The organism is Kordiimonas aquimaris (assembly GCF_025574485.1).
Taxonomy (GTDB): domain Bacteria; phylum Pseudomonadota; class Alphaproteobacteria; order Sphingomonadales; family Kordiimonadaceae; genus Kordiimonas; species Kordiimonas aquimaris.
The window spans coordinates 1,042,617-1,099,501 of sequence record NZ_JAOBPO010000001.1 but is presented as its reverse complement, the minus strand read 5'-3'; the positions used below and the strand labels follow the sequence as shown (position 1 = coordinate 1,099,501).

Below are 56,885 nucleotides of genomic sequence, written 5' to 3'. Positions count from 1 at the left end.
GGTGGTAGTGGTTCGGATCAGTTCGCATTTGCGGCAAATCACGGTAACGATACGATCACTGATTTCAATTTATCGGATAGCCTAGCCTTTGAGGCCGAACTGAATATTGGCAGTACGAGCGACCTTCAAGCCACATCAAACAACGCAACCATCAATGGTCAATCAGGGTTGTTGATAACAACAAATACTAACAGCAGTATCTTTCTTGTAGGCATCACTGAAAACGACATATCAGATATCTCGCTTGTGTTTATATAGGTTCCAATAAATACTGACCTCAACTTTCGACATGATTGAAATGAGTGAGGGTATGAGCGATAGAACTAAAAGCGAGAATGACGCAATTTATGGCTTGAATCGCCTTAAAGGCAAACGAGCCTTTGTTACCCAAGCTGATGCATTTATGGGGCCTGCAACATGCGAGCATTTTCGGGCCGAAGGCGCCGCAGTATTTGAAAGTACAGAGATATTTGAAAGCACTGAGAGTGTTAAGCGCGAGATAGAAACTGCCGGCGACATTGATATATTGGTGGCCAACCTGGCTTCTGAGAACCTGTACGGCAAAACTGTAGAGGAATTAGACGACGATAGTTTCTCCCGCGCATTTGAAGCAATGGTTTATCCCTTACATCATCTTGTGCGCGCAGTTGTTCCACAAATGAAAAAACGTGGCCAAGGTAAAATCATTGTTTATGGTAGTGCTGTGCCACTGCGCCCGATGAGTAGACTAGCTGCATACACAGCGGCGCGCGGCGCACAGATATCATACGTTAAATCTGTTGGTGTCGAACTTGCGCGCGACAACATCCAAATGAACTTGATTGCGCAAAATTGGGTAGAAAATCCTGCGTATTACCCAGAAAAAATGCAGGAAAATCCAAAATTTCAAGCAAATTTATCTAGAGACGTTCCATTAGGTCGATTAGCCAGACCAGAAGAAGATACTGCCCTCGCTGTTTTTCTTGCATCCAGTGAAAGTGACTTCTTTGTTGGGCAGGCCATACCCTTCAGCGGGGGATGGGCTTGTTGATAACGTTTAGTCACGCCAACATATCGTTTCGGAAATGAAACAAACATGAATGTAACTACAACAATAGAAACATGGCCGCTGCATAAGCCTTTTCGCATTTCTCGCCGTGAATGTAACAGTGTTGAAACACTGATGGTATGCTTATCAAAAAACGGCATTACGGGACGCGGCGAAGCCTCCGGCATCAATTACAAAGGTGAAACTGTCGCCACCATGAAACGCGACATTGAGCATTTTTTTAGCACACCCATATCTAATCTAACACGCAGTGCATTGCTTGAGCTTATGCCCCCCGGCGGCGCACGCTGTGCCCTTGACTGCGCGCTGTGGGATTTAGAAGCCAAAACTAATGGCACACACGTTTTCGTAGATAGAAAACCGAACATACAAACGGCTTTCACTCTCAGCCTTGATACACCTGAAAAAATGGCCGCAAACGCTATAGCTGCAGCAAATCAGCCCGTTTTGAAGCTAAAGCTGGGCGGAACTCATGCTATCGAGTGTGTTCGTGCCGTCAGGGCAGCAAGACCAGACGCAAAAATCATTGTTGATGCCAACGAAGCACTATCATTTGATGACCTGAAAATTGTTGCTCCGTTACTTCACAATGCCGGTGTTGCACTTATTGAACAGCCGCTTTCTCGAGATGCTGACGCAGCACTCATTGGTTACAAAAGCCCTGTTCTCTTGTGCGCGGATGAAAGCTGCATGACGCGACATGACCTGCCTAATTTAATTGGTCGATACGGTGCAATTAACATCAAACTAGAGAAAACTGGCGGTCTGACCGAAGCATTATTACTTGCTGAAGATGCGCAGATACACGGTTTTGAATTAATGGTCGGCTGTATGCTGGGCACATCGCTCGCGATGGCTCCAGCTATGTTAATTGCCGCACAGTGTTCTTTCGTTGATCTCGATGGTCCTTTGCTTTTGGCGCAAGATCGCGCTTACGGCATTTCATACGATGAAGGAAATATGGATTATCCACACCCTACTTTGTGGGGCTAACCTTTCTTTCATGCCACAGTTATTGAAAAAATATTTCTGCCACAGCCAAATAATGGAAATTTCACCTAATGCTGAATAGGTGGCAAAAAATTCTGCAGTTTTGCAGCATGAAACCATAGTATTTTTGTTAAATCTTGATATGACAGAATAAACCAATCATTAGCAAAGCTGGTTGAATGTCTAAATCACAACCTCTGATCTGTAAGGATAACCATGATGGCTGAACAGGATCAGATGAAAACTACGACATGTTACATGTGCGCATGCCGCTGCGGTATCCGTGTTCATACACGAGATGGAAAACTCAGGTATATTGAGGGCAACCCAGATCACCCTGTAAACAAAGGGGTGCTTTGCGCCAAAGGTTCAGCGGGCATTATGCAACAAAACAGCCCGGCAAAACTGACCAACCCATTACTGCGTGTCGGTGAACGCGGCTCAGGTGAATTTAAAGAAATCTCATGGGATGAAGCTTTCGACATTCTTATCCCGCGCCTAAAAAACATCCGCGACACTGACCCTAAGAAGTTGGCATTCTTTACAGGCCGAGACCAAAGCCAGGCTTTAACAGGTTGGTGGGCAGCGCAATTTGGCACCCCAAATTATGCGGCTCATGGCGGATTTTGCTCCGTCAATATGGCCGCTGCAGGTTTGTACTCGATCGGCGGAAGCTTTTGGGAGTTCGGTGAGCCCGATTGGGACCACACCAAATATCTACTGATGTTCGGGGTAGCGGAAGATCACGATTCCAACCCGATAAAAATTGGCATTGGAAAGCTAAAATCACGCAACAATACAAAATTTGTATCCGTTAACCCTGTCCGTACAGGATACTCAGCTGTGGCCGACGAATGGGTAGGTGTACGCCCCGGCACTGATGCGCTGTTTGTGGGTGCACTTATTCAAGAACTGCTACGTATTGATGCTATCGATTGGAAATATCTGGCACGGTACACCAATGCAACTTGGCTTGTGCGTGATGCAAAGGGTGCAGCCAATGACAGCATGTTCATGCGCGACAAAGAAGGTAACCCACTGGCAGTAAAAGTAGATGGCTCAGTTACCAGCGCGCTTGGTACAGAAACTGATTTTCAATTCGCTGGCGAAACAGTTTTACCTAACGGTAAACAGGGACGCCCCGCTTTCGAGCATATTGCAGAAGAGTTTTTTCACGAGCGATACACACCTGAAAATGCTGCAGCAAAAACAGGCATTCCTGCCGAGACAATCAAACGTATTGCACATGAAATAGCTGATGTCGCTTTCCAGCAGGAAATCACACTTGATATTCCTTGGACAGATTGGCGTGGCGTGAAGCATGAAAAAATGACCGGCAGGCCCGTTGCCATGCACGCTATGCGCGGCATTTCTGCACACTCAAACGGTTTTGACACGTGCCGAATGATCCATATTTTACAAATGCTGATAGGCAGCATCGATGTGCCGGGCGGGTTTCGCTATAAGCCGCCTTATCCAAAGGCTGTTCCACCACCCAACAAGCCAGCCAGCGCTGTCACCATAGCCGGCACCCCCCTTAATACCGTCCCTCTCGGTTTTCCGACAAGCCCGATTGATCTAAACGTTGACGCAGCCGGCAACCCAATGCGGCTTGATAAAGCATTTAGCTGGGATCATCCGCTTTCTGTTCACGGTATGATGCACATGGCAATGCACAATGCCTGGGCTGGCGACCCATACAAAATCGATACATTATTCATGTACATGGCAAACATGGCATGGAATTCATCGATGAACGTTAAATCTGCGATCAAGTACTTAACCGACACAGATGCTGAAACCGGCGAATATGTCATCCCGTTTGTTGTTTATTCTGACGCATTTTACTCTGAAACTGTACCTTACGCAGACCTCATATTGCCAGACACAACATACCTTGAGCGCTGGGACTGTATTTCCATTCTGGATCGACCCATCGGCGAAGCAGATGCTGCCGCAGACTCTATCCGGCAACCTGTCATCTCACCGGACCGCAATGTAAGGCCTTTTCAGGATGTGTTGCTTGATATCGGCGCCCGGCTCGAGCTTCCCGGCCTGATCAACGAAGATAAGTCGCCTAAATACCCTAAGGGTTATGCAGATTATATCGTCAACCATGAACGCGCGCCGGGTATTGGCTCACTGGCGGGTTGGCGCGGTAAGGGCGGAAGCGAACACGGTAAAGGTGCACCAAACACAGAGCAACTAGACCGTTATGTCGAAAATGGCTGTTTCTGGCACTATCCGCTCCCCAAAGACGCTGTCTATTACAAACATGCCAATGCATCTTATCTCGCGTTTGCAGTAAAAATGGGCTGGCTAGTTAAAAATGAACCTGTTGTGCTAAACATATATAGCGAGATCATGCAGAGTTTCCGGAATGCTGCACGCGGTCATGGTGGGCGTATACCACCAGAGCATTTGCGCAGCCGTGTGGAAGAACATTTTTCACCAGTACCAACATGGCATGCGCCAATCGAGCACACAGTAGATAATGCCAACGAGTTCCCGTTCTCTGCAATTACACAGCGCCCCATGCACATGTATCATTCCTGGGGCTCACAAAATGCTTGGCTACGGCAAATTACCAACAAAAACGCACTTTACATGAACCGTGAAACAGGCACACAAGCGGGCTTAAGTGACGGCGACTGGATATGGGTTACCAGCACACACGGTAAAGCGCGTGTTGAATTACGCCTCATGGATGGCTGCAATCCGGGCACAGTCTGGACATGGAATGCGATAGGAAAGCGCAAGGGCGCATGGGGTCTTGACGAGAAAGCGCCTGAGTTCAACAAAGGTTTCCTGATGAATCATGTTATTTCTGAAGTACTGAATGTCAAAGGCGGTGGCAAACAATCAAATTCGGACCCAGTAACAGGACAAGCCGCATGGTTCGATGTGCGGGTAAAACTGGAAACACAAGACGGAGAATATATCAACATCACTGAACCGCTTCTTGATGCACCTAATAACGACATACTTGGTCAACCCTCGAAGGATTTGACTTATGGTTTTGATCGTCACCAGTCATTTAAAAAGCTCGATGCCAGTTGGACCGGAGAGACAGTCAATTATACAAGCTGGCAAACACGTAACGCTGATGATAGCCAAGAAGAAGAAACCGTATGACGTCACTTCCCAAATCCACAGATAAAAAGCTGGGACTTGTCATTGACCTCGATATTTGCGTGGGTTGTCAGGCATGCGCTGTCAGTTGCAAAGAATGGAATACGGGCGGCGCGGCTGGCCCGATGGAAGACCGCGACGCATACGGCATGGAACCTGAAGGCGTTTGGTTTAACCGTGTGCATTCATACGAGGTTGAGGACCTAACCGGCGTTGATAATTTAGGTATTGGTCAACTTGAAAACTCTGGTGGGTGTGGTGCCAACGGCTCCACAGTACACATGCCAAAATCATGTCTGCACTGCGAAGATGCACCGTGCGTAACAGTGTGCCCAACTGGCGCGTCATACAAGCGCGAAGAAGACGGTATTGTATTAGTAAACCCTGACACATGCATTGGCTGCAAACTCTGTTCCTGGGCCTGCCCATACGGCGCTCGCGAATATGACCTAACCGCTGGTGTGATGAAAAAATGCACGCTTTGTGTCGATCGTATTTACGATGACAGCATCCCTGAAGATCGCCGCGTACCGGCGTGTGTTTCCGCATGTCCGACAGGCGCGCGCGCCTTTGGTGACCTCGGCGATCCAGACAGCATTGTGTCTCAAAAAGTAGCGAAACGCGAAACTCTCGACCTGATGCCTTCGCAAGGCACTAAACCTGTGAATGCTTATCTTGCACCGAGGAAACGCAATGCCCGCACCTCAACATGGACACCCAAGTTTGATGGGCTTAAATCAATGATTACGCGCTTAACAGGTAAGCAATCAAACGCAGCTGATAAGGCAGAACAATAGAATGCATCCAGCGTTTTCAGTTATTATTTTCACAACGCTTTCGGGGGCGGGATACGGATTGTTTGGCATACTGTGTGCCGCAATTTTGATGAATACCAACATATCGCCAACGCATGTTGCTGTTATCACATTTACAAGTGGACTTATGGCAACGGCAGGTTTGATATCGAGCCTGTTCCATTTAGGGCACCCCAAACGAGCATGGCGTGCATTTTCACAGTGGCGTTCATCTTGGCTTAGCCGTGAAGGGTGCCTTGCTGTTACTATCAACATACCTATGGCATTTTTGTTCTTCGGTGCCTGGTTCAAACTACCGGACGGTATTGTTATGATGGCAGCAGGTATTGGCTTCGTGCTGGCTATACTTACGGTATACGCCACGAGCATGATATACAGGTCTATCAAGGCTGTGCCCGCATGGGCACACTTGATGGTACCGATGAACTATCTTTTACTTGCCGCAGCAAGCGGGCTTTTGATCGTGCGGGCACTGTCATTCGCGATAGATGCTGACGATATAATCAGTTTGTTCACGCCTTATTTTACTATCAATATTCTTGTTGCCTGCATTGTCGGCAAGTTTCTGTACTGGCGGTTTGTTGATACCTTTATACCGGAAGAAACCATCCAGACGGCAACAGGCCTGAAAGGTGATGTAAAAGTATTTGAACGACCTCACAGCGGTGAAAACTACCTGACTAAAGAAATGGGGTTTCGCGCTGATCGTGCCGTTTGCAAAAGGCGGCGCATGCTTGCCTTGTTATTCGGTTTCATTGTGCCAGGTATGTTGACATTGCAAGGAACCGCACTGGGCTTATACGTTCTTGCCGCAATATCCTGCCTCATTGGTTTGGCTTTTGAACGATGGCTCTTTTTCGCTGAAGCGCGCCACACCACAATGCTGTATTACGGTGGCGATATGGGGCAACAAACATAACTAGTACGCTCGCCTCACAAAAAATTGGGTACAGGATCATAGAATCCAGTTGCACCCGCATGCGCCATGAGGCAATAGACGCAAAGGCTTAACGCGCCCATATACGGCGCAATTAAAACTGGCTGGATAAAGACATGAAAGCACTCGTCAAACGCGAAGCCGCTGTTGGTTTGTGGCTGGAAGATGTTCCAGAACCCAAAGTTGGCATCAATGATGTATTGATCAAGGTTAAACGCACTGCTATTTGCGGCACCGATATGCATATCTATAACTGGGACGAGTGGGCACAAAAAACGATCCCTGTACCAATGGTAGTTGGTCACGAGTTTGTCGGTGAGATTGTCGATACCGGTTCCAATGTAATTGATTTTCACCCTGGCCAACTGGTTTCAGGCGAAGGGCACGTTGTATGCGGGCGCTGCCGCAACTGTATGGCTGGCCGCAGACATTTGTGCGCGCACACGAGCGGCATCGGTGTAAATCGCCCTGGTGCATTTGCTGAATACGTTGCGCTGCCCATGTCCAACGTATGGGAGCACAACGACGGTATCGACCTTGATGTTGCCTCGCTGTTTGATCCCCTAGGAAATGCTGTCCACACTGCATTGCAGTGGGACTTGCTCGGCGAAGATGTGCTGATCACAGGCGCAGGCCCCATTGGGGCCATGGCAGCAGCGGTGTGCCGCCATGCTGGTGCACGGCATGTGGTTATTACTGATGTTGTGCCGGAGCGACTGAAACTTGCCGCGACGCTCGGCGCTACACGCACCGTTGATGTACGCAATGAAAAACTGTCTGACGTGCAAGCCGAACTCGGTATGCGTGAAGGGTTTGATGTTGGCCTTGAGATGTCTGGCAATCCTGCCGCTTTTCAGGATTTGATCGACAGCATGTGTCACGGTGGCAAGATATCCATTCTTGGCATCCCGGGCAAAGGGGTCGACGTTGATTGGGAAAAAATCATTTTCAACATGCTAACATTGAAAGGCATTTATGGCCGCGAGATGTACGAAACATGGTACAAAATGTCGGTAATGATTGAAAACGGGCTGAACATTGCGCCAGTTATCACGCACAAACTGCCATATACTGACTTTCAACAGGGCTTTGACCTAATGAACGCAGGCAAGGCCAGCAAAGTTGTGCTGAACTGGGAAAGTTGAGGAGCAGATAAATGTACGGACAATTTCAGGAACATTTAGCAAGCCAATTAAGCGACATTAGGGAAGCTGGCCTGTTCAAAAACGAGCGCGAAATAACAACACCGCAAGGTGCCTCTGTTGGCATCAGCGACGGCAGTTCTGTTATTAATCTGTGCGCCAACAATTATCTTGGCCTTGCACAGCACCCAGAGGTAAACGCGGCAGCCCTAAAAGGCTTGCAGGATTGGGGCTACGGCATGGCCTCAGTGCGCTTCATCTGCGGCACACAGTCCGTTCACAAAAACCTCGAAGACACACTGAGCAAATTCCTCGGCGTTGAAGATACAATCTTGTACCCCAGTTGCTTTGATGCAAACGGTGGTTTGTTTGAAACAATTCTTGGCCCTGAAGATGCGGTGATATCTGACGAATTAAACCATGCCAGTATTATTGACGGTGTGCGCCTTTCGAAAGCAAAGCGATACCGATACAAAAACAACGATATGGCTGACCTTGAAGCCCAACTGAAAGCGGCTGATACTGCAGGTGCTCGCTTCAAGCTGATTACCACTGACGGTGTGTTTTCGATGGACGGCTTTATCGCGCGCCTTGATGAAGTGTGTGATCTGGCGGAAAAATACGGCGCCCTCGTACATTTTGATGACTGCCACGCTACCGGCTTTATCGGTGCTGGCGGTAAAGGTACGCATGAATTCCGCGGCTGCATGGACCGCGTTGACATTATCACTGGCACACTCGGCAAAGCGCTTGGCGGCGCAAGCGGTGGTTACACCAGCGGTAAACGCGAAGTTGTTGAACTGCTGCGCCAACGTTCAAGGCCGTATCTATTTTCAAACACAGTTGCCCCGCCAGTAGTTGCTGGCGCGATTAAAGCGATTGAGCTCGTTACAACATCAAACGATTTGCGTGATCAGTTGCAAAGCAACACGACCTACTTCCGCGAAAAGATGACGTCACATGGCTTTGATCTTCTTCCGGGCGAGCATCCAATTGTGCCCGTCATGCTGTATGATGCCGCACTTGCCAGCAAATTTGCAGACGAAATGCTGAAACGCGGTGTTTATGTCGTGGCGTTTTCATATCCTGTGGTGCCGAACGGCAAGGCCCGTATTCGTACGCAAATGTCAGCAGCGCTTACACGCAGTGAATTGGACCATGCTGTTGATGCTTTTGCCGAAGTGAAGAATTTACTCGGCGTTTAGGTATCAAACCTTAAAACCAAACAAAGAGGCGAGTTCATCGTTTAACAGTGAGCTTGCCTTTAATTTTTCCGATTTCCTCTGACAGGAATTGCCATGCTTCATCGCCTTTTTCCCGTGTAAAGCGCACGCCGCCCAAATAGCCAGCATATGCGGCCACTAACCAAATCCAGCCATTACCCATATCCGCGTAATCCTGCAACGTATGAAACCAAACAAAAGCTGCAACAATATTCATGATTGAGTTGATGAACAGATCAATGACAAATTGAAAACTAAAGCTGAAATGCCAATTGGTAAAATCAATGATTTTGCCCAAGAAACTCAGCACTTCATCAACTTCAACAATCAGATACGTGAACAGTGCCATCGTGCCGTAAAAACCGCCACCGAAGAACATCAGCTTACCATGCAACAGGTCTCCACCTTTTTGCTGGCGGAAAAAAGGTTCTTTTTCCTTTGGTCCACTTTCTTCTTCAGCTTCGTTAAGTTTTTTCTGCTCTTTAGCTTTCGTCTTTGCCTCCTTTGCTTCGTCTTTAATCTTTTTGTATTGTGCCTGCAGGTCTTTCGCATCGGTAAACTTGGCAAGTTTTCCGCTCACGATAGACCATTGCAAGGTCAAAAACGTAAAGCACGCAACAGGCAATGCACCCACAATTCCTGCTTCTATAATATCGGCAAAAATAATTAGTTCCCCCTCAAAGAGCGTTCACGAGCTATACTTGCCGCGAACAAACGAACACCACTGAGTTTCAAACGCTTCAGTATCAATACCCAAAACAGCTTCAATATCGCCGTTTGTTTTAACCAGATCCACAATTGCTGCCTGGTTCCATTCGCTTGCAACAAATTCCATCAAATAATAGCCAACATCGTAAATTGAACCACCACGGTTGAAAGGTTCGTTTAACGACGCCAACGACGGGCATTTACCGTTTTGAAACAGAAAAATTGTTTGCGCATGTGGTGTTTCATTCGCGGTGTATATGGCAACCGCTTCCCAAAGCCAGCGTGGATTGTTACCAAATTCAGGGTTCAAGTTGAGGCTTGCGGCATGAACAAACTCATGCACCGCTTCACGCGCAGCAGTGGGCCTGTCGGTTAACAACAAACGTATTTCGCTGTCTCCGTAAACATATCCCCGAGAGCCAGGCGCACGCGCACCAAAGGTTGCCTCCATCGCATCCTGATACAATTCTTCATTATGCCAAATCCGAACAACAACACCCTGTAGTTCAGTTAAGCCTAAGCTACTTAGAACAGAAGCACGGCTTTCATTAAGCGCATCTTCAATATGTGCATAATCAACAGGCTGTAATCCATCCTCCGCTACGAAGGTGAAATCAGCGGCATCCGCGCCAGATGCACTAACAATCATGCCAACAGCAAGAGATGCCGCAGCAACAGCGATTTTATTTATAAATCGGCTAAGCATAAGGACATATCACCAAAGTTATTTTTCCCCTGTTTATAATAAGGCACTCCAAGCGCACTTATTCAAGCTTTAGCAAACACATTCATTACATAAGCATGATTTTTCTGGACACGCACGCGTGCGGCGCTACTTACTTTTTAATCGATACTACGCGCGCTAAAAAATGGCGCAGCAGGGCACAAAGGAAACATGATATGGCATTGCCACAGCAACTTCAGAATTTACGACTTCCCGTTATTGGCTCACCGCTTTTCATCATATCAAACCCCGATATCGTGATTGAGCAGTGTAAGGCTGGTATCGTTGGTTCGTTTCCCGCCTTGAACGCACGCCCTGGCCCTGTGCTTGAGGAATGGTTGAAACGCATCACCGAAGAGCTGGACGCATACAATCAGGCAAACCCTGATAACCCAGCCGCACCGTTTGCCGTGAACCAGATTGTGCACAAATCAAATGACCGCCTGATGCACGATGTTGAAATGTGCGTGAAATACAAAGTACCCATTATCATCACGTCGCTCGGTGCCCGCGTGGAAGTGAACGACGCCATCCATTCATACGGCGGCATTGTGTTGCACGACATTATCAATAATAAATTTGCCAAGAAAGCGATTGAAAAAGGCGCTGACGGCTTGATCGCGGTTGCCGCTGGTGCTGGCGGGCACGCAGGCACACTGTCACCTTTCGCGCTCATTCAGGAAATTCGCACATGGTTTGATGGGCCTGTTGCCATGTCAGGCTCTATCGCAACAGGCGATGCTGTGCTGGCCGCGCAAGCCATGGGCGCAGACTTTGGCTACATCGGCTCTGCGTTCATCGCAACGAAAGAGGCCAACGCAGACGAGCGTTACAAACAGTCCATCGTTGACCACTGCGCTGACGACATTGTTTACACCAACCTGTTCACAGGGGTGCACGGCAACTATCTGAAACCATCCATCCGCGACGCTGGCATGGACCCTGACAATCTGCCAGAAAGTGACCCATCTGCGATGAGCTTTGGCTCCGGCGGCAGCGAAAAATCAAAAGCGTGGAAAGATATTTGGGGTTGTGGTCAAGGCATTGGTGCCGTGGATGCAGTGCGCACAACGGCAGAGTTTGTTGATATTCTAGATGCGCAGTACAAGGCAGCTAAACAGCGCATTTGCTAGCTAATCAGTGCGGTTATCAGAAAAACCAGAATTTATTACGTTTCTTTCCAATTTTAAGGCTACAAAACGGACTAGTTAGTAGATTTCAAATTTGCCAACTAGATCTTTTTGCTCACTAAGTTTCATCGAAAGAAACGTGGTTTCGTCAATATGCTTCTCACTAAGCTTCTTCTTAACTTGTAAATAGCTTTTGCCAGTTAATACGAGACTAAAAAGGAATAGTGGAATAGAAAAAGCTAAGGGCGCGCGGGTTAGAAAATTTTCTAGCCCTACATCACTAATTTTTAAAAAACCAATCCCCGTTATGAAAATCATAAGTATTATTAGTTTCGGCAAACACCGCAAAAAACTAAATGCTAACAGCTTCTTATTACTGACTATAAACCTGTAAAGCACAATTTACTCAGTTTTAACTATCTGTTGTGGGTGCTCGTTTACATTCAGTGTGAAAATGTCCGGTCGAGCATAATGACCCACCACGTCAAAGTCATATTTACCACGAATAATCTCTGATTTATCCAGCTCTGCTGTCAGAATGGCCTCCTTGTTAAACACTGGCCCTGCCAGTACTTTGCCAAGCGGTGAGATGATGCAGCTACCACCGCGGATCAACACAGTGTCATCATCTTCGCCCTGAACAGGGTGGAAATCCGCCGGGCCGTTACCGCGTGTCATGAACTGACACGCACTAAGCACAAAACAGCGCCCTTCAAGCGCAATTGTTTGCATGGTCGGGAGCCACACATCGCGGTCATCCACCGTGGGGGCGCAGTAAAACTCAACACCTTTTTGGTACATAGCAAGGCGCAGTTGCGGCATATAATTTTCCCAGCAAATACAGCCACCAATCGTGCCAATGTCCGTTTTGGGTGCGGCAAGCGTTGAACCATCACCGTAACCCCAAACCACACGCTCCAGCGCCGTTGGCATCAGTTTGCGGTGCTTATCCATAAGCGTACCATCGGGCGCAAAATAAAGCGCGGTGCAATAAAGTGTGCCACCGTCCCGCTCAATCACACCAACCACGATGTAAGTTTTGTTCTCTGCGGCTATTTCACCGATACGCGCCGTCTCAGCACCTGGCACATCAATGGCGCTTTCATAATACCGCTTGAAATCATCGCGCCCTTCGTCCGTACGGGAGCCAAGCCGAACACCAAAATCAATCCCTTTCGGGTACCCACCAACGAATGCCTCCGGGAACACAACAAGTTGCGCCCCCTGGCGCGCAGCGTCTGCCGTCATGTCGCCAAGCTTTTCCAATGTCTGCTGCGTCTGATAAAGAGGTGTGCCTGCTTGCACCACCGCACCGATAATTGTTGAAGACGACGTCATCACGCACCCCTGCTCTAATATAGTTAAAAATCTTTTGCCCAAAGTTTTATCAGTGATAATGTTAAAGAGTGTCCAGTATAGTGGTCAACGCGCATTTTCGTGACCAGTAAAGAATGACAGATTCTGGGCATTCCGCCATTGACTCCTAGGATTAAATCCGTATATTCCGCGCGTTCGGCAGCCTGAAGGTAATTTAGGCGCCACAATAGCTATTTTATAATAGCCAGCGGAAACCGCCCAAAGTGTGGGATATATCAAAGGGTTAAGCCCCACCCGGTTTGCTGCGGCGTTAAAAACTGAAAGGAACAGAAATGTTCGCAGTCGTAAAGACAGGCGGTAAGCAGTACCGCGTTACTGAAGGCGACGTCATTAAAGTTGAAAAACTTGAAGGCGAAACTGGAAAAAATGTAACACTTGATCAAGTGTTGATGGTCGGCGATGACAAAGGTGTCAAAGTTGGTGAGCCTCTTATCTCAGGCACTGTTGTAACAGCAGAAGTACTTGAGCAGAAAAAAGACAAGAAAATTACTGTCTTTAAAAAGAAGCGTCGTCACAACTACCGCCGTAAAAAAGGCCATCGCCAAGAAATTACAGTTCTGCGTGTGAATGCGATTGGTGCAGCGAAAAAAGCAGCGCCTAAGAAAGCGGAAGCAAAAGCAGAAGAAAAAGCTGCACCGGCTAAGAAAGCTCCAGCAAAGAAAGCAGCGCCTAAGAAGGCTGCCGCTGAACCTGCTGCGAAGAAGGCACCTGCCAAGAAGCCTGCTGCAAAAAAAGCAACCAAGAAAACCGCTGAATAAGCGGCCACACATTTAAGGAGACACTCTAATGGCTCACAAAAAAGCTGGTGGTAGTTCTAATAACGGTCGCGACAGTATTGGTCGTCGTTTAGGCGTGAAAAAATTTGGTGGCGAAAACGTTCTTGCCGGTAACATCATCGTGCGTCAGCGCGGTACAAAATGGTACCCGGGCGATAATGTTGGCATGGGTAAAGACCACACCCTTTTCGCTCTCATTGAAGGTCAGGTTAAGTTTTCCAAAGGCAAAAGCGGTCGCGCTTTCGTTTCTGTAGAAAACTAAAACATAGACCTATAGTGATTTTGAAAAGGCGGGCCATACGGCTCGCCTTTTTCTATTGTTAAATATTGCTGGCTGTCACATAGCTTTAAGGCTGGCTTCACATAATGATTGGCAGATCAATCACACACTTTGCGCGTGTGCAATGATCTGATACAAGCAGCCCATGAAATTTGTTGATCAAACACGTATATTCCTGAAAAGCGGGCCCGGCGGTAACGGCTGCGTTTCCTTTAGACGTGAAAAATACATTGAGTACGGCGGGCCAAACGGCGGCGACGGCGGCAAAGGCGGCGACGTCGTGATCGAGGCCGTAACCGGCTTGAACACACTTGTCGACTATCGTTACAAACGCCATTACAAGGCACCCAAAGGCCAACATGGCATGGGCAAAAACATGACCGGTGCATCTGGTGATGACCTTGTAATGAAAGTGCCTGTTGGCACACAGGTTTTCGATGAAGACATGGAATTCCTGATCGCTGATCTTGCCAAGCTCGGTGACCGTGTTGTGCTCGCTAAAGGCGGCGACGGCGGCCTTGGAAACACACATTTCAAATCCTCAACCAACCGCGCACCGCGCAGAACCACTCCGGGCGGCGAAGGTGAAGAATTGTGGGTTGTGCTTCGGCTTAAACTGATCGCAGATGCAGGCCTACTTGGCCTCCCGAACGCTGGAAAATCAACATTCCTCTCTGCAGTCTCACGAGCACGCCCTAAAATTGCAGATTATCCATTTACAACAATCCGCCCACAGCTTGGTGTGGTCGGTGTTGGTCAAAACGAATTCGTCATGGCAGATATTCCGGGACTAATCGAGGGAGCCAGCGAAGGTGTCGGTTTGGGGCATCGTTTCCTCGGTCATATTGAACGTTGCGGCGTACTGCTGCACCTTGTTGACGCAACAGAAGAAGACGTGGTGGCCAGTTACGAGACTATCATGACCGAAGTTGAAGCTTACGGCGGCGACCTGACCGGCAAACCAATGATCATCGGATTGAATAAATCGGATGCAGTTTCGGACGAGGAACTGGAAGAGAAACGCGTTGCCCTTGCCGATGCTGCAGCACGGCCTGTTATGACGCTTGCAGGTTTCACCGGTGACGGTGTGAAGGAAATTCTCTCAGCCCTTTGGGATGTGGTTAAAGAAGACATCGCCAAGCGTGCAGCTCAGGAAGGATTGGACGAGGAGCAAGGCGCATCTGCTGACGGCGGATGGTCCCCTCTTTAAGCCAGTAATTGAAAGACGTGATGGTGACCCAATTATCACAGGAAAAGCTGAAAGCAGCAAACCGCATTGTCATTAAAGTTGGTTCATCTTTATTGATCGATAATGATGGTAACGCGCTAAGGCAAGGCTGGCTTGAGGCCCTGGCTCACGATATAAAAACCCTTCGAGATAATGGTAAGCAAGTTATCTTGGTTTCATCCGGGGCAATTGCACTTGGCCTTGGTGGCTTAGGGTTGGTGCAACGTACCAACCGTCTAGAAGATGCACAAGCAGCAGCCGCTATTGGTCAAATTCAACTCGCACAGGGTTATCAGGACGCTTTTGCAGCGCAAAAACTCTCGATTGCTCAAATCCTGTTAACACTTGATGATCTGGAACACAGGCCGCGATATTTAAACGCACGCAACACTGTGGAAACACTCATCGAAAACGGTGTGATACCGGTGATCAACGAAAATGATACTGTTGCGACAAGTGAAATCCGTTTTGGCGACAATGACCGGCTAGCCGCACGTGTAGCGCAAATGTGTAGCGCAGACCTGTTAATACTATTGAGCGACATAGACGGCTTGTACTCAACTGATCCGTCCGTGGATAACAACGCAGTGTTTATGCCTGTTGTGAAAGACCTGAACACCGATATCGAAGCCATGGCCGGTCCGGCAAAAACCACTGCTGGTACTGGCGGCATGGTTACCAAGCTACTTGCAGCGAAAATTGCACTGGCTGGCGGATGCTCAATGGTCATTATGAATGGTAATGGCCAGGCACCTATTAGTCGGCTTGAAAAAGGGGAACGTTCAACCTGCTTCCCTGCTACAAGTGACCCACTGACGCGCCGCAAACAGTGGATTCAGAGCATGATGGCACCGAAAGGGGTCGTTACGATTGATAACGGCGCCTTCAAAGCCCTTAGCGGCGGCGCGAGCCTGCTGCCTGCCGGAGTGAAAGATGTTTCTGGTGCGTTCATGCGCGGTGACCTTGTTGCCTGCAAAGGACCGGACGGAAACATCGTTGCGCAAGGGCTTGTTTCATATGATGCAGCAGACGCAAAACTGATAATGGGTTTGAAAACATCAGACGTTACTCCAGTTTTAGGTTATGCTGGGCGGGCAGCACTAATTCACCGCGATGATCTTGTTATCTTGTAAACAAGGCATACAAAACAACTCATACGGTACTTATGTCAAAAATAGATTCAATTTCAGCGTTAATGAACAAGGTCGGCATGCAAGCACGCGTGGCCACTGGATCACTGGCGCATGCATCAACTGATCAAAAGAATGATGCCTTAAAAGCAGCGGCTAATTATATTCGCGAACGCGCTGAAGATATATTAAAAGCCAATAAAACAGACATCGCTTTAGCAGAAGAAAAAGAGCTGTCGGCTGCAATGCTTGATCGGCTCACACTTGATGCGGAACGTATAGAATCAATTGCAAAAAGCCTTGAAGACATTGCAGCGCTACCCGACCCGATAGGTGATGAAATAGCATCATGGGAACGACCTAATGGCCTGCAGATTAGCCGCGTGAGAACACCGCTGGGCGTTATCGGCGTTATATATGAAAGCCGCCCGAATGTAACGGCTGACGCTGGTGCATTATGCCTTAAGGCAGGTAATGCCGTGATACTGCGCGGCGGCAGCGAGAGCTTTAACTCCAATGCAGCTATTCATGCTTGCTTAACTGCTGGGCTGATGGAGGCAAGTTTGCCTGAGCACGCGGTTCAACTCGTCTCTACACGTGACAGAGCTGCCGTTGGCGTAATGCTGACGATGAATGGTATTATTGACATTATTGTGCCGAGAGGTGGACGGTCACTAGTGGAACGCGTGCAGTCTGAGAGCCGTGTGCCTGTCTTTGCTCACCTTGAAGGTATATGCCATGTGTATCTGCATACGAATGCCGACCCAACAAAAGCAAAAGAGATTGCGCTTAATGCGAAGATGCGTCGCACTGGCATTTGCGGTGCCGCTGAAACCTTACTTGTGGACCGCGCTTTTGCACAACAACTACCAGACATTATTGACGAGCTAATTAATGCTGGTTGCATGATCCGCGGCTGCAGTGAAGTACAGGCACTTGATGCACGCATTGAACCTGCAACTGACGAAGATTGGCGCACTGAGTATCTGGACGCGGTACTATCCGTAAAAATCGTTAATGACTGTGATGCAGCGCTTTCACATATTGCGGCTTATTCATCCAGCCATACAGAGTCGATCGTGACTGAAGATGCTGTCGCAGCAGAAATGTTTTTAAACCGCGTTGATAGTGCAATTGTTATGCATAATGCCTCAACCCAATTTGCAGATGGCGGCGAATTTGGCATGGGTGCAGAAATTGGTATAGCGACAGGGCGTATTCATGCCCGCGGGCCTGTCGGCCTGGAACAACTGACCAGCTTTAAGTACCGCGTGCGCGGCAATGGCCACACTAGGCCATGATCAGAATGCCAACGTCGGTTAACATCAATACGCTTATGCCGCTGGCAGCACGCTGGCAAGGGCGCACAATTGGTTTATACGGCGGCAGCTTTAACCCTGCTCATCAAGGCCACGTGCATGTCGCAAACGAAGCGGTAAAGCGATTGAAGCTTGATATGATGTGGTTGATGGTCAGCCCCGGTAACCCGCTCAAAGAAAAACAGGGGATGGCGAAGCGTAAAAAACGTAAAAAGAGCCTTAAAGCATTGATCGGTAATCACCCCCGTATGCTGGTAACAGACATTGAGAAAAGGCTCGGCACCAGAAACACATATGATACGCTTAAAAAACTAACCGCGGCCATGCCTAAAACCAGATTTGTCTGGATAATGGGTGCTGACAATTTAGCAACATTTCACCATTGGTATAAGTGGCAATCAATTGCACAGATTGTACCCATTGCGATTTTTGACCGCCCGGGGTATTCTGTAACCGGATTAAGCAGTCGGTTTGCCAATAATATGGCACGGTTTCGTGTACCTTATCAGCGATTGAGCTTAGTCGATGCACCGGCATGGAGCTTTGTGACGATTCCTCGTCATAACGGTTCAGCCACAGAGATTCGCGACCAAAAAGGCAATAAGTGGTGGCGATAAATGAAAGGAAACCTAGTTGCACGCATCATCGGAGACGCCAAGCGTCACTGATCCTGTCCCGGCCATTAAGGCCGAGGATCTTCTTAAATCCGTTATTTCATCACTAGATGACAACAAGGCGGAAGATATCACCTCAATCGACCTCGCGGGAAAAACCGGCATTGCAGACTATATGGTCATTGCAAACGGTCGTTCACAGCGTCAAGTTTCTGCGCTGACCGATTATGTCGTCAAAGACCTGAAAGCAATGGGCCTAAAAGGCATTGTTGTACAAGGACTTGAGCAAGCAGATTGGGTTTTGATCGATGCAGGCGATGTCATCGTTCATGTCTTTCGCCCAGAAGTACGCACCTTCTATAATCTGGATAAAATGTGGTCTACTGACATTGAAGCAGGCGCAGACAGCGCGGATGATGAAGTGATAGACCCTGCTCTATTGAACTAAGTGGCATCATAAAGTTTAGTCGCAAGAGAGCACGTTATTTTCAATCATTGTATGTAGCTGGGATAACTTCCCGGAGGAATAACTTTGCATATATCCATTATTGCTATCGGCCGCATGCAGCGCGGCCCAGAATATGAGCTTGTGCATCAATATTTGAACAGGCTCCCTTGGAAATATGATGTCGTAGAGATCGAACTTAAGAAACAAGCCGCTCAAGCAAAAGAACGAAAACTACGTGAAGCGGAACGCCTAAGCGCTGCTATCCCTAACGGTGCAGCAGTTATTGTACTAGATGAAAACGGGCGTGCTCTCAAGTCACGTGAACTTGCCGGCAAGATTGATAATTGGCAATCAATTGGTATTAGCAATCTCGCATTTATTATTGGCGGCGCTGATGGCTTGGATAAAGACTTTATCGCAAAAGCAGACCTGAAACTTGCATTTGGTAGCTTAACATGGCCCCATATGATGGTGCGTGCGATGATAGCCGAACAGATATACCGCGTGTGGTCGATAAATGCTGGTCATCCTTACCACCGCGACTAAGTAGTTAATCAACTACAAATCCTAGATTGACTTCTCAGAACAACTAAAGCCATTGTCGGCATTATTCTTAATTTACTTCTTACGGTTGGTATTATTGATCTATGGACAGCGAAAAAGCGAAAAAATCAAAAGCATCAGTTCGAAACCGAGCAGACGCAATAAAACCATTCCAATGCAAGAATTTAATTGCTGTTATAGAAGACCCACATGACATCAAAAACATTGGAACAGTCATTCGAAACGCGAATGCCCTTGGCGTCGAAAAAGTCTATATTGTTGATACACGTGGTGCATTACCAGATGATTGGCAAGACATGCGTGAAAGAAAATCACTCTCAAAAACGTCTGTTTCAGCCGTAAAATGGACATTTGTCAAACGTTTCGACAGCACAAAAAACTGTTTAGATCACTTAGAAAAAAACGGCTTTAAATCTATTGTAACCTCACCACATGTTAAAGGTAAGACCAATGTTTTCTTGCACGAAGGTAACTATAAGCAACATACAAAGCTAGCAGTTTGGTTTGGCAACGAGAGGCGCGGCATTAGTGAAATGGCTGTAGAGAGCAGTGAAATGTGCGTGGCGATACCAATGTTTGGAATGATTGAAAGCTTAAATTTAGGTACTAGCTCAGGTATTGTTCTATATGAAGTTACCAAGCAGCGCCGGGAGTATCAAAGTCAATATCGTCGAAGTAGAAATAAAGGGAAGCGTTCAGAGCCTCTACCAACTGAAATGCCTCACGAAGAAAAAACCGTATAAACACATATACACTTCTAATTTCTTAAGTAAGAAGCGTGATCAATATACTTCAAATGAATACCTAGAAACCTCAAGCTAAGTCGAAGCAGAACATTCAGGATGACCCCAAATGAACTCAAATTCTGTTGAAGTCAAAAAACCCGTTGTATTATGCATACTCGATGGATGGGGTTATAGCGATGACATCGCACACAATGCCATCAAGCAAGCAAACACCCCTACCTATGATCGCTTATGGGACACATGCCCGCGGGCCTGGCTCGCTACAAGCGGTCTTGCTGTTGGTTTACCAGATGGGCAGATGGGCAATTCAGAGGTCGGGCACATGAATCTTGGTGGTGGGCGTGTTGTCCTGCAAGACTTGCCGCGCATTGATACCGCCATTGCAGATGGTAGCCTAGCCAACAATCCAGCGCTTGTTGCTTATATAGAAAAGTTAAAACTATCGAACGGCACAGCCCATTTAATGGGGTTGCTATCCCCTGGCGGCGTACATAGCCATCAAAATCACATGGTTGCGCTGGCCAACATCATTACCGGTGCAGGTGTTCCTGTAAGCATTCATGCTTTCCTTGACGGCCGTGACACACCGCCACGTTCAGCTATAGCATTCATTGAGGCCTTTGAAGGTAAAATCAACGACCCTTCACTTGCCAAAATTGCATCTGTTTCAGGGCGCTATTATGCAATGGACCGGGATGCGCGCTGGGACCGTGTTGAGAAAGCATACGATTCTATCATGGGCAACGAAACACACAAGGCATCATCAGCCATTGCCGCTGTTGAGCATGGGTATGCGCATGACCTGAACGATGAATTCATTTTGCCTACAATTATTGGCGAGTACACCGGGATGAAAGACGGTGACGGACTGCTGATGGCAAACTTCCGCGCTGATCGTGCCCGAGAAATTCTTACTGCATTTCTTGATCCCAATTTTGATGGTTTTGCACGCAAACATCTGCACAACTTTTCTGCAGCAGCAGGTATGAGCGAATATTCTGAAGCATTGAGCACATTTCATAGTGTTTTGTTCCCATCTGCAGCGCTAAAAAACAGCCTGGGCGAAGTTCTGGCAAATCATGGCATTCCTCAATTAAGGATTGCAGAAACCGAAAAGTATGCTCATGTCACGTTCTTCTTCAATGGTGGTATTGAGCCAGTTTTTGAGGGTGAAGACCGTATTCTCGTACCATCACCCGATGTTGCGACATATGACCTGAAACCTGAAATGTCAGCACATGAAGTTACCGACAAACTGGTTGACGCAATCACATCCGGCAAGTACGGCACGATTATTGTGAACTATGCTAACCCGGACATGGTTGGCCACACTGGTGTTATGTCAGCCGCGATAAAAGCTGTGGAAACAATAGATGGTTGCCTTGCGCGCCTTGAAACAGCGGCTAAAGAAGCAAGTGCGGCATTGCTTGTGACAGCTGATCACGGCAATGTAGAAATGATGACCGACAACGAAACAGGCCAACCACATACTGCACACACATCATTTGATGTGCCAATAATCATGGTAAATGACACGCGCAAAATTGAAAATGGTTGCTTAGCCGATGTTGCCCCGACAATATTGTCCATTATGGGTATTGCTCAACCTGAAGAGATGACAGGCAATAACCTGTTAAATCCGTGAAATGCTAGCAACGGAGCAGAAGAAACTGTCTCAAGAACTACATCACATCAAAGCCGCAACCTATAGCTCTGCCATTCGGCGCAGCTGCTATATGGCTATGCTTTTTTGCATACTTGTTTATGGCATTGGCAGCGCTGTATACGCACAAGACAAAGATGATGCGAACGAAAAGCTAAAGCAAATTGAGCAAGAAATAACGGATAGTAAACGCCAACAGGACATTCTGGCACAACAGGCTAGGCGCGCTGAAACTGCGGCTTCTGCCTTATCAACCAAGTTAATCGCTGCCGCTAAAGAAATTCAAGTGACTGAAGGCAATGCCTCACGTTTAGAGTTGCGCATCGACACACTGGAAACCGAACAAGATGCTAAACAAAGTGATCTTCTTGCAAACAACAAAAATATTGTAGAACTGATCGCAGCTTTGGAACGGTTGTCTAAACGACCTGCCATCCTGACGCTACTAAAGCCAGACGAAGCTATTTCAACTGCACGTTCCGCAACGATTATGGCATCATTAGTGCCACTCGTTGACGCCAAAGCCACGTCCTTAAAACGTGACCTCGAAGCTCTCAATGCCATCCAGAAAGATTTAGCCGACGAACGGTTTAAATTAAAAAACAGCCTTCAAAAATTAACCGAAAATCAACAGACTCTTGCTTCACTGTTGGCGCAGCGTAGAGCAGAGGCAGAGCAAGCATCAAGCCGTGCCCGGGCGCTAAGCAATGAACTACGGAGCTACGCACAGGAAGCACAAACCTTGCGGGAATTGGTCGCGAAACTGGAACAACAGAGCGCAAATGCACGCAGAACAACATCTCGTCGTGGTACGACCGTCGCAAGAAACATTCCGCGTGGCAGTGGCGAAGGGTTGCGAGCATTACGTGGTCAGTTACCGTATCCGGCAGTGGGTCCTGTTGTTAAACGCTTTGGAGCAGCTGACGGTGCAGGAAAGTCACGAGGTATTCGAATTCGGGCGCGAAAAAATGCTCAAATAATTGCGCCCTATGATGGCCGTGTTGTTTTTGCTGGACCGTTTCGCGATTATGGTCTTTTGTTGATCATTGATCACGGTGATGGTTACCATAGTCTGCTTGCAGGCTTTGATAAAATGCAAGGTACTGTTGGACAGTGGGTTTTAATGGGTGAACCTATTGGTGTGATGCAAGACACAAAAGTGTCAGAAGACCTTTATCTGGAATTGCGTCACAACGGTAACGCAATAAACCCGGCACCGTGGTTAAAAAGAGATACCGCAAGTGCAAGATAGTTAGTTACGAGTATGTACAAAGCGTAAGAGAAGTAAGTGGAAGGTAGTTAATATGCGTAAATTTATAGCAAGCACAGTAGTGGCATTCATGATGGTAATGCCGAATAGTGCTCATGCCGTGAATGATCAGGATGAGTTTTACCAGCAGCTTGATCTGTTAATGCGCATATTTGAGCGTGTCCGTTCCGAATATGTTGACGAAGTTGACGATAAAGAAGTTATTGAAGCAGCCATTCAAGGCATGCTGAAATCCCTTGATCCTCACTCTACATACCTAAACCCTGACGTTTACCAACAGGTTCGCGTGCAAACACAAGGTGAATACGGTGGCCTTGGTCTTGAAGTGCAAATGGAAAACGGTGTTGTAAAGGTAGTATCACCTATTGATGACACGCCCGCTGACAAGGCTGGTATTCAAGGCGGGGATTTCATCACCCACATTGATAGCAAACCTGTAGTCGGCAAAACGCTTACTGAAGCAGTAAAGCAAATGCGCGGCCCTGTAGATTCGACCATTAATATTACCGTTGTTCGTGAAGGCGAAACGGCACCTTTTGATGTTGAAATTACGCGCGAGAAAATTCTCGTGAAATCTGTACGGCACAGAATTGAAGATGAAACAATCGGCTATATACGTGTGACTACATTTAACATGCAAGCTGGCGAAGGCGTTGAAAACGCGATTAATAGCATTCTAGATGAAGCTGGTGATCAGTTGGATGGTGTTGTATTGGACCTGCGCAACAACCCCGGTGGCTTGCTGGATGAAGCAATCCGAATTTCTGATGCCTTCCTAAGCCGCGGCGAAATTGTTTCAACTCGTGGCCGCCGCCGTCAGAACAACAGCCGTTGGTATGCAACAGCAGGAGATATGCTGGACGGCATTCCAGTTGTTGTTCTCGTGAATGCAAACTCAGCTTCTGCATCTGAAATTGTGGCCGGTGCACTCCAAGACCATCGCCGTGCTGTTATCTTAGGTGACAAGACATTTGGTAAAGGTACTGTACAAAGTGAAATCAGGCTTGGCCGGTCAGGTGACAAAGCAATCCGATTGACCACAGCTCGTTACTTCACACCAAGTGGTGCTTCCATTCAGGAACGCGGCATTGAGCCGGATATCGAAGTGCTGTTTCCAAATCAACGCCGCCTAAAGGCACGCAGAGAAGCGGATTTACAAAACCATATTATCAACGACCAGGAAAACCAGGACCGCGCCGGAGAGTTTGATCCTATCTCTGAAGAAGAGTTGACAGAAGAAGACCCAAAACCAGCGGAGGGTGAACCTGTTGTTGATGTACAGTTGCGCCATGCAATCAAGTTATTGAAAAACATGTCTAGCTTGCCAAAAGCACAAGTTGCGGAACTACAAGTAACTAAGCCTTAATACTTTCTGCAGTAATGACTGTTTAACAAAGGCCCATTATGCCAACTACATTTAAGCCACTTCTTATTGCCTGGATAGCGAGTCTAGTTATTGTTCTAGGTGGCCTCATGCTGCTTCAGGTTACCTATGACCCTGTTCTCGAAGAGCCAGAGGCAATAGTGGCTGAGGACATAACACCAGAGCCTGAAGTTATCCCACCGCGTGTTATGCCTATTGAAGCGATTCCCGCGTTACTCGAGATGACTGACCGCGGCCCACTGCCCATCATTGGTCAGGACGGCACTGAACCTGCAAATGCATACGCCGCTAATCCCGTTGAGGCAGATGGCCTAAACAAAATAGCCATTATTGTTACAGACCTCGGGCCTATAGCACGTAATGTGCGGCGAGCTTTATCTGATCTTCCAACGCGAACCACCCTTGCGTTCTCGCCGTACGGGGCAGGCATAAACGGATGGGCTGAACAAGCCAGACGTGCTGGCCATGAGACGATGCTAATGGTTCCGATGGAACCTAACAATTATCCGCAAAATGACCCCGGTCCTCTTACACTAACCGTTAACGCTCCACGCACTGGCAATTTGAATTTGCTGCGTGACAGCTTAGGAAAACTAACTGGGTACACGGGCATTGTCACTCATATGGGCGCACGTTTCACGGCCGCTGGGCAGAGTATAAGACCAGTACTTGAAGAGCTTAAATCACGTGGCTTGATGTATATTGACAGTAGAGCCTCGACCTACTCTCGCGGGCCTGAAATGGCACGTGCACTATCCGTTCCGTCGGCGACCAACACAATTACTGGCTATCTCGATGAAGATTTGTCAGCTGCCGTAATAAATGAACGCTTGGACCAGCTGGAACAACAAGCAGCGCGTGATGGGTACGCACTTGGTATAGCGCGCCCTTATCCCGTTTCGGTCGAGTCTATTTCTGCATGGGCCGCAGGCCTAGAAAGCCGCGGGGCCATTATTGTGCCGGTCTCCCAGATCGCTGACCTGCAACCATCCGCACCGTAAAAACATGCGTCTATTGTGAGCCTGAAATGAACACACTCCCTTATCGCCCTTGTGTCGGCATAATGCTCATCAACAGCGAAGGGCGCATCTTCACGGGTGAACGCATCGATACACCCGGTGCGTGGCAGATGCCGCAAGGCGGAATTGATAGAGGTGAGCAGGCTGAGGACGCTGCGTATAGAGAATTAGAAGAAGAAATTGGGGTCGCGGCTGACCGCGTTTCGATTATAAAACAAACAAGTAACTGGCTTTACTATGATCTTCCTCCACATCTGATGGGGAAAGCATGGGGCGGAAAATACCGTGGCCAAAAACAGTTATGGTTCAAAATGTCATTACATACAAAAGACACAGCAATAAACATCGCAACAGAACACCCAGAGTTTGGACGTTGGCAATGGTTAGAACCTGATCAGGTCATCGCTCATATCGTCGATTTCAAAAAAGACATATATCAGCAAGTTCTGAATGAACTGCTTTAAACATTACAGCCTCAGAGTCATAAATTATACGCATTGGCTTTAAGTCAAATGCAGACATAAAAAAAGCGGCACAAACTGTACCGCTTTCATCACCGTTATATAAACAGCTTTAATTTAGAACTTCAGACAGTGCTGTCATCCAGGCTAATTCTTTTTCTGCGGCTAAACGCTCAACATCATCCGATGCTTTTTCAACAGCAACAACAGCTTCATTGATATCACTATTGAGTGCGTCAACATTAATGCCATCAAGCTGTAGAACCTCTTCAGCCAGAATAGTCAAACCTTCAGGACTAATCTGTGCCAAACCACCTTTAAGGAAAAACTTCTCCGGGCCAGCGTCTTCGCTTTCATAGATTTCAATTACACCGGGCCGGATTGTAGACATCATTGGTGCATGCTGTGGCAGTGCAGTAAAATCACCATCTGCACCGGGCACAACAACCATTGCCGCCTGTGCGTCTTTCAATAGACGCTCAGGAGAAACAATTTCAAAACGTAGCGTATCGCTCATGACGCCTTAAACCCTTCAGCTTAAGCTGCTTCAGCAGCCAGTTTTCCTGCTTTAGCAACAGCTTGTTCGATATTACCTACAAGGTAGAACGCAGCTTCCGGCAGGTGGTCATACTCGCCAGCTACAATCGCTTTAAAGCCAGTGATTGTGTCTTCAAGCGATACAAATTCACCAGGTGTACCTGTAAAGATTTCAGCGACATGGAATGGCTGAGAAAGGAAACGCTGTACTTTACGTGCGCGCGCAACAACCAGCTTATCTTCTTCTGAAAGCTCGTCCATACCCAGAATAGCAATGATATCCTGTAAAGATTTATACTTTTGCAGTACTTCCTGCACAGAACGGGCAACAGTATAATGGTCTTCACCCAACACTTGCGCAGACAGAATACGGCTTGTTGAATCAAGTGGATCAACCGCAGGGTAAATACCAAGCTCAGCAATCTGACGTGACAGAACTGTTGTCGCATCAAGGTGAGCAAATGATGTTGCTGGCGCAGGGTCAGTCAGGTCATCAGCAGGTACGTAAACCGCTTGTACAGAGGTAATTGAACCCTTCTTCGTAGATGTAATCCGCTCTTGCAGTGCACCCATGTCTGTAGACAATGTTGGCTGATAACCCACAGCAGAAGGAATACGACCAAGCAGTGCTGACACTTCGGCGCCCGCTTGTGTGAAGCGGAAGATATTATCAACGAAGAACAGAACGTCCTGACCTTCTTGGTCACGGAAATATTCAGCTTGTGTCAAACCAGTTAGGGCCACACGTGCACGTGCTCCTGGAGGCTCATTCATCTGACCGTAAACAAGTGCGGCTTTACTGTCGCCTTCCAGATTAATAACGCCGGACTCGATCATCTCATGGTAAAGGTCATTACCTTCACGTGTACGCTCACCAACACCGGCAAATACGGAATAACCACCGTGGCCTTTTGCAATGTTGTTAATCAATTCCATGATCAAAACTGTTTTACCAACACCCGCGCCACCGAATAGACCGATTTTTCCGCCCTTCACGTAAGGTGCAAGAAGGTCCACAACTTTAATGCCAGTTACCAGAATTTCTTGCTCTGTTGACTGATCTTCAAAAAGAGGTGCATCAGCGTGGATTGGTGCAACCTGCTTGTGACCAATCTCGCCGCGTTCATCAATTGGCTCGCCAATCACGTTCATGATACGACCTAGCGTTTCCGGACCAACAGGTACAGAAATCGGTGCGCCAGTGTCTTTCACTTCTGCGCCGCGAACCAGACCTTCAGTTGCATCCATCGCAATAGTGCGGACAGTATTCTCACCAAGGTGCGATGCAACTTCGAGAACAAGACGCTCACCGTTATTATTAGTTTCTAGCGCTGACAGAATTGCTGGCAAGTCGCTGTCAAACTGAACGTCAACAACGGCACCAATTACCTGTGTTATGCGGCCTGTGTTAGTAGCCATTTTTTACACTCCTTCGTGTAACAAACTAAAGCGCTTCCGCGCCTGAAATAATTTCAATCAATTCTTTAGTGATATTCGCCTGACGCGTACGGTTATACGTGATTGAAAGACTATCAATCATGTCACCAGCATTACGCGTTGCACTATCCATTGCTGTCATACGCGCACCTTGCTCAGACGCAGCGTTTTCAAGCAATCCACGATAAAGCTGAACTGCAACATTGCGCGGAAGCAAATCCTCAAGGATTGCTTCCTCTGATGGCTCGTATTCATATATAGCGCCAGCTAGTTCGTCAGCATCATCATCGTTTGCTGCTTCGCGCAGCGGCACAGGAATAAGCTGCTGCTTCGTATTCACCTGTACAAGCGCAGACTGGAATTTGGCGTAAAACAGTGTTGCCACATCAAATTCAGCGCGTTCAAACATCGTCAGCACTTCAGTTGCAATCGGTTGTACATCAGCAAATGCAAGGTTTTTAACACCAGACATATCTTTTGTATCGATAATCAGATGCTTGTATTCTTGACGAAGCTGCGCGAATCCCTTCTTGCCTATGCAAAGAATTTTAACTGTTTTCCCTGCATCAATAAGCTCACGGATGTGCGCTTTGGCTGCCTTAACAATGTTAGTGTTAAAGCCGCCGCACAAACCCCGCTCAGATGTTGCAACAACAACAAGCTCGACTTCATGCTGACCAGAACCTGCAAGCAATGGCGAGGCACCTGGCTGATCTTTTACAGCAGCACCAAGACCAGCTAGCACTTTCTCCATACGCTCAGCATACGGACGAGCGCTTTCAGCTGCTTCCTGAGCCCGACGCAGTTTAGACGCCGCAACCATTTTCATGGCCTTGGTGATCTTCTGCGTCGACTTAACAGAACTGATCCGAACTTTTAGGTCTTTAAGGCTTGGCATAGCTCAGGCCTCTCCCATCCAGTGTCTTAGCTAAAAGACTTGGTAAACGTTTCAAGAATAGATTTCAGCTTGGCAATTGTGTCATCAGACAGTTTTTGCTCAGAACGAATTGTTTTCAACACGTCAGCATGTTTCGCGCGCACCTCAGTGAGGAACTGCTCTTCGAAACGCGTTACATCTGCTGTAGCAATCCGATCAAGGAAACCGTTCACACCAGCAAAGATGGAAACAACCTGTTCTTCAACTGGCAGTGGGCTATATTGACCTTGCTTCAACAACTCAGTCAGGCGCGCACCGCGGTTCAACAACTGTTGCGTAGACGCATCAAGGTCAGAGCCGAACTGCGCGAACGCTTCCATCTCACGGTATTGAGCAAGCTCAAGCTTAATAGAACCCGCAACTTGCTTCATTGCTTTGATCTGCGCCGCTGAACCCACACGAGAAACTGATAGACCTACGTTAATCGCAGGGCGAATGCCTTTATAGAAAAGCTCAGTTTCAAGAAAGATCTGACCATCAGTAATCGAAATTACGTTTGTTGGAATGTAAGCAGACACGTCACCCGCTTGCGTTTCAATAACAGGCAGTGCTGTCAATGAACCACCACCTAGCGCATCAGACATTTTCGCAGCGCGCTCTAGAAGGCGACTATGAAGATAGAATACATCACCAGGATACGCTTCACGTCCTGGAGGACGACGAAGCAGAAGTGACATCTGACGGTAAGCAACAGCTTGTTTCGTCAAATCGTCATGTACGATAACAGCATGCATGCCGTTATCGCGGAAATATTCACCCATTGCTGTACCAGTGTACGGCGCAAGGAACTGCATCGGCGCAGGCTCAGATGCTGTTGAAGCAACAACGATTGAGTACTCAAGAGCACCGTTTTCTTCCAGAGATTTAACAATCTGGGCAACAGTTGAACGCTTTTGACCAACGGCAACATAAATACAGAACAGCTTCTCGCCGTCCTCTTTTGCTGCATTGTTTACGTTTTTCTGGTTGATGAACGTATCAATCGCTACTGCAGTTTTACCTGTCTGACGGTCACCAATGATCAACTCACGCTGACCACGACCAACCGGCACAAGTGCGTCAATCGCCTTGAGGCCTGATTGCATTGGCTCGGAAACGCCTTGGCGCGGGATAATGCCCGGCGCTTTAACTTCCACGCGCTGACGTTCAACATCAACAAGAGGGCCTTTGCCATCAATCGGGTTACCCAGCGCGTCAACAACGCGGCCAAGCAAGCCTTTACCTACAGGCACATCAACGATGGCGCCAGTCCGTTTTACGGTGTCGCCTTCTTTAATACCCTGGTCATTACCAAAGATAACGATACCAACATTGTCGCTTTCCAAGTTAAGCGCCATACCTTTAACGCCGCCCGGGAATTCGACCATCTCACCCGCCTGCACTTGGTCAAGACCATATACACGAGCAATACCGTCACCTACAGACAGAACCGTTCCCACTTCTGAGACTTCGGCATCTGTACCAAAATTTGAGATCTGGTCCTTGAGAACCTTAGATATTTCCGCCGCACGGATATCCATTACTGAACCCCTTTCATAGCGATTGCGAGGTTATCGAGTTTAGTTTTAAGAGAACTGTCAATCATTTGCGACCCAACTTGAACCTTAAGGCCACCAAGCAGGTCTTCATCGATAGCAGCATCAATAGTAACATCGCTACCAATTGCTGCTTTCAAATTCTTAGCAAGAGAAGCCTCTTGCGCTTTAGTCAGCGCTTTCGCGCTGATTACCGTTGCACTTACTTCACCGCGGTGATCAGCGACAAGCTGCTCAAACGCGCGGATAACACCGGACAATGATGAGAGACGGCGATTCGTTGCAAGCACACCGAGAAACTTCACTGTCAGCGGTGACAGTTTAGCCGCAGTAGCAACTGCACTTACGCCGGCAAGCTGCTGTTCGCTGCTGTAAATCGGGGAAGTCACCAGTGCGTTCAAGTCACTACTATCAGCGATCATCGCGTTCAAACTTGCGAGATCAGCTTCAACGGCAGGCACGGCCTTACCATCAACAGCAAGCTCAAACAGCGCTATTGCATAGCGCCCGGATATTCCTGAAACTATCGCTTTGTGCGAGGTCACGTTGGACGATCCCTTTGGGTTAATACGACCAAGAAGGCCTTTACCAGTAATGTGCCACAAAAAGCGACACACACGCTCAAAATCTTGGCCGCTTCAAACAAAAGAAAAACCTTTGTTTCGGCGCTGACCAGCCCGAAATGCGTGCTCCCTCTAGCATGAAGATTTGATGCTTGCAAGCCGCCATATCAAGAGAATCTGAATTCTTTGAAAAAGCTACAAGTGTTGATATCTTATCTTATTGTTTTTATTGGAAAAACAGCTAATTATACAAGCTACAGGAAACTATGCGGATCAACATCAACACGGATACGCACACCTTTGACAGCTTTGGTGCTCGCAAGCCACTCTGAAATTAACCGCTGAACTGCCACCTTCCCCTTTGTATGCACAAGGAGTCGCGCTCTGAAACGCCCACGCACACGTGCGAGCGGCGCAGGCGCTGGCCCCATGAAGGCAACATCTTCAACACCCGGGGCAGCCTGCGCAAGCACTCTGCCCTGTTCCATCACGGCAGCGAGGTCTGTTCCAGACAATATGATTCCTACCATCTGACCATAAGGAGGCATATGATAGCGCGCACGCGCACGTCCCTCGGCGTCCATAAATGCCTCACCGTCACCGGACAACAGCGCCTGTACAACAGGATGGTCTGGCTCATATGTCTGCAAAAACACTTGTCCTGGTTTTTCTGCCCGGCCTGCGCGACCCGACACCTGAACCAATTGCTGATATGTGCGCTCACCGGCACGCAGGTCCCCCCCACGCAAACCAAGGTCTGCATCGATCACGCCAACTAGTGTTAAATTCGGGAAATGATAACCTTTAGTAACAATCTGTGTGCCAATCACGATATCGAGTGCACCGTCAGCAATTTGTTGCACCATCCGCGCTGTATCACGTGGACTTGTCATCGTATCACTTGTCATGACGGCTGTGCGCGCATCAGCAAACAAATAATTTACTTCTTCAAACAGGCGTTCAACACCTGGCCCGCAAGCAACTAGACTGTCCTCATCTTTACACTCGGGGCAATTGCTGGGAATGGCAGCTACATAACCACATTGATGGCATTGAATATCGCGCTTAAAACGATGCTCAACCAGCCAAGTTGAACAATTTGGACATTCAATACGATACCCGCAAGTACGGCATAGTGTCAGCGGCGCGTAGCCCCGTCGGTTCAGGAAAAGCATCACTTGCTCACCTGTCGTTAAAGTTTGTTTGATTTTTTCAACAAGAACAGGCGAAAGCCATTGCCCTGATGCTGGCGCATCTGTTCTCATGTCCACCGCATGCATTTCAGGTAATACCGCACGACCATGACGCTCTCGCAAGATCAGCTTGGTATATTTACCAGCTTCGGCATTTAACCGTGTTTCAAGTGAAGGTGTTGCACTGGCAAGCACCAATGGACAGTTAACAAGCTTAGCACGTACAACAGCCATATCACGCGCATGATACAGAACCCCCTCTTCCTGCTTGAAGGATGGATCATGTTCTTCATCAACGGTGATAAATGCCAAATTATTAAAAGGTAGGAAGAGTGCAGAGCGAGCACCAACCACTACGCGCGCTCCACCATTTGCAATTGCATGCCATGCACGTCTGCGTGCTGCAGCACCAATATCAGAATGCCAGACCACGGGCTCCACGCCGAATCGATCTTCGAAACGCTCCAGCCACTGCGATGTCAGCGCAATTTCCGGAACCAAAACCAAAACCTGTGCACCGTCTTGTTTCAGTGCCTCGGCAAGCCCTTCAAAATAAACTTCGGTTTTGCCAGACCCTGTTACACCATCAAGCAGGAATGTTTCAAATCCGCCTTCTTGCACTTTCGTGCGAATCGCATGTGATGCTGTTTCTTGTTCGTTGCTTAGTTTTGGACCAGTGATTGTAACATCTGGTTGCGGGAAGGGTGCATCAACTGCAATTTGCACACTTGTCAATGCGCCAGCTTTTGATAGCCCCTTGATAACAGCACTGGTAACACCGCATAGCCGGGCAACCTCGCTGGCTGTACGCGGCACCGAATCTGACAAAAGGTCAATCACCATTTGACGTGCCGGCGTTAACCGCAAACTTTCTGGCACAACGCCAAGCAGGAAATGTGTTCTCTCAGGCACTTCAACAAGGGAAGCAACCGCAGGCATACACATACGCAGCACACTACCCACTGGTGAAAGCGTATAGCGCGCAACCCAATCAACAAACCTGCGCAATTCTTCATTCATGGCAGGCAGAGGTGCTACGTCATCAACATATTTGAGCTTCTCAAGTGGTAAGATTTTACCGCTTTTTCCGCTCAAAGAATCCCAAACCACACCGATGGCAGGCCTGTTTGATACCTTTACCCGCACAAACGTGCCCGGCAAAAGCGGAGGCGAATCAGGTAAAACCAGATAATCAAAAGGCATATCAAATGGCATTGGCAACAAAACCGACACACGTATCGGTTCTTGATCGTCTGTGAGTAACGATGCCTGTGTCACGTACTTTACTGCCTTATGCTCAGGGATTAACGGTTTGATTATGTACAATAGGAAAGCAATAGCTCATACGCAATCACGTATAGACCTTGAAATTGATGCTGATCTTTAATAGGCACTTCGGTGAGAGGCGTTAAGTTATTTCACGCCGTAACATAGCTAATCAAGCGACCCAAGGAGCGCCGCCATGAAATTCTTCCTCGATACAGCCAACATTGATGAAATTCGCGAAGCGAACGCAACCGGGCTCCTGGACGGTGTAACAACCAACCCTTCTCTCATCAAAAAATCTGGTCGCGACTTTTTTGAAGTTATTACCGAAATCGCAAAAGAGGTTGAAGGTCCTGTTTCCGCTGAAACAGTAGCCCATGACCATGAGACCATGCTGAAAGAAGGCATGAAGTGCGCAAAAATTGCTGACAACATTGCCGTTAAAGTACCGCTTACCATTGATGGACTTAAAACATGTAAAGCCCTGCGCGCTGAAGGTATCATGGTTAATGTCACACTGTGCTTTAGTGCAAATCAAGCCTTGCTTGCAGCCAAAGCTGGTGCAAGTTTCATATCACCATTTGTTGGTCGTCACGATGACGTTGGCTTCAACGGCATGGAACTAATCGAAGATATTCGCGTTATTTATGACAATTATGGTTTCGACACTGAAATTCTCGTTGCTTCTGTTCGCCACCCTACCCACATCCTCGAGAGTGCACGTATTGGTGCTGATGTAGCGACTTTCCCGATTGATGTCCTGCGCAAGCTGTTCAATCACCCGCTCACCACTAACGGTCTTGCAGGTTTTGATAAGGACTGGGCTGCGACAGGCTTCTCTATCCTCTAGACGCTATGTAAAGTTCTATGGAAGAAAGCGCCTTCACAACATTACAAAGTGAGATCACATGGCCTGATCTCACTGATGTTACGCCGTGGGACTACACTCTCGGCGGCGGCGGACGGCACTTAGTCGACGAGATTATCGTTGAGACCAAAGCAAAGCTGCTGCTTGAAATCGGCTGCTTTATGTGCTCGTCAACACGGCGTTGGCTGGATACACACTCTACACTCAACGTTATTGGTATCGACCCTTGGGATGATGGACTGATTGAACAAGTTAGCCGTTATATTGGTCGTCCCAACCTCACCCGCAAATATCCTGATCTTGAAACCCAGCGACAGTTCCTGCACGATGTAGAGACACAAAAACCCTTCCCAACAGCACTTGCAAATGTTCAGGAATTCAAAGGCCGGTTTGTTCCCGTTCAGGGCTATTCACCTGATAAACTATACGAGCTAAAAGAACGCGGTATCGAACCTGATGTTATTTATATCGACTGCAACAAGAAACCTGATGAGCTGGAGGTCAGCCACGAACTGTGGCCAAACGCTTACATAACAGGTGATGACTGGCATTGGAGCCGCACAAAGGGATACCCGATGCGGCAAATTGTTTATGCTTTCGCCGAAAAGCATGGCTTTAAAGTGGAAGCGGAACGCGCAACCTGGGTGCTAAAACGTTAACTTTCCAGCACATAATCAAGTGTTGTCACAACGCGCACTTTTTTATGGATTTGATTCGCTTCAGATAATCCAAGTGCATTTTCTGCAGGCAAAATCTCAAACCTTCCCTGAACTGCGCGACGGATACCTTCGATGTCAGCGCCTGCGTCCTTAGCAAACTTCTGTGCAGCAAGCCGCGCATTAGCAGTAGCTTCAGCAATCATGTCTGGTTTTATATCATTAAGCTGCGTGAAAATATATTGCGGTCCATCATTGCCATTGTAGCCTTCTATATTACCAAGAAGCACACCTGCATCCAGCAATTCGCCGACATTCTGCGACGCTTGCGCTACCGCATTAATGTTGTTCGTACGCACCAAAATGGTTTGTTGCAATAAATAGCGCAAGGCAACATCACGGGTGTTGTAGGTGCGCGCAAGCTGATCAAGAATTCGCAAATTCTGTAGCTCAATATCACTACGCTCAATGTTGTATTTATCCAGAAATGCAAATCCTGCGGTTTGTGATTTTTTCAGTGCTTCTCTGGCTTCGGCAAGGTTATTGCTGGCGCTGACATAACTGATTGCCCAAACGGCACGGTCCGCCATTACCTGCTTTTCAGCTAAGCCCTTTACACTCACAAATCTTTCAATTTTACTGGCATCAGAGACACCACCGCCTATAAACCAGCCGCTAAACGCAATACCGATTGAAAGTGCAGCACTTGCTGCAACTATCGGAAATTTCATCGTCAATTCACTCCTGAACATCACCTCGCATCACTCGCAAGGTGACAGGTACGCAGAAAATGTGCCCGCAATGAGACAGAATGGTGTTTTAAAAATGCAGAAGGGTACTGGACAAAAAAGCCCGCTTATTCACTTTTATCCACCCACGTTACATGACCCATTTTACGGCCAACGCGCGGTTCGTTTTTACCGTAATGATGAAAGGTTGCATTGGGGTCTTTGAGATACTGCTCGTAATCAAGGATATCATTACCTAGTAAGTTTTTCATACGTACAGCACCAAGCGCATCTGTTGGGCCAAGTGGTAAATCACAAATAGCGCGAATATGTTGCTCAAATTGGCTTGTCATTGCACCGTCCATTGTCCAATGACCAGAGTTGTGCACACGAGGTGCCATTTCATTGACAATGATTTCGTTCGTCGCATCGGTAACAAACATTTCGACCGCCAGCACACCAACATATTCAAGCGCATTGGCAATTTTTGTTGCCATTACTTTTGCTTTTGCTTCAACAACCTGATTAATTTTTGCCGGGATGGTCGTTGTATCCAGAATATGATTTGTATGGATATTTTCACTTACCGGATAAGCAGCCACATCGCCAGACGCGCTGCGAGCGACAACAACACTGATTTCTCGGTCAAACTGGACAAAGCCTTCAAGAATGGACGGCGCGCCCTTTGTTACACCCATGACATTCTCTATGTCCTTGGCAACCTTGATCATCTTTTGGCCTTTACCATCATAACCAAATTGCCGCGTTTTTGCGACAGCGGGGCGCCCTATTTTCTTATATGCGTCCTTTAACTCTTCTTCGGTTTCAAACATCTGAAATGGTGCGGTTTTCATACCAGCATCATTTAAAAACGTTTTTTCAACCAGACGATCTTGCGTAACCTCAAGCGCATAAGCCCCTGGACGTAAAAGTGTGTTTTCAGCAACTATCTGCGCTGTGCGCGCAGGTACATTCTCAAATTCATAAGTAACGACATCAACACTGCGTGCGAAATTAACCAGTGCTTCTTCGTCTTCGTAGGTAGCTACTGTAGAAGCAAACGCTACATCAAAAGCCGGGCTCGCTTTGTCCGGGCAAAACACATGAACACGGTAACCGAGCTGAGCTGCCGCTAGAGCTTGCATGCGCCCTAGTTGACCTCCACCAAGAATGCCTATCGAACCACCTGGATTAATTCTGGTCATGATCTATTCCTGCCTCTAATCCACTGGTGTTTCAGCAACCGATGCCGTTTGTTCAGCCCGCCATGTATCCAAACGATCAGCAAGTTCCGTATCCATCAATGCCAAAACGCTTGCTGCAAGCAGACCGGCATTTATCGCACCAGCTTTACCTATGGCAAGCGTGCCAACAGGAATGCCGCCTGGCATTTGTACAATAGATAACAAGCTATCTTTGCCTGACAACATGCTTGACTGGATCGGCACGCCAAACACCGGCAGCGGTGTCATAGCAGCAGCCATTCCTGGTAAATGAGCGGCCCCACCTGCTCCGGCTATTATGCATTGGATACCGCGCGCCTTGGCAGACTTGGCATAATCATAAAGACGGTCAGGTGTCCTGTGCGCAGAAACAATCTTGGCTTCATAAGCAACACCGAGTTCATCCAACACACCTGCTGTGTGTTTCATGGTCGGCCAATCAGACTGACTTCCCATGATAATGCCAACAATTGGCATAGCTTCAGACATGGCCCTAACCCCATCATTACAGGCTGGTTTTTCAACCAAAGAATGCGAGCGCGCATTATAGGCAGCAACCTTTTGAATGCAAGATTAGCTTTAAAGCGTTTTTAAACGATGAAATCCGCAGGATTCTCTTGTAGAGGCCGCCCTTTTAAGACTAATAATAGACGGGGGCAGAGGCTAGAGCGACGGGAAATGAAATGAAAGTCAGTAGTACACCAGGCATATCCCGCACTGCGCCTACGCGCGCCACAAAGAAAGCGTCAGAAACCGATACGGTATCAAATGCGCCTAGCGTACGCCGTATTGATGATACAGTTCAAATTCTGGGCATCCCACCAGAAGAGATGACAGACCGCGTTCATTCCGCAATTCTTTCGCTGATGCAAGAAGTTGAAAGCTTGAGAGGTGAACTGGACCGCACCAAAAGCCGGATGCGTGAAATAGAAGATGTGGCGGACACTGATGCATTGCTGCCAATTCCTAACCGGCGTGCTTTCGTTCGTGAACTCAATAGAATGATATCTTTCGCTGAGCGTTACGGAACACCTTCCACGCTCATGTTCATCGACCTGAACGATATGAAAAATATCAATGATGAATTTGGCCACGAAGCTGGCGATAAAGCCTTATTTCATGTCGCTAAATTATTGGTTGATAACGTTCGTACCACCGATGTGGTTGGCCGCTTGGGCGGCGATGAATTCGGCGTTATTCTAGCACAGGCGGATGAAAGAATTGGCAAAGAGAAGTCTCAATCTATTGCAGATATTATTGAACAGCATCCAATTTTGCTGGGTGACAAACCTTATAAAATGAGTTTGGCCTTTGGCATCTATACATTTCGGTCAGGTGATAAGCCTGATGATGCACTCGATAAGGCGGATAAAGCTATGTATGAAAACAAGCGTGATATTAAGGGCGAAGAAAATATCCGCTAACACATGGTCGTTAAGCAATAATATCCGGCAACAATAACCCTTCCAGTTTACTGATTTCATCCTTCAATGATAGTTTGCGTTTTTTCAGGCGCTGGACTCGTAAAAGATCAAATGAATTTGCTTCTTGAAAGGCTGCGATGGCCTCATCAAGGTCTCTGTGTTCTTCCTTTAGCGCAGCAAGACGCAGCTGGACCGCTTCTTCGTCCATCTTTCACCTTTCGCATAAGATTATCTGAATGCTATCATTATAACATGATGACAATAGACCGAGAAGCACCCTTTGATACAGAACTGCTAAAATCAGAAGATTTTTGGCTTTTTTCACTGAATTTGTACGGCAAAGCCGACATCAAAGACGCCTGTATTCACTTACAAGATAATCACGGTGCAGACATTAACTTGATATTGCTGTGTTGCTGGCTTGACCATAAAGGCATTGAGCTTCACGAGGCATTATTTGATAGCTTGCTGCAAACATCGACATATTGGCAGAATGATATCCTGCAACCGGCTAGACAGCAAAGGCGCACAACAAACAAACAAGCAGCGTTGTACAACACCATGCTTAATCAGGAATTAGAGCTCGAAAAACAAGAACAAAAAGCACTGCTGGATATAATCAATGCCTCCGCGCAAGAACAAAAATCAACAACAAAAGATAATGATCAAAGTCTTTTACGTTACGGTAAAATATTAAAGCTACCCAAAGCCGTAATTGATGCATTTATTCAAACGAAATCCAGTTTCGCGCCTGCATATTGATAGCTCGAGTCTCTCTGGTTTTACCCTTTGGTATGATATTCAGCGTTACATGGCCGGAAACTAAGTCTTGATGACTATTAATAAACTATCATTTTCAAATTCTTGCGTGACTCAGGCTTCATAGAATGGTGAAATAAATCTGTTACATAAAAATCAATGAAGGAGAGACGGGTATGAGCATACAAATGCATGTTGAAAGCCTTAATAAAAAGCATGCCGAAATTGAAGATGTTATCGCTCGCGAAGAGTTACGCCCCCAACCAGATGGGATTCGCTTGAAGAAACTCAAAAAAGAAAAACTCCTCCTCAAAGAAGAACTACACCGACTGGTCAGGCATTAGCTATAATTTAGCCTGAATTAAAAAGAGCGCGAGACATCAAGTCTGGCGCTCTTTTTGTATGTTCAGCAACTCGTAGACCGAGCCTGTACATCAATATTTACTCAGCAGTATCGGCCTGTTCACTGGCCTTATCACCTGCTTCACCAGCACCTGCTTTCGCCGCAGTTTTTGCTTTACGCGCAGCAGCCAGTTGAACCGCTTCATCCAGCTCGGTTTGGCGACACAGGCCCAAACCAACAGGATCTTGCGGTTTGATATTTTGAATATTCCAATGCGAACGCTCACGAATGGCCTGAATTGTTGGCTTGGTTGTTCCAACCAAACGGCTAATTTGCAAATCAGATAGCTCTGGATGGCTACGCACTAACCATGCAATCGCATCAGGCTTGTCTTGTCTTTTTGATACTGGCGTATAACGAGGGCCTTTAGTCCGCGGCACAGCTTGCACATCATCAACAGATATTTTCAACCGCGCTGACGGATCAGCCGCACAGCGTTCAATTTCTGCATGTGTTAATTGAGCACTTGAGGTTGGGTCTTGCCCTACAATGTGCATACCTACAGTGCCATCAGCGATGCCTTGCACTTCAAGGACATGAAGCTCACAAAAATCAGCGATCTGATCAAATGTAAGCGTTGTATTATCAACAAGCCAAACTGCTGTTGCCATGGGCATTAACGGTTGTGTCATACCAAATTCCTAAATTACAAATCCTCTCCCTCAGGTCAACTAATGCTGACCTGGCCCTTTGGTATTCAGTTATACTGAAGGGCAGAAGAGCTTATCTTCTGTCAACATTCTTAGCAGTAGTTTGCGGCAATGTCACCGCGAAAACGCACAGTGTTTCAAAATCTGGCCATACTGTGCAAAGCCGTTTAAATCTCAAGAACGATTTTCCCCATATGCGTACTGCTTTCCATTAAAGCGTGGGCCTTGTTAGCTTCTGATAGTGGTACAACAGTATCGATAACAGGCTGGACTTTCCTTGACGCAAGTAATGGCCACACATGCTCTTGCAGTTTAGCAGCAATGGCTCCCTTAAAGTCATTATCCCGTGGTCGAAGTGTGCTGCCCGTTAAAGTCAACCGCTTGAGCATCACGGGCAACATATTGAAAGCAACACTTGGACCTCCTAGAAACGCGATAGATACATGCCTACCATCTGGAGCAAGGCACCCAATGTTCTTTTCAATATAATCACCGCCTACCATATCAAGCACAACGTTAACGCCAACGCCATTTGTATAAGTGTTGACCTCCTCAACAAAATCCTGTTCTCGGTAATTGATAACAAAATCAGCACCCAAATTGTTACAAAATGCTACTTTTCCGGCATTGCCAACGGTTGTAATAACCTTGGCGCCAAAAGCTTTTCCCAACTGAATTGCCGTTGATCCAATTCCTGATGACCCACCATGCACCAGCAGTGTTTCAGTAGATTGCAATGCGGCACGATCAAATACATTGGACCACACGGTAAAATAAGTCTCTGGTATCGCCGCAGCTTCGATAAACGTCAAACCATCCGGTATCGGCATACATGTTTGTGATGGTGCTGTGCAAAATTCTGCATACCCGCCACCCGGCACCAGTGCACAAACGGCTTGCCCTATTTCTAATCCGGAAACACCTTCCCCAAGCGCTTCGATCGTTCCAGCAACCTCTAAACCTGGAATATCTGATGCACCAGGTGGAGGTGGATATAAACCCATGCGCTGAACAACATCAGGACGGTTCACACCCGCAGCCTTAACAGCAATAAGCACTTCGCCATTTTTTGGTACTGGTTTTTCTCGCTCTGTGATCACTAGAACATCAGGACCGCCTGGCTCGCGAATTTCGACAGCTTTCATTATAATTTTCCAACTTAGAATAATTAATTTAGCAATTATGATGAGTTGAATACTTATCACAAGTGTTTGCTAGTGATATATTCATGTAACTCTCATCAACGTACGAGCATATGATATGGATTTCGACGACCTGCCAACCAAGAAAACCGGCCCTCTTACCGATTTGGAAAAAGAAGATTTGTCAACAATCAGTGTTGATGAGTTGCAAGAACGTATCGAGCGCCTTTCTGCCGAAATTGAGCGCACAAAAACTGAAGTATCTGCAAAAAGCGTCAGCCGTTCGGCTGCTGAAGCATTTTTCAAGTCATAGAATCAGGAGTTTGCAATGACCGCGTTGCTACAAGGAGGTTGCCGGTGCGGCGTTGCACGTTATGAGGTTGATTTATCTAATAGTTTCACTTTGAATTGTCATTGTATTGACTGCCAAAAACACTTGGGCGCTCCCTACTCTGTTTTCACCATTGTACAAGCTAATCAATTCAAATGGCTGAGCAAACCCAACGGCAATATAGCATTTAGCGACTTGGCGACCCGCAGTTTCTGCGACAAGTGCGGCACATATCTAAAATGGGAGGGCAAGAACGAAAGCGACAAGGCAGAATTCAATGCCATGACCTTGGATAACTCGATTGAAGTCACAGTTGATGCAGAGATTTTCACACGGTCACGCCTGAACTGGATTAAGGCTCTCGATAATGTTCCACAATATGAAGCGGGACGAAACATTCCCGCTTCAAAACCAGTTTAATAGTACACAACACTAAAGCTTGGCGCGGACCAAATGTTCGCGTGCTTCATCTCTATGTTTTTTCAGATACTTCATAAACGGTGTACCGCCAGTCCCCACATCAGCAGCATTACCCTCGCCGCCGTTGGCTTGTTTGTTAATGTAGCTCGCAGCATATTCGAGGTGGCGGGTACGGAATTGAGCTAACTTGGTCACAATCTCATTGTACAAGTCCTGCAATCCTTTGGAATCGCTACTCTTCACATAAGCGCGCAAGTTACTATTCGCCCTTATGTCCTCAATGAAGCGCCGATGCGCCGGAGGCCTGTATGCATGCAGCTCGTCCAGATAACTGCGCAATGGGTCATTGGCGTGATCAATGCCAAGGAATGCATCCATTGACGGCACGATAGAAGACTGTGACCCGGTTTGACCGCGAAACACTTGCGGGTGACCTTCCGTTTCTTCCACGCCTTCATAAATTAACCCATTTCCTAAAGCCGGATTATCTTTCCATCCGTGAATCCAGGGACGAACACGGTGAAAATATATATAAGGATCACAACGTTCAGGCATGCGGTTGAATATTGCATTCACGTCATCCCACACACCTGACATGTTTTTCAGCATGGTTAGCAAGGCTGTTTGGTCATCATTTGATACAGCATCAATCATGCGCGGAATGGCAGCCAACATTTCACCAGCGCGCGCTTCAATCGCAACATGAATAAGAACGAACCATGCTTCATCCTGCCCGCTTACAAATGGTTGCAACATTTGGATATTGGACAAATCTATCGGTCCGCTCTCGTCAACTCTTCCCCAATTATCGAGTACATAACCAGAATATGTCAGCAACGGTTTTTGATCTATCGCTTCAGCCAATTGCCATATGGGAACAGCCAAACATTTTGGCAGAGACTTTGGTGCAACATCTTCGCCCCACACATATGCCTGTACCATAAAAGAATAATGTACCATGGCTGCGCGTTGCTCAGCTTCTGAGGTGTTCTTGCAAAATGCTGCCAAGTCAATGTACGGCATTGCCTCAAGGTGCTTGCGCACATGCCCTGTAGGAATGAGTTGAGGTAAGGCCATCGCGGTCTTAACCGCAGGCTCCAGATAATCGGGTAAGTCTATTGATGTGGGGTCAATCGATGACAAAAACCCACGCTCCGGCGATATATCGTATGACGCAATATCCATGACAGACATGGTGCTCTCCTGCTAATTAAAATTTAGCACAACAATAATTGTCCATGCAGATTAAATCATTGCAAAATCGCCTTATATTTAAGATATTAAACAACAAATGATCGAATTAGATAAAATAAACAGCAAAATATTGCACGAGCTTGAGAGCAACGGGCGCATCAGTAACACTGACCTGGCATTACGTGTTGGGTTATCGGCATCAGCATGCCTGCGCCGTGTGCAAGAATTGGAACGCACAGGTATCATCAGCGGTTATCGTGCAAAATTGGATCGTAGCAAACTCGGCGGCAATATTACTGTGTTTGTTATGGTGGGGTTATCCGAACATTTGAAAAAAGATGCGCGGGCTTTTGAAGAAGCTATGATTACAGCACCACAAGTACGTGAGTGTCATAACATAACAGGTTCGGTAGAATACCTTCTGCGTGTAGAAGTTTCAAACCTGTCTTCATATAAAGAATTTCACGCTGAAGTACTTGGCACACAATCACAGGTCAGCAGCATCACGTCATATATAAGCCTTGGATCGCCTAAAGACATGCGTGCCTGATACATGGCCGCACCATTTTTATGTATATATCGAAAAGGTGGAGGCAAAGCGGGGAGGATGCCTGCCTCCACTAGTGGACGACAGCGAGGAGCGTCGTTAGTTCAATCGTTACAAAGAAAGCAGTTAGGCTGCGTCAGCCTCAATTGTTTTCACTTTTGGTTCTGTGGATCGAATTTCAATCTCGCGTGGCTTTTTATGATCAGGGATCACACGCTTTAAACCAACCTCAAGCAGGCCATGTTCAAAACTTGCATCACCGACCTGAATAGTGTCTGCAAGCTCAAAGCGTCGCTCAAACGCGCGCTTGGCGATTCCTTGATGCAGGAAACGACGGCCTTCGCTGTCTTCTTTCGCTTTTCCTGCAAGTATTAATGTGCCGTCCTGAACAGTAACTGTCAGTTCTTCTGGTGAAAATCCGGCAACAGCCATCGTCACGCGGTAGTCATCCTCTGACAGTTTTTCAATATTATAAGGCGGGTATGCGCTTGCACCTTCTGTCGATGTAGCCGAGTCGAGTAATCGGCTCAAATGGTCAAAACCTACAGTACTACGCATTAATGGTGATAAATCAAAAGTTCTCATGACAAGTTCTCCTAATGAAGCAACTAAATTCTGGCCAGCCATTATTGGCCTAGCCGATTAACCTTGCCCGGTCCCGCCAATGCAGCAACCGAACACAGTTTATTTAGGAACTCGTCAAAACCCTTGCAAGAGGGCCAAACAGAAAAAGGCGCCCAAAAGGCACCTTTTTCTTTTATTAACAATAACTTGTATTGTTTATTTTTTGAGAGAAAGAGCCCCAAAACGCTTCTTGAAGCGAGCCACCTGGCCACCTTCAACAAGGTTACGGGTACCACCTGTCCAAGCAGGATGAGATTTAGGATCGATCTCTAGATTTAGCGTATCGCCTTCCGAACCCCACGTTGAGCGAGTTTCAAAAGTAGTCCCGTCTGTCATAACCACTTTGATTGTGTGGTAATCGGGATGAATTTCTTGCTTCATTGGTCATGTCTCCAAAAACGAGGCGTCCGTATAGGTCAATAAATGGGCTATTGCAAGACTGTTTTCATGTTTTATGAATATTAGATTCCGTCCGGTGCAAACTTTCTTTATGGAATATGCAATATCGTTCATTGGCAATCAGCATCTGCCCCCCTATATGTCAGTGCACACAACGAGGAATAAGTTTAAATGGCTGACAGCACCATCCGCGAAGAACATCAACCACCAAAAGGCAAGTTAGCTAATCTAAAAACATTATGGTCCTTTATCAGTGTTTATAAATTGCAGCTATTTTTTGCGTGTTTCTTCCTTCTTATTGCCGCAACAACCGTATTGGTCTTACCTACCGCTTTTGGTGATATTATCGATATTGCATCGTCAGATGAAGGCCTAAAACCTGAAGGATACCTTACCTTCCTTGCGATTGTTGTAATTGCAATGGCCGTTGCCACAGCCATGCGTTTTTACTTTGTAACTTGGCTTGGTGAGCGTGTTGTGGCAGACATACGTAAGGCCGTTTATGAACGCCTGATAACCTTATCACCAGAGTATTTCGAAGCTAACCGACCCGGAGAGATCGTCTCCCGCTTAACGGCTGACACAACACTGGTTCAAACCATTGTTGGGTCCAGCGTTTCTGTGTGGGCGCGTAATATCCTAATTGCCATTGTTGGGTCGGTATGGCTTTTCGTGACATCACCGTCACAAATGACCTATTTTGTCATTGTCGTACCACCTCTGCTTTTCGCTATCATTTATATTGGCCGCCGCGTGCGCAAATTATCACGGTCTAGTCAAGATAAAGTGGCAGATGTGGGAGCGCGTGCAAACGAGTCGCTATCAGCTTTAAACATTGTACAAGCTTTCACGCAGGAAGCTTTCGAAGCAAAACGATTTGGCACGCATGTGGATGATGCTTTTCAACTGGCAAAACGCCGTATTCGCGTACGTGCCTTTCTTACATTTTTGATTATTTTCATTTTGTTTAGCGGTATCGCAATGCTGCTGTTTAACGGCGTACAAAGTGTTTCAACCGGCACAATGTCAAAAGGTGAGATGTTTGATTTTGTCATGCGCTCAATCTTGGTTGCCAGCTCTTTTGCCTCACTGTCAGAGGTCTACAGCGAACTGCAACGTGCTGCAGGTTCAGCAGGTCGGTTAGCTGAGTTACTTAGTGCAGAGTCAACGATTAAAGCACCTGCGAAACCACATGCTCTGCCACAAACTGTAGACGGTGATATTCGTTTCGAAAATGTAACATTTCATTACCCGACCAAAAAGAATATTGCCGCAATCGATGGGTTTAATCTGCATATCAAGCCAGGCGAAACTGTCGCACTTGTAGGACCATCTGGCGCTGGCAAATCCACACTCCTGCAATTGTTGCTTAGATTTTATGATCCGCAAACAGGAAAAGTCACCATAGACGGCATTGACCTGAGAGACACAGAACCGACTGAGTTTCGTAAGCATTTGGCCTTTGTTCCTCAAGAAACAATTATTTTTGCTGATACAATTGCTGAGAACATTCGGTATGGTCGGCTCGAGGCCAATGACGACGATGTTCGTAACGCTGCTAAAGCTGCTGCTGCAGAGGAGTTTATTACGGTAAGCGATGAGGGATACGACACATTCCTTGGTGAGCGCGGCACACGCCTTTCAGGTGGACAACGCCAACGCATAGCCATTGCACGTGCTATTCTACGCGATGCGCCCATTCTTCTTCTTGATGAAGCAACAAGCGCCCTTGATGCCGAGTCAGAGTTAAAGGTACAGAGTGCGCTGGATCACTTGATGGAAGGACGTACCACGCTTGTCATTGCACACCGCCTCGCCACTGTTAAAAAAGCAGACCGCATTATTGTGATTGATGAAGGCAAGATTGTTGCCGAAGGCACTCACGACGAGCTTGTGGCAAAAGACGGCTTATACAAACGCCTTGCCCACCTTCAGTTTTCTGTCGGGCAGTGAACGAACAACAGGTGTTTTACTTTAGTGCTCGCACAAACCACTGTGTCATTACATCGGGCAATGTCGGATCATGAATTAATAAAGGTTGCCCATGAAGGCGACCTCCATAACGAATGAATTGAGTGTGCTTGGATTTCGATCCATTCACAACACGCTCCGTTGCGATAATTGCTTTCTGCCCAAGTGCATTTCTATCATCAATGGAAACTATACCCAAAACAGGTAATTGATGACGGGCATTCAGCATTTTCCAATTCTCTTCAGGAAACCAATAAGGCCTCAGTGCTGCTGAGAATAGCATCAACGCTTTAATTTCTCTGTTCTGGCTAGCTAACAATGCTGCCATACCACCACCGCAACTTGCACCGCCCACGCCTCGTGTCGTGACACCTTGAGTGTGCCTTACCCACGCCCCGTATATTTGCCCAATGTCCTGCGAAAACAGTTTCGTCGATTTTTCGTAAGACGCTTCGATATCAAACGCATCCGACTTGCTTTGCCCGTAACCGCGAAAATCAACTGTCATCGTGCCGATACCAGCCATATTCAGCTTTCTTACGACAGGAGACCACATGGTTTGATCACGGTTACACTGATGCATAAGCAATACGGCAGCATTACTGTCTTTTGGCGTCGTTACATTTGCAACGAGCGTATGCCCATCCTTCATTTGAATTTCTATCGCTTCGGCAAAGGCAGATTGCGTAACAACCATGCTTAAAATCAACAGACTAAGTCGATACATAAATAACAAATAAGACATAAGCATCCTTTCAACACTTATATGTTATATTGTTTCAAAAACCTTGTTAACTGAAAACTTGCGACAAAGCCTTCATGCCTCGCTATGGTGCCAAAACTCTATAATGTTTTGAAACATGCTGCCATGAAGCCGGACAAACCGAAGAGACCTTGATGTGAAACCGCTCCTATTTATTCATATCCCAAAAACGGCAGGCACAAGCCTGAACAAAGCCGCAGAAAGCTTGTTTGGTTCTCATGCAATTGAGAAAGATTACGGCGCAGAAAGCGCTACCACCACGCCTTTGGTAAGACACCACATATACGCCGCAGGCCATCACGGCCCATTTGCCTTGATTGAAGCAATCAAATCTTCACAAACACAGTGGCTAACAGGTCATGTACATGCTGACCGTTACGTAAATTTGATAGGCTGCGATAATACAATCAGCTTCGTACGTGACACCCTTGAGCGTGTCGTTTCCGAATATGTACACCGCGTTTCAAAAGAAGGTGAAACACGGTCATTTGAAAACTTTTATCAAGACCCTTTGGAAACTAACAAACAGTTTCGCATGATCGGACAAATGCCATGGCAAGCATTTCATCTTGTGGGTATTCAGGAAAGATATGAAGAAAGCTTGAACTTATTAAACCAGACAAAAAGCTTATCGCTCGCCCCGTTCAGGGCAAATACTAAATCTTCTGACATGCGCCCCGCCATAAGTGAAAAAACATATGCAGATATTCAAAAATGGAATGAACGCGACTGTATTTTTGTTCAACATGTACATGCCTACCTAGAAAAACAGATTGAGGCACAGCGCCAAAACAAACCCTTTTGCTTTCATGACATGGGGTTTGAAGCCGATAGGCATGTTATTGGCTGGGCTTTCTATCAAAACAACAAGTCACCTGTCGAAGTTGGTTTATTTATCAATGAAAAGCTTGTTGAAACAACATATGCACATGAACACCGGCCTGAATTGCAAAACTTGCTTACGCCCCGTGCAGGCCACAATGGCTTCCGGTTTGTGCTTACGCCTTATACAGCGGCACAGTCTGTCAGTATCAAAGCATTAAATACTGATCAGACCCTTTTCGAGTGGCAGCGCCAAACATAGACATTTGTTCATAAACTATTCGCTGAGGTCCGGCACCAAAGATGGCACGAGCTCACGCGTTAGAAGCTGCAGTGCCTTAAACTGTGTCGGCTTTCCATAGTTTTTACCGGTAAACGAAGCGACCAGCTCAAGCTCAGGAATGATAAAAATAAAGTTTCCGCCATTACCATGTGCATACATAATGCTAACAGGCTTATCCTTCACTTTACCATTGTCGTACCACCACAAAAATCCATATTGCTGTCTGCGTTCAGGAATACGCGTCTGGGGTTCAACCATATCTTTTATCCAGCGCTTGCTGATAATCTGCTCGTCTTCCCAAACACCTTCGGCGGCAACCATTAAGCCAATTTTCTGTAAATCGTTAAGACGAAGGCGCAAGTGACCACCCGTGTCAGTGTGATCTGTCGGCGTTTTCTCCCAGCGCGCGCCTTCTATCCCAAGCGGCGCAAACAATTTTTGCTCCGCATATGCCGGTACAGGCATGCCTGAAAGCTTTTCAATAACACGGCCCAATGCAACAACACCGCCTGTGCAATAACTGAAGTGTTTTCCACGTTCATAAGCCACAGGCTGATTAACCCAAAAAGCAAACCAATCTGCCGTCTCATACATCTTATCTTCGTGACCAACCGAAGCAGGCGCCCAGTCATTACAGGCCAAACCACCACGCATGGTCAGCAAATCTTCAATGCGCAGCGAATGACGAGGGTCAGAGCGGCCCAAATTGGCAAATTCATCCTGAAGGATGGAAGACAGTTTAACACGCGTATTTTTTAGTTTACCTTCATCGATCAATGCACCAATCAACAAAGCAGTTACGCTTTTAGTAGCTGAACGTATATCATGCCGTTTTCCTGCATTATACCCGGGCGCATATACCTCAAAAAGCACATCGCCGTTTACTGATAAAACGCCGCCCGTTACACCCTCATGCTCACCCTGCTCTATTTCAGCAGCAACACGTGCAACAACAGGATTGTCTGCGTGTGATGGTGAAACACCAATGAACAATATACAAACAGACACGACACTTATCGATACAGCACGCACCCACCGTTTCGTATCAAACCACATACAGCTAACCCTCATTTATAAGTCAATGTTCAGCAAATCTAAAATGGCTGTGTCAGAATTGCGAGATAAGCCTTCACACCTTCAACATAGTTCCCAAGACGCAGGTTCTCGTTTGGGCTATGCTGATTATTCTCAATGAAAACGGCAGGAACAAGAATAGCCGGGAACCCAAGGCTGTCGACAAAAGGAGATATCGGTATTGAGCCTCCTCCGGTGCGTATTTTCACAGGCGGCTCACCAAACGCACGCACAAGTGCACGTTCAGCCCAAGCACCGGCTTCAGAGTTTAACGGGGTTCTGAAAGCCCTGTATGAAACCTCATAGTCAAAAGAAATCAAACGATCATAAGATTGTCGCTCCGCTTCAGTCGGCGCGTCCCCACTAATGATATGATAACCCTGATCAATCACATACTGCCTGATAAGGCCAATCAATCGCTCGGGGTCGTTTTCAAGTACAAGGCGAACATCAAGCTCTGCCGTCGCTGTAGACGGAATGATTGTACGTGCTTGCGCTCCAACCCACGCACTCTCAAGACCCAGCACACTAATACTGGGGTATTGTATAGACTCCTGATACGTGCTCGCCACGCCATCAGGTGTTTTAAAACCGATAGACCGGCGAATGGCAGGCTCATCATCGGGCACGCTGTTAATCACAGCACGCGTTTCAGGGCTGATATTAATGCCGTCATAAAAACCAGGTATCAACACCCGACCATCAGCATCTTCCATGCCAGCTAAAAGCTGGCTAAGGCGCATGGCAGGGTTTGGTACATAGTTTCCGTATGTGCCGCTATGCTGTGGGCGACGTGGCCCGAATGTTGTGAGAGAAATGGTTGCGATCCCTCTTGCGCCAAATACAAGGGTTGGCCTGTTGCTGGTATGTCGCGGACCATCATATATCAGCAACATATCTGCGGACAAATCGTCTTTGTATTTTTCCACGGCCGCAGGCAAATGAGGCGACCCAAGTTCCTCTTCAAAATCCATAATGACTTTTACATTATGCGTGAGTTGCAATCCTTCACCGTCCAGAACATCCAGCGAAGTGAGGAACATGGCTGCAGGCCCTTTTGCATCGGATGCCGCACGAGCAAAAACACGCCACTCAGGATCAAAACCTGTTTTTAGGTTATCCCAATCAATAATCTGCCATTCACCGTTTACCTGCTGCTTAAGAACAGGCTTGTAAGGGTCTTCCTGGTTCCACCGGCTCGGATCTACCGGTTGACCATCGATTTGCAAATAAATGAGCACCGTTTTGTCTGCACCGGCCACCTTGCGTTCAGCAAGCAGCAGTGGCGGCCCACCTGTTTCCAACACTTTTGTTGTAAAATTTCGGCTTTCAAATGCCTCCGTCATCCAGGCAACATTCATGGCAACATGTTCAGGAAAGTGCGCATTACTAGGAATGGAAAGTATATCTTTCAACACTTGATACGATGGCTTGATATAGGGAGCTGTTAAAGCATCGAGTTCTTTTGCATTTGGCAAATCCTGACCGTAAGCAACATGCCCCGTTCCAGTCAGTGCGGCACACACGCTCGTAGCCATTATAAACTTCCGCATTGTCTCTAACATGCTATCAACTCCCCAATGTGATACAAATTATCCAGACCATCAGCGTCGAAACAAAGCTCTAACGCTGTGTTAGACGCATTTCGATCCGACGATTACGTGAATAAGCAAAAACATTTTCTGCCGGGTCCAGCGGCTGAAATTCACCAAAACCCGCTGCAGCCAAACGCTCCGGCGCAACACCTGCTGAAACCAGAAAGCGCACCACACTTATTGCGCGTGCACTTGAAAGTTCCCAGTTACTTGCATAAGCAGCCGTTGCGATAGGTCGTCTATCTGTGTGTCCATCAACACGCAATATCCACGGCAGGTCAGACGGTATTTCCTGAGAAATGGCGATAAGTGTTTCGGCAAACTTTCGCATTTCAGCACGGCCTTCAGGGCCTAATTCTGCCTGGCCACTGGCAAACAATAATTCAGACGCAAAAACAAAACGATCACCTTCAATCCGAATTTCAGGGCGGGTTGAAAGAACTTCCTTTAACCGACCAAAAAACTCAGACCTATATCCGGCCAACTCTTCTACTTTGCTCGCCAAAGCACGGTTTAATCGGCGCCCCATGTCCACGATAACAGCTTGGCTACGCCTATCTCTTTCCTCGCTTGACTGCAGCGCAGATTCCAATCTTGATAACTGCTCGCGCAAGGCTGTTACGTTTTGTTCAAGCACATTAACTTGTTCACGAGCACGTGCTGACAGCAAGCGCTCTTCGTCTAGCTCAGATGATGAAAGATTATATTGCTGCTCAAGCTCACCAGCGCGCATCGCAAGAGCGTCGCGTGCTGCTGTAATTTCAGCCAAACTTGAGCGTGTTTGTGCCAAGCTTTGCTGCGCTGTATCTAGTTGTGCACTGAGGTTGTCACGATCAGCATTTGCAGAGGTCAGCGAACTAGACAGCTCCGCCATACTGGTGCGCAGCGACGCGCTTGCTTGTTGCTCTAGACGCAATAGGTTACCAAGCTGGGCCACTTGTCCGCGCAGTTCAGTAAGCGCCTGTTCTCGCCCAGACAATGCCTGCCCGAGGAAAAACTGTGCCAACACAAACATCGATAGTAAAAATATGATCACCAGCAGCAATGTGGACAAAGCGTCAACAAAACCCGGCCAGCTGTTATCCGGCCCTTGTCCACCTATGCGTCTACGCGATGAAAACATCAGTCGCGCTCATCCGTCTTACTGCGCTGTGCATCAAGGCCAGCGGATATAGTACGAGCTAACAACTTCAACTCTCCGCGCAAATCATCCGACAGCGCTTCGCTCGCACGAGTTTGCTCATCAATCAAACGTTTGATGCCTACATCAAGATTGCGGATATGCTGTTTTGTTGCATCATCCATTACGGCAACAGGTGTTACTGGCTGTGCTGACAAACTGCTTGCCTCTGCCAGCTTTGTTATAGCAGCGCCAAGTGCCTGTTCAGACTCTGCACCCTTAGCCAAATGGGTAGACTGGGCATCAAGGCGATCTGCAAGTGACGCCAATGACTCTGCGATACTAACCATCGTAGCCTGCTGTTGCGCCCGCCCGCCTTCTGATTGCTTGAGCGTACGCTGCAGCCGATCAATACCATCAGCAGTTTGTTCCATAAGGGCTGTCATGTAGGACGAAGGACTTGCAACACCTTCAGCAACCTCACTACGGGATAAATGTGTAACCGAGGCAAGCCAATCTTCAACATCATTATAGAAACGCGTTTGAGATTGTGTAGCTTGCAAATCCATAAACCCCATGACCAAACTGCCAGCCAAACCAAACAATGAACTTGAAAAGGCAGTGCCCATACCTGAAAGAGGTGCTTCTAGACCGGACTTCAACTCATCAAACATCAAAGCCATGTCGTTGCCATCAACAGTTAGACCATTAATAGTCCCGCCAATAGCACCGATAGTTCCCAGCAACCCCCAAAAGGTACCAAGTAGCCCAAGAAAAATAAGAAGTTGAGTGAAGTACCGTGTAACTTCGCGGCCTTCCTCAAGACGCGATGCAATACCATCCAGAACGGATCGCATGGACATGGTAGACAGGCGCATACCGCCTTCTTCTTGCGCTGACAGCAATGCAGCAGCAGGTGCCATCAGGCGCGGCGTTACGGATGAGGCAGCGCTTTCATGACGCTTAAACGCCTTAATCCATTCAATTTCCGGCCTCAGGTCAAGCACACGACGGAACGCGAAAACAACACCAATAAGCAAAGTTGCCGCAATTACACCGTTTAATACAATGTTCGCTAGAAAAGCACTTAAAAGCGCGTCTTTAAGAAGAACAACGAGCACAATAACTGCCGCTAAAAACAACAGCATTCTGTTCATAAACTTATGCGGTTTCTGCATATCTTCGCCTTCCCCTCGACGCCAATAAACACCATCAACGTGTATATCATCAAAAAGCTAGTTTAAGGGCGAAATTATGACATGCAATGGGAAGCTTTACGAATATGAAAATTGCATTGCTTCAGACACACATATTTTGGTGGCTTTTGGCGGTAACTTTCGTATTTGTTTCGGAGAAACTTGCTTATTTAGCAGTTAAACTACGACGTGCACGTTTAACCATACGATCAAGCGGCGCATGTAAATGATCATTGGCTGCAACAACATCACCTGTTTTAAGGACATCCTGGCTACCTTTAAAATCAGTGACATAACCACCAGCCTCGCGCACCAACAGTACACCTGCAGCAATATCCCAAGCTTTTAGCCCGGCTTCCCAAAAGCCATCATAACGTCCTGCTGCAACGTAGGCGAGGTCGAGCGTGGCAGCACCAAACCGGCGGATACCAGCAACTTGCGGTGCAATCTCTTGCATTTCCGCAATGAATTCTGCATGTCCATCACGTCCGCGAAACGGAATACCTGTTGCAAGCAGAGCATCATCCATTTTCCTACGACCAGAAACACGCAGACGCGTATCATTCATGTAGGCGCCCTGGCCTTTTTCTGTCCAAAACAGCTCATCTGTTATCGGTGCATAGATAACGCCAGCCGTGATTTCACCGCGTTCTTCAACTGCCACTGTAATCGCAAAGTGAGGCACACCGTGGATAAAGTTTGTTGTGCCATCAAGCGGATCAATAATAAAACGTATGTCTTCGCGTTCGCCTTTAACTTCACCGCGCTCTTCCATCAGAAAGCCAAAATCTGGCCGAGCATGGCTTAATTCATCATAAAGCAACTTCTCAACACGACGGTCTGCCATTGTCACAAAATCCGCGGGGCCTTTGCGTGATACCTGCAATTGCTCCACTTCACCGAAATCACGACGAAGGTCGCGACTAGCTTTCATAACAGCAGACACCATGACGTTAATGAGTGGGGAACGACGGGCCATCAAGCCTCTCCTTGCAGGTAGTAAAGTTGATTATGATTCAGCGCGACTGACGTATGTGCGCTCAAGCGTGGAAACAACAATCTTGTCACCAGCATTAACAAAAGGTGGTACCCCAACGCGAATACCGTTTTCCAATAACGCAGGCTTATAGCTGCTGGACGCAGTCTGTCCCTTAACAACTGGCTCAGTCTCGGTCACTTCAAGGGTAACTTTTTCTGGCAAACTAACACCAAGCGGGGTTTCTTCGTGAAATTCTATGCGTACCTGCATACCATCTTGCAAGAAAACAGCATCATCACCAACATCTTCAAGCGAGATGGAAATCTGCTCGTATGTTTGTTGATCCATGAAGTTAGCCATGTCGTCAGCGATATATAGGAATTGATAATCCTTCTGTTCAAGGCGAACCTTTTCTACCTTTTCAGAAGAACGAAAACGTTCATTGAGTTTTGTCCCATCACGCAAGTTTTTCAATTCAACCTGCAAATAAGCACCGCCTTTACCAGGCTGTGTGTGTGCAATCTTTACTGCGCGCCACAAACCACCTTTGTGTTCGACAACATTGCCCGGACGGATGGTATTTCCATCAATCTTCATGAGGACACCTCTTTTAAACATTTCATAGATCAAAGAACAAGTTGGAGCGCGGTGTATCAGTTTTAAGAGCGGGATGCAATGCATCCGATACAGCTTTTACACGCTTTCTCTATACGCGTTTCACACCCATCTGCTGTCCGGCAATGAACGTAAGTCGCATGTTTAAGTAATTTATACCGCAAGAATCGATATCACGTTTATTTTCAATCCTTCGTGCGCCTGCATGATCAGGCAAAACAAAGATGATCTGTTAACAACAAACACTGAATCAATTCAGATAACACAACCACATGACCGCAAAGCCTTGGTGACGCTATACTTTCAGCGGTCACGACCTTGTGACTGCAAATATGCACAAAACAGCTGCAAAACTGCACAGAATCAATCATATTGCCGCCATTATTTTTACAACTAAGGTTTAAAACCATGAAAAACTTCAAACTGCTAGTCGCTGCGGTGTTTGGTTTGGTTGCTATTTCTCTTTCAAGCCAAGCTGACGAAATGGCCGCACTAAACATTGGTCCTGCCATCGGTGATGTTATTGAGATGGATTTTGCTGCTCCTGATCAAGATGGTAATCTGCAAAGCTTCGAAACATTTGCCGGTGAAAAAGGCGCAGTTGTTGTGTTCTTTCGTTCTGCAAAATGGTGTCCATTTTGCCAAATGCAATTGATTGATCTGAATACCAACGCCATGAAAGACATTAAGGGCCGTGGTTATGGCATGGCAGCAATCAGCTATGACCCGCCAAAAGATTTGGCACGCTTTGATGCGAAATGGAAAGTTGGCTTTCCGCTACTGTCGGATGATGGCTCTAAAATGATTAATGCACTTGGTATTCGCAATGAAGAATACAAAGAAGGGCATTATGCGCACGGCGTTCCTCACCCTGTCATTTTCGTATTAGACAAAGACAAAAAGGTAATCGCGAAACTTAATCGTGAAGGCTACCGTGATCGTCCAGAACCTACAGTTCTTATCGAAGCACTAGACAGTCTGTCTTAATCAGACTTCCGACTAAATTGTTATGAGCCAGCTTACGCATGTAAGCTGGCTCATTTAATTCCATGAAAGCTTATAGGCTAGAGCCATTACGCAAGCGCTTGGTTAAATGTCCTAACTGCAGCCACTGGGCCTTCAGCATAATCCCAGACACCGCTACTAACAGCAACGAAATGCGCGCCTGCATCTGCAAGCTTACGGCAATTCTCAACGGTAATACCGCCAATAGCCACACAAGGAATATCAGTAATTTCATCCCAAACTGTCAGTAGCTCCAAGTCAGGGCGAAATTCGGTTTGCTTAGTATTTGTATCAAAGAATGCACCAAAGGCGACATAATCAGCGCCAGCGTCGCCAGCTTCATAAGCCAAATGTTTACTATCATGGCAGGTAACACCGATATCTTTATCATGCCCCAGCAAAGCACGCGCCGTTTTGATATCTCCGTCATGTTGACCCAAGTGCACACCGTCCGCATCAAGCTCGGCTGCCAAATCAGCACGATCATTCAGAATGAAA

Annotated in this window: 60 protein-coding genes (2 of these 60 cut by a window edge); 34 read left to right on the top strand and 26 right to left on the bottom strand. The window is 47.2% G+C overall.

The genetic code is table 11. From position 1 onward, the window contains the following. The 8 genes from OEU88_RS05220 to kbl all read left to right on the top strand — a co-directional run. On the top strand, positions 1-258 hold the 3' end of the coding sequence (locus OEU88_RS05220) for a pre-peptidase C-terminal domain-containing protein (protein WP_262694058.1). 2,241 nt of this gene lie to the left of the window's left edge; only the last 258 of its 2,499 coding nucleotides appear in the window; the start codon falls outside the window, past its left edge; it ends in the stop codon at positions 256-258. Positions 259-310: 52 nt separating this feature from the next. Further along, positions 311-1,030: an SDR family oxidoreductase gene (locus OEU88_RS05215; protein ID WP_262694057.1), complete on the top strand. Its 720-nt coding sequence runs from the start codon at positions 311-313 to the stop codon at positions 1,028-1,030. 45 nt (positions 1,031-1,075) lie between these two features. After that, positions 1,076-2,041, top strand: coding sequence for an N-acetyl-D-Glu racemase DgcA (dgcA, locus tag OEU88_RS05210; protein WP_262694056.1), 966 nt, complete (start codon positions 1,076-1,078; stop codon positions 2,039-2,041). 213 nt (positions 2,042-2,254) lie between these two features. Further along, positions 2,255-5,173 carry a molybdopterin-dependent oxidoreductase gene (locus tag OEU88_RS05205; protein ID WP_262694055.1) on the top strand — a complete coding sequence of 973 codons (2,919 nt, stop codon included), beginning with the start codon at positions 2,255-2,257 and terminating at the stop codon, positions 5,171-5,173. Then, on the top strand, positions 5,170-5,967 hold the full coding sequence (locus tag OEU88_RS05200; protein ID WP_317279126.1) for a 4Fe-4S dicluster domain-containing protein: 798 nt from the start codon (positions 5,170-5,172) through the stop codon (positions 5,965-5,967). Before OEU88_RS05205 ends, OEU88_RS05200 begins: the two co-directional genes overlap by 4 nt. 1 nt (position 5,968) lies before the next feature. Next, positions 5,969-6,904 (top strand): dimethyl sulfoxide reductase anchor subunit family protein, encoded by a 936-nt coding sequence (locus OEU88_RS05195; RefSeq protein WP_262694054.1) that lies wholly within the window; start codon positions 5,969-5,971, stop codon positions 6,902-6,904. 134 nt (positions 6,905-7,038) lie between these two features. Continuing rightward, positions 7,039-8,067 (top strand): L-threonine 3-dehydrogenase, encoded by a 1,029-nt coding sequence (gene tdh, locus OEU88_RS05190; RefSeq protein WP_262694053.1) that lies wholly within the window; start codon positions 7,039-7,041, stop codon positions 8,065-8,067. Positions 8,068-8,078: 11 nt separating this feature from the next. After that, complete coding sequence (kbl, locus tag OEU88_RS05185) at positions 8,079-9,269, top strand: glycine C-acetyltransferase (RefSeq protein ID WP_262694052.1); 1,191 nt, start codon at positions 8,079-8,081, stop codon at positions 9,267-9,269. 34 nt (positions 9,270-9,303) lie between these two features. Here kbl and OEU88_RS05180 read toward each other — a convergent pair whose 3' ends face one another. Then, a complete protein-coding gene (locus tag OEU88_RS05180; protein WP_262694051.1) occupies positions 9,304-9,921 on the bottom strand; it encodes a hypothetical protein in 618 nt (205 codons plus the stop codon). Between the two features lie 54 nt (positions 9,922-9,975). Further along, the gene (locus OEU88_RS05175) at positions 9,976-10,701 is read right to left on the bottom strand and encodes a gluzincin family metallopeptidase (protein WP_262694050.1); all 726 of its coding nucleotides are present in this window, start codon (positions 10,699-10,701) and stop codon (positions 9,976-9,978) included. A gap of 194 nt (positions 10,702-10,895) precedes the next feature. Between OEU88_RS05175 and OEU88_RS05170 the strand changes: the two genes are divergently transcribed. After that, positions 10,896-11,852, top strand: a complete 957-nt coding sequence (locus OEU88_RS05170; RefSeq protein WP_262694049.1) for an NAD(P)H-dependent flavin oxidoreductase — start codon at positions 10,896-10,898, stop codon at positions 11,850-11,852. A gap of 399 nt (positions 11,853-12,251) precedes the next feature. Here OEU88_RS05170 and OEU88_RS05165 read toward each other — a convergent pair whose 3' ends face one another. After that, positions 12,252-13,187 (bottom strand): carbon-nitrogen hydrolase family protein, encoded by a 936-nt coding sequence (locus OEU88_RS05165; RefSeq protein WP_262694048.1) that lies wholly within the window; start codon positions 13,185-13,187, stop codon positions 12,252-12,254. A gap of 311 nt (positions 13,188-13,498) precedes the next feature. Here OEU88_RS05165 and rplU point away from each other — a divergent pair, with 311 nt between their 5' ends. From rplU to OEU88_RS05095, 14 genes are all read left to right on the top strand, one after another. Next, complete coding sequence (gene rplU / locus OEU88_RS17615; RefSeq protein WP_317279125.1) at positions 13,499-13,984, top strand: 50S ribosomal protein L21; 486 nt, start codon at positions 13,499-13,501, stop codon at positions 13,982-13,984. A 28-nt stretch (positions 13,985-14,012) separates the two neighbouring features. Beyond that, entirely contained in the window at positions 14,013-14,264 is a 252-nt protein-coding gene (gene rpmA, locus OEU88_RS05155) for a 50S ribosomal protein L27 (RefSeq protein WP_262694047.1), read from the top strand. Between the two features lie 163 nt (positions 14,265-14,427). Continuing rightward, positions 14,428-15,492, top strand: coding sequence for a GTPase ObgE (obgE, locus tag OEU88_RS05150; protein WP_262694046.1), 1,065 nt, complete (start codon positions 14,428-14,430; stop codon positions 15,490-15,492). A 20-nt stretch (positions 15,493-15,512) separates the two neighbouring features. Then, positions 15,513-16,643, top strand: a complete 1,131-nt coding sequence (proB, locus tag OEU88_RS05145) for a glutamate 5-kinase (protein ID WP_262694045.1) — start codon at positions 15,513-15,515, stop codon at positions 16,641-16,643. Positions 16,644-16,675: 32 nt separating this feature from the next. After that, positions 16,676-17,941, top strand: coding sequence for a glutamate-5-semialdehyde dehydrogenase (locus OEU88_RS05140; protein WP_262694044.1), 1,266 nt, complete (start codon positions 16,676-16,678; stop codon positions 17,939-17,941). A gap of 5 nt (positions 17,942-17,946) precedes the next feature. Continuing rightward, positions 17,947-18,576 carry a nicotinate (nicotinamide) nucleotide adenylyltransferase gene (gene nadD, locus OEU88_RS05135; protein WP_262694043.1) on the top strand — a complete coding sequence of 210 codons (630 nt, stop codon included), beginning with the start codon at positions 17,947-17,949 and terminating at the stop codon, positions 18,574-18,576. Positions 18,577-18,592: 16 nt separating this feature from the next. Further along, positions 18,593-19,021 (top strand): ribosome silencing factor, encoded by a 429-nt coding sequence (gene rsfS / locus OEU88_RS05130; protein ID WP_262694042.1) that lies wholly within the window; start codon positions 18,593-18,595, stop codon positions 19,019-19,021. A gap of 84 nt (positions 19,022-19,105) precedes the next feature. Next, positions 19,106-19,567, top strand: a complete 462-nt coding sequence (gene rlmH / locus OEU88_RS05125; RefSeq protein WP_262694041.1) for a 23S rRNA (pseudouridine(1915)-N(3))-methyltransferase RlmH — start codon at positions 19,106-19,108, stop codon at positions 19,565-19,567. A gap of 101 nt (positions 19,568-19,668) precedes the next feature. After that, positions 19,669-20,328 (top strand): TrmH family RNA methyltransferase, encoded by a 660-nt coding sequence (locus OEU88_RS05120; protein ID WP_262694040.1) that lies wholly within the window; start codon positions 19,669-19,671, stop codon positions 20,326-20,328. A gap of 109 nt (positions 20,329-20,437) precedes the next feature. Beyond that, positions 20,438-21,976, top strand: coding sequence for a 2,3-bisphosphoglycerate-independent phosphoglycerate mutase (gpmI, locus tag OEU88_RS05115; RefSeq protein WP_262694039.1), 1,539 nt, complete (start codon positions 20,438-20,440; stop codon positions 21,974-21,976). 91 nt (positions 21,977-22,067) lie between these two features. Beyond that, the gene (locus tag OEU88_RS05110) at positions 22,068-23,246 is read left to right on the top strand and encodes a murein hydrolase activator EnvC family protein (RefSeq protein WP_262694038.1); all 1,179 of its coding nucleotides are present in this window, start codon (positions 22,068-22,070) and stop codon (positions 23,244-23,246) included. Positions 23,247-23,298: 52 nt separating this feature from the next. Next, positions 23,299-24,630: a S41 family peptidase gene (locus OEU88_RS05105; RefSeq protein WP_262694037.1), complete on the top strand. Its 1,332-nt coding sequence runs from the start codon at positions 23,299-23,301 to the stop codon at positions 24,628-24,630. Positions 24,631-24,668: 38 nt separating this feature from the next. Further along, positions 24,669-25,649, top strand: a complete 981-nt coding sequence (locus OEU88_RS05100; RefSeq protein ID WP_262694036.1) for a divergent polysaccharide deacetylase family protein — start codon at positions 24,669-24,671, stop codon at positions 25,647-25,649. 26 nt (positions 25,650-25,675) lie between these two features. Further along, complete coding sequence (locus OEU88_RS05095; protein ID WP_262694035.1) at positions 25,676-26,131, top strand: RNA pyrophosphohydrolase; 456 nt, start codon at positions 25,676-25,678, stop codon at positions 26,129-26,131. 109 nt (positions 26,132-26,240) lie between these two features. Here the strand turns inward: OEU88_RS05095 and atpC are convergent, their stop codons facing one another. From atpC to OEU88_RS05065, 6 genes are all read right to left on the bottom strand, one after another. Continuing rightward, positions 26,241-26,645, bottom strand: a complete 405-nt coding sequence (gene atpC, locus OEU88_RS05090) for an ATP synthase F1 subunit epsilon (RefSeq protein WP_262694034.1) — start codon at positions 26,643-26,645, stop codon at positions 26,241-26,243. 20 nt (positions 26,646-26,665) lie between these two features. Further along, positions 26,666-28,084 (bottom strand): F0F1 ATP synthase subunit beta, encoded by a 1,419-nt coding sequence (gene atpD / locus OEU88_RS05085; RefSeq protein ID WP_262694033.1) that lies wholly within the window; start codon positions 28,082-28,084, stop codon positions 26,666-26,668. 25 nt (positions 28,085-28,109) lie between these two features. Further along, entirely contained in the window at positions 28,110-29,000 is an 891-nt protein-coding gene (locus tag OEU88_RS05080) for a F0F1 ATP synthase subunit gamma (protein WP_262694032.1), read from the bottom strand. A 26-nt stretch (positions 29,001-29,026) separates the two neighbouring features. After that, positions 29,027-30,559, bottom strand: coding sequence for a F0F1 ATP synthase subunit alpha (gene atpA / locus OEU88_RS05075; RefSeq protein ID WP_262694031.1), 1,533 nt, complete (start codon positions 30,557-30,559; stop codon positions 29,027-29,029). Continuing rightward, positions 30,559-31,119: a F0F1 ATP synthase subunit delta gene (locus OEU88_RS05070; protein WP_262694030.1), complete on the bottom strand. Its 561-nt coding sequence runs from the start codon at positions 31,117-31,119 to the stop codon at positions 30,559-30,561. Before OEU88_RS05070 ends, atpA begins: the two co-directional genes overlap by 1 nt. 272 nt (positions 31,120-31,391) lie before the next feature. Beyond that, positions 31,392-33,608 carry a primosomal protein N' gene (locus OEU88_RS05065; RefSeq protein ID WP_262694029.1) on the bottom strand — a complete coding sequence of 739 codons (2,217 nt, stop codon included), beginning with the start codon at positions 33,606-33,608 and terminating at the stop codon, positions 31,392-31,394. Between the two features lie 184 nt (positions 33,609-33,792). On the opposite strand from OEU88_RS05065, the gene fsa reads away from it, so the two are divergent. Together fsa and OEU88_RS05055 are read left to right on the top strand one after the other, a co-directional pair. Further along, a complete protein-coding gene (gene fsa / locus OEU88_RS05060; protein ID WP_262694028.1) occupies positions 33,793-34,446 on the top strand; it encodes a fructose-6-phosphate aldolase in 654 nt (217 codons plus the stop codon). Positions 34,447-34,463: 17 nt separating this feature from the next. After that, positions 34,464-35,123, top strand: coding sequence for a hypothetical protein (locus OEU88_RS05055; protein ID WP_262694027.1), 660 nt, complete (start codon positions 34,464-34,466; stop codon positions 35,121-35,123). On the opposite strand, the gene OEU88_RS05050 is transcribed toward OEU88_RS05055, so the two are convergent. The 3 genes from OEU88_RS05050 to purE all read right to left on the bottom strand — a co-directional run bounded on the left by OEU88_RS05050 (position 35,120) and on the right by purE (position 37,560). After that, positions 35,120-35,851 (bottom strand): SIMPL domain-containing protein, encoded by a 732-nt coding sequence (locus OEU88_RS05050; RefSeq protein ID WP_262694026.1) that lies wholly within the window; start codon positions 35,849-35,851, stop codon positions 35,120-35,122. The genes OEU88_RS05055 and OEU88_RS05050 overlap by 4 nt on opposite strands. A 125-nt stretch (positions 35,852-35,976) precedes the next feature. Continuing rightward, positions 35,977-37,053, bottom strand: coding sequence for a 5-(carboxyamino)imidazole ribonucleotide synthase (locus tag OEU88_RS05045; protein ID WP_262694025.1), 1,077 nt, complete (start codon positions 37,051-37,053; stop codon positions 35,977-35,979). 15 nt (positions 37,054-37,068) lie between these two features. Further along, positions 37,069-37,560 (bottom strand): 5-(carboxyamino)imidazole ribonucleotide mutase, encoded by a 492-nt coding sequence (gene purE, locus OEU88_RS05040; RefSeq protein ID WP_262694024.1) that lies wholly within the window; start codon positions 37,558-37,560, stop codon positions 37,069-37,071. Positions 37,561-37,754: 194 nt separating this feature from the next. Between purE and OEU88_RS05035 the strand changes: the two genes are divergently transcribed. Continuing rightward, positions 37,755-38,495, top strand: a complete 741-nt coding sequence (locus OEU88_RS05035) for a GGDEF domain-containing protein (RefSeq protein WP_262694023.1) — start codon at positions 37,755-37,757, stop codon at positions 38,493-38,495. Positions 38,496-38,505: 10 nt separating this feature from the next. Here OEU88_RS05035 and OEU88_RS05030 read toward each other — a convergent pair whose 3' ends face one another. Then, entirely contained in the window at positions 38,506-38,703 is a 198-nt protein-coding gene (locus OEU88_RS05030) for a YdcH family protein (protein WP_262694022.1), read from the bottom strand. A 44-nt stretch (positions 38,704-38,747) separates the two neighbouring features. Here OEU88_RS05030 and OEU88_RS05025 point away from each other — a divergent pair, with 44 nt between their 5' ends. Both OEU88_RS05025 and OEU88_RS05020 read left to right on the top strand, forming a co-directional pair. Then, a complete protein-coding gene (locus tag OEU88_RS05025) occupies positions 38,748-39,257 on the top strand; it encodes a TIGR02444 family protein (protein WP_262694021.1) in 510 nt (169 codons plus the stop codon). A 173-nt stretch (positions 39,258-39,430) separates the two neighbouring features. Further along, positions 39,431-39,598 (top strand): DUF465 domain-containing protein, encoded by a 168-nt coding sequence (locus OEU88_RS05020; RefSeq protein ID WP_262694020.1) that lies wholly within the window; start codon positions 39,431-39,433, stop codon positions 39,596-39,598. Between the two features lie 97 nt (positions 39,599-39,695). Here OEU88_RS05020 and OEU88_RS05015 read toward each other — a convergent pair whose 3' ends face one another. Both OEU88_RS05015 and OEU88_RS05010 read right to left on the bottom strand, forming a co-directional pair. Continuing rightward, positions 39,696-40,289: a DUF1013 domain-containing protein gene (locus OEU88_RS05015; protein ID WP_262694019.1), complete on the bottom strand. Its 594-nt coding sequence runs from the start codon at positions 40,287-40,289 to the stop codon at positions 39,696-39,698. Between the two features lie 185 nt (positions 40,290-40,474). Beyond that, the gene (locus tag OEU88_RS05010; protein ID WP_262694018.1) at positions 40,475-41,452 is read right to left on the bottom strand and encodes an NAD(P)H-quinone oxidoreductase; all 978 of its coding nucleotides are present in this window, start codon (positions 41,450-41,452) and stop codon (positions 40,475-40,477) included. Between the two features lie 115 nt (positions 41,453-41,567). Between OEU88_RS05010 and OEU88_RS05005 the strand changes: the two genes are divergently transcribed. Both OEU88_RS05005 and OEU88_RS05000 read left to right on the top strand, forming a co-directional pair. After that, on the top strand, positions 41,568-41,762 hold the full coding sequence (locus OEU88_RS05005; protein WP_262694017.1) for a DUF1192 domain-containing protein: 195 nt from the start codon (positions 41,568-41,570) through the stop codon (positions 41,760-41,762). A 15-nt stretch (positions 41,763-41,777) separates the two neighbouring features. Then, on the top strand, positions 41,778-42,200 hold the full coding sequence (locus OEU88_RS05000) for a GFA family protein (protein WP_262694016.1): 423 nt from the start codon (positions 41,778-41,780) through the stop codon (positions 42,198-42,200). A 12-nt stretch (positions 42,201-42,212) separates the two neighbouring features. On the opposite strand, the gene OEU88_RS04995 is transcribed toward OEU88_RS05000, so the two are convergent. After that, entirely contained in the window at positions 42,213-43,394 is a 1,182-nt protein-coding gene (locus tag OEU88_RS04995) for an indoleamine 2,3-dioxygenase (RefSeq protein ID WP_262694015.1), read from the bottom strand. 97 nt (positions 43,395-43,491) lie between these two features. On the opposite strand from OEU88_RS04995, the gene OEU88_RS04990 reads away from it, so the two are divergent. After that, a complete protein-coding gene (locus OEU88_RS04990; protein WP_262694014.1) occupies positions 43,492-43,944 on the top strand; it encodes an Lrp/AsnC family transcriptional regulator in 453 nt (150 codons plus the stop codon). A 123-nt stretch (positions 43,945-44,067) separates the two neighbouring features. On the opposite strand, the gene OEU88_RS04985 is transcribed toward OEU88_RS04990, so the two are convergent. Together OEU88_RS04985 and rpmE are read right to left on the bottom strand one after the other, a co-directional pair. Continuing rightward, entirely contained in the window at positions 44,068-44,526 is a 459-nt protein-coding gene (locus OEU88_RS04985) for an Hsp20 family protein (protein WP_262694013.1), read from the bottom strand. 195 nt (positions 44,527-44,721) lie between these two features. Then, positions 44,722-44,946, bottom strand: coding sequence for a 50S ribosomal protein L31 (gene rpmE / locus OEU88_RS04980; RefSeq protein ID WP_262694012.1), 225 nt, complete (start codon positions 44,944-44,946; stop codon positions 44,722-44,724). A gap of 189 nt (positions 44,947-45,135) precedes the next feature. On the opposite strand from rpmE, the gene OEU88_RS04975 reads away from it, so the two are divergent. Then, positions 45,136-46,917, top strand: coding sequence for an ABC transporter transmembrane domain-containing protein (locus OEU88_RS04975; protein WP_262694011.1), 1,782 nt, complete (start codon positions 45,136-45,138; stop codon positions 46,915-46,917). 16 nt (positions 46,918-46,933) lie between these two features. Here the strand turns inward: OEU88_RS04975 and OEU88_RS04970 are convergent, their stop codons facing one another. Then, complete coding sequence (locus OEU88_RS04970) at positions 46,934-47,680, bottom strand: alpha/beta fold hydrolase (protein WP_262694010.1); 747 nt, start codon at positions 47,678-47,680, stop codon at positions 46,934-46,936. A 154-nt stretch (positions 47,681-47,834) separates the two neighbouring features. Between OEU88_RS04970 and OEU88_RS04965 the strand changes: the two genes are divergently transcribed. Further along, positions 47,835-48,782, top strand: coding sequence for a sulfotransferase family 2 domain-containing protein (locus OEU88_RS04965; RefSeq protein WP_262694009.1), 948 nt, complete (start codon positions 47,835-47,837; stop codon positions 48,780-48,782). A gap of 15 nt (positions 48,783-48,797) precedes the next feature. Here OEU88_RS04965 and OEU88_RS04960 read toward each other — a convergent pair whose 3' ends face one another. From OEU88_RS04960 to efp, 6 genes are all read right to left on the bottom strand, one after another. After that, positions 48,798-49,859 (bottom strand): serine hydrolase domain-containing protein, encoded by a 1,062-nt coding sequence (locus OEU88_RS04960; RefSeq protein WP_262694008.1) that lies wholly within the window; start codon positions 49,857-49,859, stop codon positions 48,798-48,800. Positions 49,860-49,897: 38 nt separating this feature from the next. After that, positions 49,898-51,415 carry a M20/M25/M40 family metallo-hydrolase gene (locus tag OEU88_RS04955; protein ID WP_262694007.1) on the bottom strand — a complete coding sequence of 506 codons (1,518 nt, stop codon included), beginning with the start codon at positions 51,413-51,415 and terminating at the stop codon, positions 49,898-49,900. 85 nt (positions 51,416-51,500) lie between these two features. After that, entirely contained in the window at positions 51,501-52,595 is a 1,095-nt protein-coding gene (locus tag OEU88_RS04950; protein ID WP_262694006.1) for a peptidoglycan -binding protein, read from the bottom strand. Continuing rightward, positions 52,595-53,770, bottom strand: coding sequence for a hypothetical protein (locus OEU88_RS04945; RefSeq protein ID WP_262694005.1), 1,176 nt, complete (start codon positions 53,768-53,770; stop codon positions 52,595-52,597). The genes OEU88_RS04950 and OEU88_RS04945 overlap by 1 nt, the downstream gene beginning before the upstream one ends. Positions 53,771-53,954: 184 nt before the next feature. After that, the gene (locus OEU88_RS04940; RefSeq protein WP_262694004.1) at positions 53,955-54,767 is read right to left on the bottom strand and encodes an inositol monophosphatase family protein; all 813 of its coding nucleotides are present in this window, start codon (positions 54,765-54,767) and stop codon (positions 53,955-53,957) included. Positions 54,768-54,797: 30 nt separating this feature from the next. Beyond that, positions 54,798-55,364, bottom strand: a complete 567-nt coding sequence (gene efp, locus OEU88_RS04935) for an elongation factor P (protein ID WP_262694003.1) — start codon at positions 55,362-55,364, stop codon at positions 54,798-54,800. Positions 55,365-55,790: 426 nt separating this feature from the next. Here efp and OEU88_RS04930 point away from each other — a divergent pair, with 426 nt between their 5' ends. Further along, positions 55,791-56,369, top strand: coding sequence for a peroxiredoxin family protein (locus tag OEU88_RS04930; RefSeq protein ID WP_262694002.1), 579 nt, complete (start codon positions 55,791-55,793; stop codon positions 56,367-56,369). Positions 56,370-56,455: 86 nt separating this feature from the next. On the opposite strand, the gene thiE is transcribed toward OEU88_RS04930, so the two are convergent. After that, positions 56,456-56,885: the 3' portion of a thiamine phosphate synthase gene (thiE, locus tag OEU88_RS04925; RefSeq protein ID WP_262694001.1), read on the bottom strand. It continues 221 nt past the right edge of the window; the window shows 430 of its 651 coding nt (coding positions 222-651); its start codon lies beyond the right edge, outside the window — the gene reads right to left on this strand; its stop codon occupies positions 56,456-56,458.

What these genes read in the sequence shown, in the direction of transcription:
- rpmA (WP_262694047.1), top strand. Translation starts at nt 14,013, where the DNA reads ATGGCTCACAAAAAAGCTGGTGGTAGTTCTAATAACGGTCGCGACAGT.
- OEU88_RS04955 (WP_262694007.1), bottom strand. Translation starts at nt 51,415, where the DNA reads ATGGCTACGAGCGTGTGTGCCGCACTGACTGGAACGGGGCATGTTGCT.
- gpmI (WP_262694039.1), top strand. Translation starts at nt 20,438, where the DNA reads ATGAACTCAAATTCTGTTGAAGTCAAAAAACCCGTTGTATTATGCATA.
- kbl (WP_262694052.1), top strand. Translation starts at nt 8,079, where the DNA reads ATGTACGGACAATTTCAGGAACATTTAGCAAGCCAATTAAGCGACATT.
- OEU88_RS04945 (WP_262694005.1), bottom strand. Translation starts at nt 53,770, where the DNA reads ATGCAGAAACCGCATAAGTTTATGAACAGAATGCTGTTGTTTTTAGCG.
- atpC (WP_262694034.1), bottom strand. Translation starts at nt 26,645, where the DNA reads ATGAGCGATACGCTACGTTTTGAAATTGTTTCTCCTGAGCGTCTATTG.
- OEU88_RS04940 (WP_262694004.1), bottom strand. Translation starts at nt 54,767, where the DNA reads ATGGCCCGTCGTTCCCCACTCATTAACGTCATGGTGTCTGCTGTTATG.
- tdh (WP_262694053.1), top strand. Translation starts at nt 7,039, where the DNA reads ATGAAAGCACTCGTCAAACGCGAAGCCGCTGTTGGTTTGTGGCTGGAA.
- dgcA (WP_262694056.1), top strand. Translation starts at nt 1,076, where the DNA reads ATGAATGTAACTACAACAATAGAAACATGGCCGCTGCATAAGCCTTTT.
- OEU88_RS05030 (WP_262694022.1), bottom strand. Translation starts at nt 38,703, where the DNA reads ATGGACGAAGAAGCGGTCCAGCTGCGTCTTGCTGCGCTAAAGGAAGAA.
- OEU88_RS05110 (WP_262694038.1), top strand. Translation starts at nt 22,068, where the DNA reads ATGGCTATGCTTTTTTGCATACTTGTTTATGGCATTGGCAGCGCTGTA.
- purE (WP_262694024.1), bottom strand. Translation starts at nt 37,560, where the DNA reads ATGTCTGAAGCTATGCCAATTGTTGGCATTATCATGGGAAGTCAGTCT.
- proB (WP_262694045.1), top strand. Translation starts at nt 15,513, where the DNA reads ATGGTGACCCAATTATCACAGGAAAAGCTGAAAGCAGCAAACCGCATT.
- OEU88_RS05095 (WP_262694035.1), top strand. Translation starts at nt 25,676, where the DNA reads ATGAACACACTCCCTTATCGCCCTTGTGTCGGCATAATGCTCATCAAC.
- OEU88_RS04970 (WP_262694010.1), bottom strand. Translation starts at nt 47,680, where the DNA reads ATGTCTTATTTGTTATTTATGTATCGACTTAGTCTGTTGATTTTAAGC.
- OEU88_RS05050 (WP_262694026.1), bottom strand. Translation starts at nt 35,851, where the DNA reads ATGAAATTTCCGATAGTTGCAGCAAGTGCTGCACTTTCAATCGGTATT.
- OEU88_RS05015 (WP_262694019.1), bottom strand. Translation starts at nt 40,289, where the DNA reads ATGACACAACCGTTAATGCCCATGGCAACAGCAGTTTGGCTTGTTGAT.
- OEU88_RS05080 (WP_262694032.1), bottom strand. Translation starts at nt 29,000, where the DNA reads ATGCCAAGCCTTAAAGACCTAAAAGTTCGGATCAGTTCTGTTAAGTCG.
- OEU88_RS05205 (WP_262694055.1), top strand. Translation starts at nt 2,255, where the DNA reads ATGATGGCTGAACAGGATCAGATGAAAACTACGACATGTTACATGTGC.
- OEU88_RS04950 (WP_262694006.1), bottom strand. Translation starts at nt 52,595, where the DNA reads ATGTTTTCATCGCGTAGACGCATAGGTGGACAAGGGCCGGATAACAGC.
- nadD (WP_262694043.1), top strand. Translation starts at nt 17,947, where the DNA reads ATGCCAACGTCGGTTAACATCAATACGCTTATGCCGCTGGCAGCACGC.
- OEU88_RS05005 (WP_262694017.1), top strand. Translation starts at nt 41,568, where the DNA reads ATGGATTTCGACGACCTGCCAACCAAGAAAACCGGCCCTCTTACCGAT.
- OEU88_RS05195 (WP_262694054.1), top strand. Translation starts at nt 5,969, where the DNA reads ATGCATCCAGCGTTTTCAGTTATTATTTTCACAACGCTTTCGGGGGCG.
- OEU88_RS04985 (WP_262694013.1), bottom strand. Translation starts at nt 44,526, where the DNA reads ATGAGAACTTTTGATTTATCACCATTAATGCGTAGTACTGTAGGTTTT.
- OEU88_RS05100 (WP_262694036.1), top strand. Translation starts at nt 24,669, where the DNA reads ATGCCAACTACATTTAAGCCACTTCTTATTGCCTGGATAGCGAGTCTA.
- OEU88_RS05170 (WP_262694049.1), top strand. Translation starts at nt 10,896, where the DNA reads ATGGCATTGCCACAGCAACTTCAGAATTTACGACTTCCCGTTATTGGC.
- OEU88_RS04975 (WP_262694011.1), top strand. Translation starts at nt 45,136, where the DNA reads ATGGCTGACAGCACCATCCGCGAAGAACATCAACCACCAAAAGGCAAG.
- fsa (WP_262694028.1), top strand. Translation starts at nt 33,793, where the DNA reads ATGAAATTCTTCCTCGATACAGCCAACATTGATGAAATTCGCGAAGCG.
- OEU88_RS04960 (WP_262694008.1), bottom strand. Translation starts at nt 49,859, where the DNA reads ATGTGGTTTGATACGAAACGGTGGGTGCGTGCTGTATCGATAAGTGTC.
- atpA (WP_262694031.1), bottom strand. Translation starts at nt 30,559, where the DNA reads ATGGATATCCGTGCGGCGGAAATATCTAAGGTTCTCAAGGACCAGATC.
- obgE (WP_262694046.1), top strand. Translation starts at nt 14,428, where the DNA reads ATGAAATTTGTTGATCAAACACGTATATTCCTGAAAAGCGGGCCCGGC.
- OEU88_RS05105 (WP_262694037.1), top strand. Translation starts at nt 23,299, where the DNA reads ATGCGTAAATTTATAGCAAGCACAGTAGTGGCATTCATGATGGTAATG.
- OEU88_RS05000 (WP_262694016.1), top strand. Translation starts at nt 41,778, where the DNA reads ATGACCGCGTTGCTACAAGGAGGTTGCCGGTGCGGCGTTGCACGTTAT.
- OEU88_RS05200 (WP_317279126.1), top strand. Translation starts at nt 5,170, where the DNA reads ATGACGTCACTTCCCAAATCCACAGATAAAAAGCTGGGACTTGTCATT.
- OEU88_RS05020 (WP_262694020.1), top strand. Translation starts at nt 39,431, where the DNA reads ATGAGCATACAAATGCATGTTGAAAGCCTTAATAAAAAGCATGCCGAA.
- rpmE (WP_262694012.1), bottom strand. Translation starts at nt 44,946, where the DNA reads ATGAAGCAAGAAATTCATCCCGATTACCACACAATCAAAGTGGTTATG.
- OEU88_RS05215 (WP_262694057.1), top strand. Translation starts at nt 311, where the DNA reads ATGAGCGATAGAACTAAAAGCGAGAATGACGCAATTTATGGCTTGAAT.
- OEU88_RS05025 (WP_262694021.1), top strand. Translation starts at nt 38,748, where the DNA reads ATGATGACAATAGACCGAGAAGCACCCTTTGATACAGAACTGCTAAAA.
- OEU88_RS04995 (WP_262694015.1), bottom strand. Translation starts at nt 43,394, where the DNA reads ATGTCTGTCATGGATATTGCGTCATACGATATATCGCCGGAGCGTGGG.
- OEU88_RS05175 (WP_262694050.1), bottom strand. Translation starts at nt 10,701, where the DNA reads ATGCTTAGCCGATTTATAAATAAAATCGCTGTTGCTGCGGCATCTCTT.
- OEU88_RS05055 (WP_262694027.1), top strand. Translation starts at nt 34,464, where the DNA reads ATGGAAGAAAGCGCCTTCACAACATTACAAAGTGAGATCACATGGCCT.
- OEU88_RS05045 (WP_262694025.1), bottom strand. Translation starts at nt 37,053, where the DNA reads ATGACCAGAATTAATCCAGGTGGTTCGATAGGCATTCTTGGTGGAGGT.
- OEU88_RS05035 (WP_262694023.1), top strand. Translation starts at nt 37,755, where the DNA reads ATGAAAGTCAGTAGTACACCAGGCATATCCCGCACTGCGCCTACGCGC.
- OEU88_RS04930 (WP_262694002.1), top strand. Translation starts at nt 55,791, where the DNA reads ATGAAAAACTTCAAACTGCTAGTCGCTGCGGTGTTTGGTTTGGTTGCT.
- rplU (WP_317279125.1), top strand. Translation starts at nt 13,499, where the DNA reads ATGTTCGCAGTCGTAAAGACAGGCGGTAAGCAGTACCGCGTTACTGAA.
- OEU88_RS04990 (WP_262694014.1), top strand. Translation starts at nt 43,492, where the DNA reads ATGATCGAATTAGATAAAATAAACAGCAAAATATTGCACGAGCTTGAG.
- OEU88_RS05120 (WP_262694040.1), top strand. Translation starts at nt 19,669, where the DNA reads ATGGACAGCGAAAAAGCGAAAAAATCAAAAGCATCAGTTCGAAACCGA.
- atpD (WP_262694033.1), bottom strand. Translation starts at nt 28,084, where the DNA reads ATGGCTACTAACACAGGCCGCATAACACAGGTAATTGGTGCCGTTGTT.
- OEU88_RS05165 (WP_262694048.1), bottom strand. Translation starts at nt 13,187, where the DNA reads ATGACGTCGTCTTCAACAATTATCGGTGCGGTGGTGCAAGCAGGCACA.
- OEU88_RS05010 (WP_262694018.1), bottom strand. Translation starts at nt 41,452, where the DNA reads ATGAAAGCTGTCGAAATTCGCGAGCCAGGCGGTCCTGATGTTCTAGTG.
- OEU88_RS05140 (WP_262694044.1), top strand. Translation starts at nt 16,676, where the DNA reads ATGTCAAAAATAGATTCAATTTCAGCGTTAATGAACAAGGTCGGCATG.
- efp (WP_262694003.1), bottom strand. Translation starts at nt 55,364, where the DNA reads ATGAAGATTGATGGAAATACCATCCGTCCGGGCAATGTTGTCGAACAC.